The organism is Peptoniphilus sp. BV3AC2, assembly GCF_000478945.1.
GTDB classification, from domain to species: Bacteria; Bacillota; Clostridia; order Tissierellales; family Peptoniphilaceae; genus Peptoniphilus_B; species Peptoniphilus_B duerdenii.
The window spans coordinates 1-51780 of record NZ_AWXD01000028.1; the positions used below are offsets into that span (position 1 = coordinate 1).

General features: G+C 35.0%; 43 protein-coding genes, 1 pseudogene and 2 CRISPR repeat arrays. Of the genes and pseudogenes, 13 read left to right on the forward strand and 31 right to left on the reverse strand.

The features are described 5' to 3' along the window. Positions 1–8: 8 nt before the first annotated feature. A CRISPR array of direct repeats spans positions 9–1255; the repeat unit is 28 nt; unit sequence GGATCACCCCTGCGTGTGCAGGAACATT. Positions 1256–1735: 480 nt separating this feature from the next. The 31 genes from HMPREF1252_RS06960 to HMPREF1252_RS07110 form a co-directional block, all read right to left on the reverse strand. Then, a complete protein-coding gene (locus HMPREF1252_RS06960) occupies positions 1736–3040 on the reverse strand; it encodes a protein kinase (protein WP_023060007.1) in 1305 nt (434 codons plus the stop codon). A 395-nt stretch (positions 3041–3435) separates the two neighbouring features. Continuing rightward, positions 3436–4281, reverse strand: coding sequence for a KilA-N domain-containing protein (locus tag HMPREF1252_RS06965; protein WP_023059991.1), 846 nt, complete (start codon positions 4279–4281; stop codon positions 3436–3438). Positions 4282–4465: 184 nt separating this feature from the next. Beyond that, positions 4466–6693: direct repeats of the CRISPR family, unit length 28 nt; unit sequence GGATCACCCCTGCGTGTGCAGGAACATT. Between the two features lie 20 nt (positions 6694–6713). Beyond that, a complete protein-coding gene (cas2e, locus tag HMPREF1252_RS06970; protein ID WP_023060012.1) occupies positions 6714–7601 on the reverse strand; it encodes a type I-E CRISPR-associated endoribonuclease Cas2e in 888 nt (295 codons plus the stop codon). A gap of 2 nt (positions 7602–7603) precedes the next feature. Continuing rightward, positions 7604–8548: a type I-E CRISPR-associated endonuclease Cas1e gene (gene cas1e, locus HMPREF1252_RS06975; protein WP_023060003.1), complete on the reverse strand. Its 945-nt coding sequence runs from the start codon at positions 8546–8548 to the stop codon at positions 7604–7606. Next, positions 8545–9183, reverse strand: a complete 639-nt coding sequence (gene cas6e, locus HMPREF1252_RS06980) for a type I-E CRISPR-associated protein Cas6/Cse3/CasE (RefSeq protein ID WP_023059989.1) — start codon at positions 9181–9183, stop codon at positions 8545–8547. The genes cas1e and cas6e overlap by 4 nt, the downstream gene beginning before the upstream one ends. Positions 9184–9191: 8 nt before the next feature. Continuing rightward, complete coding sequence (cas5e, locus tag HMPREF1252_RS06985) at positions 9192–9890, reverse strand: type I-E CRISPR-associated protein Cas5/CasD (protein ID WP_155804248.1); 699 nt, start codon at positions 9888–9890, stop codon at positions 9192–9194. Beyond that, the gene (cas7e, locus tag HMPREF1252_RS06990; protein WP_023059992.1) at positions 9883–10962 is read right to left on the reverse strand and encodes a type I-E CRISPR-associated protein Cas7/Cse4/CasC; all 1080 of its coding nucleotides are present in this window, start codon (positions 10960–10962) and stop codon (positions 9883–9885) included. Before cas7e ends, cas5e begins: the two co-directional genes overlap by 8 nt. Next, entirely contained in the window at positions 10955–11554 is a 600-nt protein-coding gene (casB, locus tag HMPREF1252_RS06995) for a type I-E CRISPR-associated protein Cse2/CasB (protein ID WP_023060016.1), read from the reverse strand. Before casB ends, cas7e begins: the two co-directional genes overlap by 8 nt. Continuing rightward, the gene (locus tag HMPREF1252_RS07000; protein ID WP_023060015.1) at positions 11538–13268 is read right to left on the reverse strand and encodes a type I-E CRISPR-associated protein Cse1/CasA; all 1731 of its coding nucleotides are present in this window, start codon (positions 13266–13268) and stop codon (positions 11538–11540) included. The genes casB and HMPREF1252_RS07000 overlap by 17 nt, the downstream gene beginning before the upstream one ends. A 3-nt stretch (positions 13269–13271) precedes the next feature. Continuing rightward, positions 13272–16019, reverse strand: a complete 2748-nt coding sequence (locus HMPREF1252_RS07005; protein ID WP_023059996.1) for a CRISPR-associated helicase/endonuclease Cas3 — start codon at positions 16017–16019, stop codon at positions 13272–13274. Between the two features lie 357 nt (positions 16020–16376). Continuing rightward, entirely contained in the window at positions 16377–16955 is a 579-nt protein-coding gene (locus HMPREF1252_RS07010) for an HD family hydrolase (protein ID WP_023059987.1), read from the reverse strand. Between the two features lie 13 nt (positions 16956–16968). After that, entirely contained in the window at positions 16969–18603 is a 1635-nt protein-coding gene (locus HMPREF1252_RS07015; RefSeq protein ID WP_023060005.1) for a putative manganese-dependent inorganic diphosphatase, read from the reverse strand. Then, on the reverse strand, positions 18603–19241 hold the full coding sequence (locus tag HMPREF1252_RS07020) for an MBL fold metallo-hydrolase (protein WP_023060000.1): 639 nt from the start codon (positions 19239–19241) through the stop codon (positions 18603–18605). Before HMPREF1252_RS07020 ends, HMPREF1252_RS07015 begins: the two co-directional genes overlap by 1 nt. Further along, entirely contained in the window at positions 19242–19691 is a 450-nt protein-coding gene (gene dtd / locus HMPREF1252_RS07025; RefSeq protein WP_023060010.1) for a D-aminoacyl-tRNA deacylase, read from the reverse strand. After that, the gene (locus HMPREF1252_RS07030; RefSeq protein ID WP_023060013.1) at positions 19691–21832 is read right to left on the reverse strand and encodes a bifunctional (p)ppGpp synthetase/guanosine-3',5'-bis(diphosphate) 3'-pyrophosphohydrolase; all 2142 of its coding nucleotides are present in this window, start codon (positions 21830–21832) and stop codon (positions 19691–19693) included. Before HMPREF1252_RS07030 ends, dtd begins: the two co-directional genes overlap by 1 nt. A gap of 8 nt (positions 21833–21840) precedes the next feature. Next, positions 21841–23577 carry a single-stranded-DNA-specific exonuclease RecJ gene (gene recJ, locus HMPREF1252_RS07035; protein ID WP_023059997.1) on the reverse strand — a complete coding sequence of 579 codons (1737 nt, stop codon included), beginning with the start codon at positions 23575–23577 and terminating at the stop codon, positions 21841–21843. Positions 23578–23717: 140 nt separating this feature from the next. Next, positions 23718–25025, reverse strand: a complete 1308-nt coding sequence (rph, locus tag HMPREF1252_RS07040) for a ribonuclease PH (RefSeq protein ID WP_023059993.1) — start codon at positions 25023–25025, stop codon at positions 23718–23720. Further along, positions 25015–26322 carry an N-acetylmuramoyl-L-alanine amidase gene (locus HMPREF1252_RS07045; protein WP_023059994.1) on the reverse strand — a complete coding sequence of 436 codons (1308 nt, stop codon included), beginning with the start codon at positions 26320–26322 and terminating at the stop codon, positions 25015–25017. Before HMPREF1252_RS07045 ends, rph begins: the two co-directional genes overlap by 11 nt. A gap of 16 nt (positions 26323–26338) precedes the next feature. Then, positions 26339–27322 (reverse strand): AIR synthase-related protein, encoded by a 984-nt coding sequence (locus HMPREF1252_RS07050; protein WP_023059998.1) that lies wholly within the window; start codon positions 27320–27322, stop codon positions 26339–26341. Then, entirely contained in the window at positions 27319–28608 is a 1290-nt protein-coding gene (locus HMPREF1252_RS07055; RefSeq protein ID WP_023060004.1) for a hypothetical protein, read from the reverse strand. Before HMPREF1252_RS07055 ends, HMPREF1252_RS07050 begins: the two co-directional genes overlap by 4 nt. Then, positions 28596–29306, reverse strand: coding sequence for an A24 family peptidase (locus tag HMPREF1252_RS07060; RefSeq protein WP_081695952.1), 711 nt, complete (start codon positions 29304–29306; stop codon positions 28596–28598). The genes HMPREF1252_RS07055 and HMPREF1252_RS07060 overlap by 13 nt, the downstream gene beginning before the upstream one ends. Next, positions 29303–29650, reverse strand: a complete 348-nt coding sequence (locus HMPREF1252_RS10035; protein WP_023059990.1) for a type II secretion system protein — start codon at positions 29648–29650, stop codon at positions 29303–29305. The genes HMPREF1252_RS07060 and HMPREF1252_RS10035 overlap by 4 nt, the downstream gene beginning before the upstream one ends. 9 nt (positions 29651–29659) lie before the next feature. After that, positions 29660–30826: a type II secretion system F family protein gene (locus HMPREF1252_RS07070; protein ID WP_023060014.1), complete on the reverse strand. Its 1167-nt coding sequence runs from the start codon at positions 30824–30826 to the stop codon at positions 29660–29662. 1 nt (position 30827) lies between these two features. Further along, on the reverse strand, positions 30828–32252 hold the full coding sequence (locus HMPREF1252_RS07075) for a GspE/PulE family protein (protein ID WP_023060006.1): 1425 nt from the start codon (positions 32250–32252) through the stop codon (positions 30828–30830). 5 nt (positions 32253–32257) lie between these two features. Further along, a complete protein-coding gene (gene topA, locus HMPREF1252_RS07080) occupies positions 32258–34321 on the reverse strand; it encodes a type I DNA topoisomerase (protein ID WP_023060017.1) in 2064 nt (687 codons plus the stop codon). Positions 34322–34329: 8 nt separating this feature from the next. Beyond that, complete coding sequence (dprA, locus tag HMPREF1252_RS07085) at positions 34330–35418, reverse strand: DNA-processing protein DprA (RefSeq protein WP_023060011.1); 1089 nt, start codon at positions 35416–35418, stop codon at positions 34330–34332. After that, positions 35418–36938 carry a YifB family Mg chelatase-like AAA ATPase gene (locus HMPREF1252_RS07090; protein ID WP_023059999.1) on the reverse strand — a complete coding sequence of 507 codons (1521 nt, stop codon included), beginning with the start codon at positions 36936–36938 and terminating at the stop codon, positions 35418–35420. Before HMPREF1252_RS07090 ends, dprA begins: the two co-directional genes overlap by 1 nt. A gap of 8 nt (positions 36939–36946) precedes the next feature. Next, positions 36947–37300, reverse strand: a complete 354-nt coding sequence (locus HMPREF1252_RS07095; protein WP_008902387.1) for a YraN family protein — start codon at positions 37298–37300, stop codon at positions 36947–36949. Then, entirely contained in the window at positions 37297–37908 is a 612-nt protein-coding gene (locus tag HMPREF1252_RS07100; RefSeq protein ID WP_023059995.1) for a ribonuclease HII, read from the reverse strand. The genes HMPREF1252_RS07095 and HMPREF1252_RS07100 overlap by 4 nt, the downstream gene beginning before the upstream one ends. Continuing rightward, on the reverse strand, positions 37901–38734 hold the full coding sequence (ylqF, locus tag HMPREF1252_RS07105) for a ribosome biogenesis GTPase YlqF (RefSeq protein ID WP_023060002.1): 834 nt from the start codon (positions 38732–38734) through the stop codon (positions 37901–37903). Before ylqF ends, HMPREF1252_RS07100 begins: the two co-directional genes overlap by 8 nt. Next, positions 38731–39537, reverse strand: a complete 807-nt coding sequence (locus HMPREF1252_RS07110; protein ID WP_023060018.1) for a Cof-type HAD-IIB family hydrolase — start codon at positions 39535–39537, stop codon at positions 38731–38733. The genes ylqF and HMPREF1252_RS07110 overlap by 4 nt, the downstream gene beginning before the upstream one ends. Before the next feature lie 577 nt (positions 39538–40114). Between HMPREF1252_RS07110 and HMPREF1252_RS07115 the strand changes: the two genes are divergently transcribed. The 13 genes and pseudogenes from HMPREF1252_RS07115 to HMPREF1252_RS09945 form a co-directional block, all read left to right on the forward strand. Then, entirely contained in the window at positions 40115–40429 is a 315-nt protein-coding gene (locus tag HMPREF1252_RS07115) for a YdcP family protein (RefSeq protein WP_000420681.1), read from the forward strand. 15 nt (positions 40430–40444) lie between these two features. Further along, positions 40445–40831 carry a YdcP family protein gene (locus tag HMPREF1252_RS07120; RefSeq protein WP_000985040.1) on the forward strand — a complete coding sequence of 129 codons (387 nt, stop codon included), beginning with the start codon at positions 40445–40447 and terminating at the stop codon, positions 40829–40831. 39 nt (positions 40832–40870) lie between these two features. Next, the gene (locus HMPREF1252_RS07125) at positions 40871–42265 is read left to right on the forward strand and encodes an FtsK/SpoIIIE domain-containing protein (protein WP_002368310.1); all 1395 of its coding nucleotides are present in this window, start codon (positions 40871–40873) and stop codon (positions 42263–42265) included. Between the two features lie 2 nt (positions 42266–42267). Next, a complete protein-coding gene (locus HMPREF1252_RS07130; RefSeq protein WP_036747082.1) occupies positions 42268–42423 on the forward strand; it encodes a hypothetical protein in 156 nt (51 codons plus the stop codon). A 32-nt stretch (positions 42424–42455) separates the two neighbouring features. Continuing rightward, on the forward strand, positions 42456–43646 hold the full coding sequence (gene mobT / locus HMPREF1252_RS07135) for a MobT family relaxase (protein ID WP_202898865.1): 1191 nt from the start codon (positions 42456–42458) through the stop codon (positions 43644–43646). Positions 43647–43688: 42 nt separating this feature from the next. Beyond that, a complete protein-coding gene (locus HMPREF1252_RS07140) occupies positions 43689–43910 on the forward strand; it encodes a hypothetical protein (protein WP_001009056.1) in 222 nt (73 codons plus the stop codon). A 116-nt stretch (positions 43911–44026) separates the two neighbouring features. After that, positions 44027–44524 (forward strand): antirestriction protein ArdA, encoded by a 498-nt coding sequence (locus HMPREF1252_RS07145; RefSeq protein WP_002368312.1) that lies wholly within the window; start codon positions 44027–44029, stop codon positions 44522–44524. Between the two features lie 13 nt (positions 44525–44537). Next, positions 44538–44930: a conjugal transfer protein gene (locus HMPREF1252_RS07150; RefSeq protein ID WP_025186755.1), complete on the forward strand. Its 393-nt coding sequence runs from the start codon at positions 44538–44540 to the stop codon at positions 44928–44930. Beyond that, positions 44914–47361 (forward strand): ATP-binding protein, encoded by a 2448-nt coding sequence (locus HMPREF1252_RS07155; protein ID WP_002368314.1) that lies wholly within the window; start codon positions 44914–44916, stop codon positions 47359–47361. Before HMPREF1252_RS07150 ends, HMPREF1252_RS07155 begins: the two co-directional genes overlap by 17 nt. A 2-nt stretch (positions 47362–47363) precedes the next feature. Beyond that, entirely contained in the window at positions 47364–49541 is a 2178-nt protein-coding gene (locus tag HMPREF1252_RS07160) for a CD3337/EF1877 family mobilome membrane protein (RefSeq protein WP_000804748.1), read from the forward strand. Beyond that, complete coding sequence (locus HMPREF1252_RS07165) at positions 49538–50539, forward strand: lysozyme family protein (protein ID WP_000769868.1); 1002 nt, start codon at positions 49538–49540, stop codon at positions 50537–50539. Before HMPREF1252_RS07160 ends, HMPREF1252_RS07165 begins: the two co-directional genes overlap by 4 nt. Beyond that, positions 50536–51471: a conjugal transfer protein gene (locus HMPREF1252_RS07170; protein ID WP_036747084.1), complete on the forward strand. Its 936-nt coding sequence runs from the start codon at positions 50536–50538 to the stop codon at positions 51469–51471. Before HMPREF1252_RS07165 ends, HMPREF1252_RS07170 begins: the two co-directional genes overlap by 4 nt. Before the next feature lie 244 nt (positions 51472–51715). Next, positions 51716–51780: pseudogene (locus HMPREF1252_RS09945) on the forward strand (tetracycline resistance determinant leader peptide); the annotation flags it as partial.

Consider the following 51780-nt stretch of genomic DNA (forward strand, 5'->3'; position numbering starts at 1 on the left):
CGTAACTAGGATCACCCCTGCGTGTGCAGGAACATTGCTGTACATAGTGCCGTCTTTTTCTAAGTATTGGGATCACCCCTGCGTGTGCAGGAGCATTAAGTTTTGGTTAAAAATGCAACGGAGTTAAATAGGATCACCCCTGCGTGTGCAGGAACATTATCTTTATTTATTAGCTCCAGCCGTCTTTGTAGGGATCACCCCTGCGTGTGCAGGAACATTCTAGGATTAATGATTCCAATTTTGATACTCTGAGGATCACCCCTGCGTGTGCAGGAACATTTCCTTTCATCTAGTGCTTTCTGTTGCACTGGTAGGATCACCCCTGCGTGTGCAGGAACATTTTACTTGGTCTTTATCAGTAACCGCGATGTAGGGATCACCCCTGCGTGTGCAGGAACATTTCCCTTGAGCGTACGCATATTCTTGGAGTGCTGGGATCACCCCTGCGTGTGCAGGAACATTCAGTACTTGCAGGATTGCTATCAGATGCACTTGGGATCACCCCTGCGTGTGCAGGAACATTTGATAATTCATTATTCCTGTAACCATTAGCTGAGGATCACCCCTGCGTGTGCAGGAACATTATGTTACAATTATAGAGAACTCTTTGAATGTTAGGATCACCCTTGCGTGTGCAGGAACATTCAAAACTATACACATTATCGCTTGCAAAGTCGGGGATCACCCCTGCGTGTGCAGGAACATTAAGAAATTTGACTTAATCGTCGCAAATTATCCAGGATCACCCCTGCGTGTGCAGGAACATTTACCTGGGTTAAGAGCCGCCATGTCTTCCGCCAGGATCACCCCTGCGTGTGCAGGAACATTCTAGGGTTAATGATTCCAATTTTGATACTCTGAGGATCACCCCTGCGTGTGCAGGAACATTTACAACAATACCAATTACGGAAATTACGTGGAGGGATCACCCCTGCGTGTGCAGGAACATTTCCTTTCATCTAGTGCTTTCTGTTGCACTGGTAGGATCACCCCTGCGTGTGCAGGAACATTCAGATGACCTCAATATGAGTACTCTAGTAACTGGGATCACCCCTGCGTGTGCAGGAACATTCCTCAAGTTTACCATTTTCAAATTCTGTCTCTGGGATCACCCCTGCGTGTGCAGGAACATTCTTTCTCTTTGTCCGCCTGGTGAGTCCGGGTCAGGATCACCCCTGCGTGTGCAGGAACATTTCCAGTAGAGGAAACGATTTGGTCAGAAAATAAGGATCACCCCTGCGCGTGCAAGAACATTAGGGTTCCCACACCCATTGTTAAGTCGTATAGTTATATCAATGCTTATAAATACTAAACAATCTTCTATTCAGGTGGACTATTAATCCTACAAACTGGGATTTCTATAATTTCTATATTATCTATTCACAAAATATGAGGCAAATAATTGGAATAATAATAAATAATTCCATCACACCAATTATATTAAGAAATGCAAATAACTAATACTTATTCTTTATCACTAAAAAAGACCCAATACTACAACCAGTACAGAAGCATATAAAGAAATTGCTGAAATATTATTAACTGCTACTGGTGATGCTAATTGTGACATTTGAAAAAGTAATAAATAAAATTGTAATGATAAATCTTAAGTTTTTTATATCTGATTCCCTTTCTGCTTATGAAATACTCTTCATATAAAGCTACCGAAGAGTTTGTTGATTATAAAAAATTCACAATACTTTTTAGTTAATTCTTATTGTTTAATACGTTATTTTTAAACATATGAACGTACATATTCTGAAATCAAGTCCTCTCCCCAACATAAAACAACTTTTTCTGAAAAAAGTTTAATTTCATTTTTAAATTCAGAATATAATTCTCCATCTTCTTTATAGAATATACGAAATAATTTTGATATTGTATTTTTTGAATAAATATGATAATTAATATCTACATTGCAATACTTTTCATTATCATTTGCTGGATTATAATTAATAGAAATATAAATTCTATCAAAACTTCTACTGTAAAGATAATGTGCAGAATTATGTTCCATATTTATCGAAGTATAATCTACTCCATTTTTAGATTCACTTTTATATTCTAATAATATTGTAGAAATTAAATCTAAATTATAGAAATTATTCAGCTTTTCTAAAGCTTTAACAAAGCATATGCTAAATGTATTAACTAGTAAAGCATTTTTTTCTCTTATTTCTTTTAAATCTATTTTTCTTTTTTCATTGTATTGTCTAACTTCAAACTTTAACTTTTCATCATTATCTATTTTTGTTTCTTTAAGAAAATTTTCAATTAAGTTAATTAAATTATCATAATCCGGCCTCTCTTCAGGATTAATACTTAAACAAATTGATATAATGTTATTTGCAAAAATTATATCTTCATTATTAGCAAATTTTTTTACTAAATTATATTCATCAACAAACCAAAAATTTGATGGTAGAAAATCATTTTCTACACCATTTATCATATACCAAATGACTTTTCCAATTGAAAATATGTCTCCTTTAGAATCAACATTGCCAATTCTTCCTCTTTCATATTCTGGAGCAATAAACATTCTTGGTCCAACTGCTATTTCGATTTCAGTCAATCTTTCTTTTTCTTTATCTAAATAACAAATCCCAAAATCTGTTAAAAACAATTTATAATCTTCTCCATCTTTTTCATATAAAATATTATCTGGCTTAATATCCCTATGATAAATAGGATTTTTAAATTTTGAGATCTTATTCAATGCACGTAAAATAGGCAAACATAGTTCTAAAGTTTTTCTCACATCACCCTTTGTGTAACATAATAAATCATTAATATTACCATCATATTTTTTCATTTCTATATAAGATTTTTTAATGTCATTAGAATCAACAAAAACATCATAAACATCTATTACACCATCAACGTGTTTATCTTTAAAAAGTCCCATTATTTCTAATTCTAATTTAAATCTCTCTATTTTTTCTTTAGAAGATGTATTCCTTAAATACTTTCTAGCTTTTAAATCTTCAATAAAATATATATCAGAATTTCCACCTTGTTTATCTGCTTTTACTTTCATTGTAATTTCCCCTTGCAAAATAATATATATATATATATATATACTAAATTATTGATTTATAAATTTCTTTCTCTGCTTTTTCTCTCACTTTTGTAGCTTCTTTATATTCGTATTTTCTTAAATTTATTTGTTTACCTCTAAAATGTTAAATCTAACTTCTTAAATAATTTCTAAATCTGAAGTTATATCATGTAAATAGTCATAAACACTATTGTCAATTTGATGATTAAACATACTAATATTCAATGTTAATAAATGAAAAATCCCGCTCCCATCAAACTTTAAATTTACTTTTTAAAATTTTAAAATTCAGTTCTCTTTGCACTATTTAAATTATGTTTTCTTGGTTAAATACCCATACAAATTCGAATTTATCTATTTATTGCTTAAAATAATTATTTCTTTCCCTCTAATTTTTTAATATCACTTTCACCAAGTTTTTTAAGTGACATTAATTGTGTTCTAGCAAGATTTCTTAGCTCTATCATTCTTTCTTTTTGATCCATACCTTTACCAATAAGAATTGCATTATAGCTTTCCATATTTGCAAGCACCAATAACTCATTTAAACTTGCATAGTCTCTCATATTACCTTTTAAATCCTGATTTTCTTCACGCCACTCTTTAGCAGTTTTATTAAATAATGCTACATTTAGCATATCCGCTTCACTAGCATACTTGAATGATAATTGTTCATTGGTCAAATCTTTAAGAAGGTGTTCTTTTATTGCATCTGTATGAATTTTATAATTAATTTTTGATATTTCTCTATGAAGATTCCAAGTTAATGATAATCTTGAGTTTTCATCTTCTTTTAATCTTTTGTAATCTTGAATAATATATAGCTTAAATTCTGGAGAAAGCCAAGATGCAAATTCCATAGCTATATCATAATGAGCATACGTTCCTCCATATCTGCCTGCTTTTGAAACTATACCTATAGCATCTGTAGATTCTATCCATTTTCCTGGGGTCATTGTGAATCTATTTAGTCCCGCTTCACTTCTAAACGTGTCGAATTGCACACGGTTAAAATTTGGATTATTAAGTGCTTCCCATAATCCTATAAATTCAAGAGTGTTCCTATTTCTCATCCAGTTTTGAATAACGAATCTTGGATCATCTGTATTTTTATATTTTGCTATATCCGTTAAGCTTATATAATCGTTTTTAAAATCTTCAGTATAAATCTGAATTGAAAATCCCTTAGCAGAAATTTGCTCTTTATTGATTTTTGACATTTTACTCCCTCCTTATACTGGTGCACTCTTTAAATAATTATTATATAATCATTACTCTAAGCAGCACACCAATTATTTTTTTCGAGTTTTAAAATTTGGTAGAAGTCTTGAACTCCTTATATTTACATAACTATTTGCCTCTATCACTATTATGACACGAAACCCACAAGTAGGGTCATACACAGGACCACCCCTGCGTGTGCAAGAACATTGTAAAAGCTTCTCTATTGGCGTTTAAAGCCTCGGGATCACCCCTGCGTGTGCAGGAACATTTGCTTTTCCTGCACCATGACCAGGGTCTATCATTAGGATCACCCCTGCGTGTGCAGGAACATTATAAAGACTATGTCACCTTCATTAATATTTTCGGGATCACCCCTGCATGTGCAGGAACATTACTTCGTTCTTACATCTTTTCTTTCAAATTTAAGGATCACCCCTGCATGTGCAGGAACATTCTTTTTCAAGAACTCCTGTTGCCAGAAATTCAGGGATCACCCCTGCATGTGCAGGAACATTTCTAGTCACCAACTTTAATTCTCGCCATTGGAGGGATCACCCCTGCGTGTGCAGGAACATTTGAGGGTTATCCACTCCAGGATATACATTGTCAGGATCACCCCTGCGTGTGCAGGAACATTCACAGAAATTCCTTCTGGAAATTCTTGTTCCAGGGATCACCCCTGCGTGTGCAGGAACATTCTAGATGAACTTGCTAAACCTAGTGTTGACTTAGGATCACCCCTGCGTGTGCAGGAACATTTTGTATATCCAAATTGGCTCTCCTAGTCGTTCAGGATCACCCCTGCGTGTGCAGGAACATTACTCAAGGTTACGTCAATTCAGAAGCAGAAAGAGGATCACCCCTGCGTGTGCAGGAACATTGCTGTTTTAGCTTTATTGCATTTTCTGTTCTTAGGATCACCCCTGCGTGTGCAGGAACATTCGTAGATATCTATTATCTAACATTTCAATCTTTAAATCACCCCTGCGTGTGCAGGAACATTCGTGATTGGATCTTTCTCCGCCGCTTCTTCTAGGGATCACCCCTGCGTGTGCAGGAACATTTTACTTAGATAAGGTATGATGTTGACTTCTCCGGGATCACCCCTGCGTGTGCAGGAACATTCATTTGAAAGGAGAAAATAAATGGCAAATAAAGGGATCACCCCTGCGTGTGCAGGAACATTTAGGTATACCTACTATTGATAGTATAGTAGGTAGGATCACCCCTGCGTGTGCAGGAACATTATATAAACCTCAGTTTGAAGAATTTTCAGCGGAGGATCACCCCTGCGTGTGCAGGAACATTAACTGATCTAGGTGACTTTTGGGAATATCTTTAGGATCACCCCTGCGTGTGCAGGAACATTTCTAGGTTTTTTTCGTGGTCCTCTATTAGCTTGGGATCACCCCTGCGTGTGCAGGAACATTTCAATGATTGATTTAAAATCATTGGTGAAATCAGGATCACCCCTGCGTGTGCAGGAACATTGAATTAAAGGTTCCAAAGAGCCAGTATAACAAGGGATCACCCCTGCGTGTGCAGGAACATTTTTTCTATTTTTAATTTATTTAATTTGATTTGCAGGATCACCCCTGCGTGTGCAGGAACATTTAATCTACAAGTTCGAGGACTGGGCGCCAACCGGGATCACCCCTGCGTGTGCAGGAACATTCCATTTGTTGATCTGCTCTTATATTAGCTATTGGGATCACCCCTGCGTGTGCAGGAACATTGTCGAGTAAAGTCCCATTAGTGGTGATATCCAGGGATCACCCCTGCGTGTGCAGGAACATTGAATTAAAGGTTCCAAAGAGCCAGTATAACAAGGGATCACCCCTGCGTGTGCAGGAACATTCAGTTGATCCTTTGCAGATCCTTTCATCTCGAGGGATCACCCCCTGCGTGTGCAGGAACATTCCGCTATTACTTCTTTTGCAATTTCTCCAACGGGGATCACCCCTGCGTGTGCAGGAACATTAAACGAAGAAGAAGACAGAAGAAGAAGGGGGTAGGATCACCCCTGCGTGTGCAGGAACATTGCCAAATTTAATGGTGGAATAGTCCCCTTTGGGGGATCACCCCTGCGTGTGCAGGAACATTCTGACGTCTTAGAAAAGTTAGATAACTCTACAGGGATCACCCCTGCGTGTGCAGGAACATTCTTAGAACACTTGTAATAATTCCGGTTTACCCGGGATCACCCCTGCGTGTGCAGGAACATTCGATTGAATCAGTTACCGATGATGGTCAAAAGAGGATCACCCCTGCGTGTGCAGGAACATTTTTCTTCAAGTGTTTCTCGTCGAAGATACCACAGGATCACCCCTGCGTGTGCAGGAACATTTAGCTTTTGAAGCTGCTCCAAACAGGATGCTTGGGATCACCCCTGCGTGTGCAGGAACATTACTTAAATTTCCTCTAATTTTCAAGGTTTTATTTTTGAAAATTCTTGAAATTTTTGCACTTTCTCTGAAAGTTCATATATTAATTTTGAATCTTCGAGTGCTCGATGAGGAACTTTTTTGTCGATCCCATATTCTTTTAATACTGTTTCTAGTTTATAATTTTCTAAAAAGCTTTTTTCTCTTTTTACAAAATCCATTAGATCCCATGTTTTGTTTGTCAGTACGTCTAACCCATTTAACTTTAATTTTCTATTTATAAATTTTATATCAAATTTTATCCCGTAACCTACTAAATCTTCTAATCCTATAAATTCTTTCAGTTCTTTTAAGATTTCTTTTATGTTTTCTCCAAATTCCAATTCTTTGTCCGTTATTCCTGTTAATTCTATTATATTTTGAGGTAGTTTGGTATCTATTTTAACTATTTTGTGAAATTCTTCCTTTGAATCACTTTTGATAGCTCCTATCTCTATTATTTTATTCGTTTTTTCATCGAGTCCATCTGTTTCAATATCTAAAAACACAAAAGTTTTTTCTGAATAATTATTTCCAATACTTGTATACTTTTTGGATTTATGGTATTTAGATGCGTTGCTATATCCATGACTTTTAGCATCTTCTTCTATTTCTTTTGACTTTATAATTATTAATGGTATTCCTTCAAAATCTATTACCTGTCTATCTGTGTTATGGGTTTCAAAGTTATATCCAATTTCATTTCTATTGTAGTAAGATAGAGTTGCCTCTCCTATTCCAGAGCTCTCTATTACTCTATTCCATAGCTCTTCTCTTACTTTACTGTTGAAATTACCTACATATACTCCTGTTGCTATTTCTTGCATCCATTTAGTTAAATCTCCTCTTAAGGATTTTGGCGTGTTTTTCAATGTTATTACTGTGAATGGCATGTCTAAATCTCTCTATAACTTATTCCATATTTTACTAGTTTTTCTTTGTCATCCCATAGATTTAAGGAGTCTGTTTCTATATAGTTTGGATCTTTTTCATCTATTTCTAGTAAGTATTGGACATCTTTTACTATTTGAGACATAATTCTACCGTCTACCATCTCATCTCTAACTCTTTTTCTAGTTTCTGAGCCTATGTCTTCGCCTTCTTTTATGTTTTTTGCCATTTCAAATGATATCGGTATTGTCAGTTCTGCTTTATATAGATCGGCAATGTCATAGATAAAACTTTTGTCATGGCCTGTGTGGACAAATCCAAGTCCAGGTGACATTCCCAGTGCTACTACTACACTCATGACTACTCCGTATAGTGATACGTTTGCTGCTGATAGTGCTTGATTTACTAAGTTTGAGTTTTCAAAGTCATCTGGGTCATACTCTCTTCCGTCCCATTTTATACCTGTTTCTTTTGAGTATCTTCTATAGACTCCTCTTACTCTGGCTCCTTCTCTTCCTCTAAGTTGATGCATCGTAAGTTTACTTACGTCTTCGCCTGGAAATCTCATCTGATACATTTTTCTTGCTACTTCTAGTCTTGACCTGGTATTACTTACTAGGCTTGCTTGTTTTTCCAAAAGTTTCGTTGAGTGGGCAAGGGGTCTACCATATGCATAGTTTCTGACCCCTCTTTCTCCAACCCAAACGATGCTTGTGCCTGTATCTCCGATTATTTCAACCGCTCTATGACTAATATCTGTGCCTGGGCCCAAAAGTAATACTCCTATTATAGCAACTGGAATTCTTATTGTCCCTCTATAATCTGTTATGGTTATAGAGCTATCAATCTTGTTTATTTTTGCATGTTCTATATAGATAAAACTAACCCTGTCTCCTATTCTAGGTAATTCCTTTAGTTCTGTTTTTTTAGCACCTACTTGTTTTTTCATCTTATTACCGGTATTACAGTCATCATACCAAATCCATAAGCTTTTTTCTTGCCTATTCCGTTGGTAAGTGTATTTTTGAATTTTTCAACGTCTGTTATGGTTAATTCGCCTTGGTATTCTGCCTTTATTAAATCCAATTTAAATCCATTTGGTTTATATAGTGTCTCGAAGTTACTTTTAAGAATATAGAAATCTTTGTTATTTAATGAAAACCCATTTTTTTCACTTCTGTCTATCAAATATTTAAACTGTTCATCTTCCTGCAAAAGCGGAATTACCTTTCCCCTTCGAAGACTTCTATCTGAGATTGACTTGTTAGGATTTAAAACTACTCTGAATGTCATTCTATCATTATTTTTAAATGTATTTAAAAATTCATCATAATCTTTTGCCTGCGCTGTCCCATTTACTCCGTATTTTTCTAATATTTCAAAGTCAGGTTTATCTTCACTAACTATTAGTAAATAGTTTTTATTTTTTAATCTATCTACTCTCCATAGTTTCCTTTTTCGTTCACTATTTTTAATTTCTTCTGGGAAGCTTTGTTCTACCCAATTATGAAAAGCACCTAAGTGATTTAATTCTTTTAATGCCAATCTATTTTCATAGTCTATTTCAACTCTTGATAAATACATCTTTCCTCCTAGAAATTGAAAGCATCATGCTCTTCACTTAATGTAACTACGTATCTTTTTTCTCCTCTGTATCCGAATCTTCTATTTTTTTGAGAAAAAGATTCTACTCTATCTTTTCTAAATTTACTTACGGATTCTTCTAATAAATCTCCGTCTATATAGACTTCTAAATCCACCTTACTCTTGTCTTTGAAATCTCTTTTATACCAGTTTCCTGCTTGCCAGCTTAGATTTTCTAAGCTCTCTATTACTCCTAAGTTTGTTTTGTCTAGTATAAAGTCTGGATTTATAGGATTAGATCTCTTGCCGAAGAATGTTTGGAAGTATGGATTTTTAAGACTTTGCTCGATTAGATCTATGAGATTATCTTCTCCACCTATTGCAACCACAAATATGGCATCTTCTAAATAGTATCTATTGGTTACATAGTTTCTTTCAAATCTTCCATCTGGTTTATATGCAGTGGCTATTTGATAGTCTCTTAGCAAATTCCCTCTTTGATCAACTCTTACCGCAAAGTCTAAATCATTTAATTTTTTTATTTTTTCATCTTCGTGTCTTCTATAACCGAAGCTCGCAGCTATCATACCTATTACCGCACTTTTAGAAGGATAGAAATCTGTATACCTGGTTTCAAATTTAGAGTCAGTTCCCCAGGACTGAAGTGGTCCTGCAAATTTCAATAATAGGGTTTTCAATCTATTCACCTTGACTTTCGTCTATGACTTCTTCTAATTTTTCTCCTAATTTTGATAGTATATCTTTCATGCTTTCTGCTTTTTCAAATTCATCTGATAGTTCTATTGCTCTGGTACTTAAAACGATTGTAAATAGTGGTTCTTCTACAAATTTTTCTACTTCTTTGTATTCCTTTGTAAGTTTTTTTATAGACTCCTCCACATACCCTTCTTTAGATCTAACTGGTTCTTCAAATGCACTTACTAAGCTTACTGGTCTATCACTTCTAATACTTACCATTATGAATTGTGGTAATGTTTGGTTTGCAAATGAATTTAACATTCCTGTTGGAAGTGAGTTTGAAAAAGCTTCTACAAAGGCTTTTAATGCGTTAATTGTAGATTCTTTATCTCCAACTTGATTTAAGAAATCATGCACTGCTACATTTGCGTATCTATACATGGTTGATGAATTAAACTCTATCGTTCCAAGCATACCTGCTCCAGCATTATCTTGTGGTGATAAGTCATCTACTGCAGTATAGAAATCAAATTCTGTTTGAATTTCATGGGTTGAAATTGAATGGGCTACTTGACAAGATGCGTCTTCATTTAAATATGGATCGTCTGCTACCATTCTTCCAAACAAAGCTATGTCTATGGCTGGGTTTGAATTAAAAATTTCTTGAATGGTCTTCTTATCTTTAACACCTTCAATAGCTGCTTCTGCAAGTTTTACAGCTTGAATTTCTCCTAGGAAAAAGAGTGCTCTTACTTTATTATCTTTAGTCTTTATTCCTCCTAGGTTGAATATTTCGTCAGCCATTTTTATTGCTTCTTCCATAGTTATAGAACTATCTATGTTGTTTATCTTTTCTGCAACGTATTCAACAACATTAAGAGATCTTATACCTACATTTGTTTGAGCAGTGTTCTTGTTGAAGTATTCTCTGATTGCTTTCTTCCATGATTGAGAGCTTACTCTTGCTCTTCTAGCTCCGCCATATTGGGCTGTCTTAGGGCTTCCAGTGTCGTCCCTATTGATATTTGATGGCGGCAAAGTTTGAACTGCGTGAATGTCCATAAAAATTCTTTTATTCATTTTCTTCTCCTTTTGAAATATTTTTACTATAGTATGCTCTTGACCAATTTAATCTTACTCTTTCATCGTATCCTCTTGCAAAATCATAGAGGTCCTTTGAAAGTTTAGGATAGTTAATCTTAACAATATCTTTTGAACCTTTTAATATTTTGATTAACTGTCTTAGGTGATTTGATAATTCTTCAAATGATTGTGAGGTTATCATTGCATTAAACCTTCTATCTAGTGATAAAAAGTTATCTTCTGTTCTAATTTCTGCTATCGATTCACCTACATTGTCCCATCCATCTTTCTTTTCCGTATTATTTACCGAATAAACTTCAGATTGTTGATGTATCGCATAAAGTTGTAAAGTTGTTAAGATGGCATTTTCTTCATAAGTTAGTTTACTGTATTTAGTGTAAAATTCTTCTGGAATAAACTGATACAGAAGCTTTATTCCTTCTAGATTTTCTGCCGATGGTCTACCCACAGAATTTCTAAGATTGGAAAGTGTTGCTTTGGTTTTTGATAGTTCTTTACTTTCTTCCAAACTAAAAATTATCTTGTTCGTTGTGGAATAAACGAGTTGTCTTTTACTTGGATTCTGCATATTCCTCCTCCTTTGTCTTTATTTTTTTATCTAAAAAGTATTTAAACCTGGAGTATGATTTTGCTAAATTTTTTATGCAACTTTCTGTTATAGGCTCATTTTTTCTTTTAACGATTATACCTTTATACTCTCTTGAACCAGACTTTAAGGCTATCTCTTCTGCTGATTTTAAAATTAGGCCTTTTACGATTTTTCTCCATTCGAATACTTTTTCTTCCTTTGATGATTTAATATCTATAGAGGAAATCCAATCTCTGAAAGGGTGGTCGATGATGTAGTACATTTCACTTATATTTTCATCTATAAAGGCGGTGCCTTTAAATCTTCTCATATCGCTTATGTCAGCTAGTAGATTTCTATATATTACGCTCACCGCAAATTTTGTTTCTTCGACCAAATCATACACAATATTATTCCAGCCATCATTTCTGTCGTCTGTTATTACAATTTCATGTATATCTAGCCTATCATATATCTCTCCCACTGGCATCCAAGACGTTGCATTACCATCGTCCTCCATTGATATAGCATTGATGGTAATAATTTTATCCCTTCCAATTATTTCAGAAATTTCTGAAAACCATCTTATTACTCCAGGGATTTGAACATTGTCTTCACCACTTCCTGCTAAAAATATATTTCCAAAGGATCTCCACATGGATTGATTAGAAATATGTTTTCTAGGTGTGAAACTATCTTTGTTAGGCCCCTGTTTATTTTCTCTATACACAGTCATCGGCTCAAGAAACATATCTCTATGGTCTATGTCTGGAACTTTTACCACCTGCATTTCAAATGGTTTTTCTACATCTGTTTCAGGATTTATATAGATTGCCCTACTCCAAGTGGTGTAAAGTTCTGCAATATTGTCAGGATCGTTTTTTACAAGATATCTATCTATGATTTCCTGTCCAGAATATTCCCAGCAAGGTTTCTGTTTCTTATAATAAAAATTATCTCTATTCCCAAGAATTGTATTTAACATAAGAGTTTCAAAGATATTGTCTCCTTCCAAGTATATCCCACCGATATCATATATCCACCCTTTTGAAGCTGTATACTTTTCTTTTCCAAAAATAACTTTGTCCGAAGTTCCTACATAACCTTGAAATGTTATTAGCCATCTTGCTATTTCATCTTCCGATAAAATTTCTTTGTTATTTTTGAGTTCATTTTTAGGTGAAAATAAAGCGATTTTATTTCCACTTTCAGATATTACCCTGTTCATAGTCTTACCTGATATGGTCGTCGGATTAGCTCTACTTATTTTATCCTCAGCGACTACATCAGAGGTGACTTGATAGAAAGGATATTTATCATCGAATAGATAAAATCTATCCCTCCATCTTTCTAAATAATCAAACATTATTTTTGAATATTTCTTTTCTTTCCAAAGATCTGACCAAGTAGATCCCAGTTCATACTTATAATCTTCACTATCCTCATCTTCTACCTCTTCAATCTGCATGAGTTTTTCATCTACTTCGAAAAATTCATAGGGATCTCCGTTCATTCCAAATCGTGAATACACTGTTTGAGGTATAGCAAGTAAAAATCTTAGCAATGCAAACTTTTGAGTTTCGGTATCTCCACCCAAAGCTAAATAACTACTAGCATTTTTAAAAAGTTCTAGTATTGACACTTTTTCGATGCTTCCTTTTTCATTTAAGATTACAGGTATCCACTTTTCATCCAGTAAATTATACTTTCCCATTTTTCACATCCTTTCATACATAAGCCCTAATTTTTCATCATACTTTAATCTAACTCCATCTAATAAAAACTCACCTTCCTCATCGAAAATTATTCCTAGACAACCTTTTAAAAAGGATTTGTCTTGCCAATTTCGTAAATATTTATTGTTGTAATTTTCTAAATTTAATATTAGCCTATCCACCTGAGTTGAAGAAAATGTAAGACCCGAAGGAATTCGAAGTGTGTGTTTTGAAATCTCTCTTAAAGTCTCTATATTTTCTAAATCCTTTGATAGATCTAGTTCATCACCGAATACACCGTACCCTTCATCCAATTTTTTAAGAGCTATAACTTCAACTGTCTCTTTTATATCACGAACTTGAGCATAGATTTGTTCTTCTGATTTTCCTGAAAAATCTTTAGATGTAGTGAACATCCCGATAAGATTATTCACATCAGTAAACCTACTCCTTTCATATGGCTCCCTAAGTTTAAATGTTTCAGCTCTCTGTTTTTTGTTTTTAGTATATGCTTCAAATTTATATTTGTAATCTTTGTAAATCGGCAGTAATTCTTCCTTAAGTTCAATTTCTGATTCTCCATATACTTTTTGAACTAATGGAGAAATATCTTCTGGTATATTAATTTTATCCGGTAAGAAATACTGAGTTCTGGTTAAATTATATCCATCATAAACTGCTATTGATTCTTTTTCAAAATCAAGGACATCTGATGTTCCAAGAACATAAAATTTTGGCTCCTTAAATATTTCTGGCCTTATATTTTTATGTCTATGTAGTCTTCCCATCCTTTGAATAAGTAGATCCATCGGAGCAAGATCAGAAATCATCACATCAAAATCAATATCTAGGGACTGTTCAATCACTTGAGTTCCAATTATTATTTTGAATTTTGGTCTGTCTTCAATCTTTCCACCGATAATCTTCATCAAATTCTTTTCTTTTTTTATTCTATCTGTGGCTATAAATGATGAGTGCAAAAGCTCCACATTTTCTTCGCCAAATTTAGAGATCAAGTCTTTTGCTATTTCTTGAGATTTCTTTACCGTATTTACAACTATCCCGATTACTCCACCTTCCTTAGATAAATCTTCAACGAGATTTAATAGATTTTCTGAATCTTCTCTTATAATCTCGATGGTCTTACTATGTTTAGTCTTAAATTCATCGAAAATTCTCACTTCTTCGCCATCTGTATATGTTATAAGTGGATAAGAATCAGTGTTTAAATTTGAAAGTTGTTTTTTTATTTCTATATTTTTAACTCTTTTACCGATTAGATAATTTTTTACAAGTTCCTTTCTTCTTTCTGAAGGAAGGGTTGCTGAAAGTATAATTATCGGTATATTGTAAGTTGCTGCCCACTTTATGGACTGATATAAGTAAGAAGCCATAAACGAATCATAGGAATGGACTTCATCTATAATTACTACTTTCTTGCTGAAACCGAGATGTCTTAAAAATAAGTGTTTCTGTTTAAGAGACATCATAAGAAAATTATCTACCGTTCCAACAACAAAATCATCGAGGGCAGAAGTTTTATTTCCAGAAAACCATTCATTTACAAATGTTCCTGGAGTAAAATCATCTTCGTAAATATTTCTTGAAAGATGTCTATAAATATCATTTAAAGAAGATTTCCCATGTTTAAGTCTAATAGGAAGCTTTTCTCCCATATCTTTAGAAATAGACTTTAACCACTTATCATTAATTCTTGGAAATATTCCATCACTTGTTGCTTGAGTTGGTAATCCGAAGAATAGCCCACTCTTGCCAAGCTTACAGGCAAGCTGTTCTGCTGCGATTAGTGATGCTTCTGTCTTGCCCATTCCCATAGGTGCTTCGAATATAATAATCCCTGGTTCATCTATTTGTTCGATAACATCAAACAAAACTTGTTGTTCATACCTCGGAGTATTAAAACCAAATCTTTTTTCATAAATCTTCGAAGCTTCATAAACATCTTCAGCAATCCAAGTATCAGACATCCTCCATTTATTAAATCCGTCGATAATTCTACCTTGAGGATTACAAGCACTTTCATCGTCTATTGGTATGAGAGGAAAATAATATTCGTTGCTTGCAATCCAGTCTGCCATGATTAAAAGGCCTGTCAGTAACATCTGTACCGGAACTGAAATCTCAGGAATATCTTCTACAGAACTGTATCCAGATTTTTTTAAAGCCCAATTAAATAATTCTTCTTGCGCCTTTTTAAATAAATTATCGCTACTGCAGTTCTCTTCACCGTAATAGTTTGCAGAGTATGAACTGAGTTGCAACTCGATATCTTCTAAAGAATTTACAGATTTTCCGTGATGACTCCCAACTATAGATGAAACATCTCTTTTCACACCAAATTTTTCTAATATTACTTGACCCGCAATAGAGTGATGGCTTTTATTTGCATTTGCTAGTTCTAAATTATGTATTCCTTTAAATCCACATCGTTCAAGTTTAATTAAAACTTCGCTATCTAAATCTTCAGAGTTTGTAAAGCTTTTTTTAGTTACAAAGTTAGCAGTTACTTTTCCAATGTCATGAACATAGGCTATAAATGTAGCAAGCTTCTTTCCATCTTCTTCACTTATTAAATTTTCTGTTATCATCTTCTTCTGACTATCATCAAGCCATAGCTCCCAAAGTCTTCCTATAATTCCTGCCGTGTCTTGAAGATGATCAATTACTGAGAGCCATTTTAAAGTTCCATCTCTGTCAGATTTTTTTGCCCAGAATTTTTTTGCAAGCATATTATCTCCCTTTTATTAAATTCAAAGTAATACGTTTCTAAAATCAATATACAACATTTAAAATATAATTGCAACTATAATTTTAAATTTTATAAAATATTTTTTGAGTAATAAAAAACCCGCTTATGCGGGCACTTGAGAATTGTCTACTATACAATCCAAAGTAATACAGGATCACACCTGCTCTGCAGGAATACAATTCTTCTTTTCATTATATCATTTTATAATTTCTTTATAAAGAACTCTAATAGCTTTGTTTTCATTCTTTTAACTTTAGTATTTCTAATAATATTAAACTTAAACTAGATATTTTTATTTTCGCAAATCTATATTAAATATAAAGATTTTAATTAAATTTTACTTTTCTTTTCCCAAAAAGTAATTGTCTATAATACCCTTTGTATATTCATAGAGCTTTGTAGAGATTTTTTTCATTGGTTCGATTCTTTTGTAGACTTGTTCTATTTTTATTCCGTGTTCTTCCCAGGATCCTCCACCTCTGTAGTAGTTGAGCATGATTGGTTGGAGTCTATCTATGGTATTTGCAAATAAGGAATCGTCGGTTTCTAGATTATCAAACTCGAAAAATAGATCCATAAATTCTTTTTTCTTTTCGTCGTCAAGGAGACCGAAGATTCTATGTGCTGCCTTTTTTTCTCTGTCTTCTTTGGTTTTATATCCTTCGTAGTCATAGGCGTAGGTATCCCCTGCATCTATTTCTACTATATCATGAATTAGAAGCATCTTTATTACTTTGGATTTATCGATCGGTCTGTCCGAATAATCTGCTAGTACGTCCGCCATAAGTGCCACATGAAATGAATGGGCTGCATCGGATTCGAACTTACCAGTTTCTATTACTTTCGTCTGTCTAAATACAGATTTCATTTTGTCAATTTCCACTATAAAATCTATTTGTTTTTGTAATTTTTCCATTATGTCCTCTAGATCAATTTTTAATTTCTTTGTCGACGCCTCTTGTCACTGCTGGTAATAATTGTTTCTTCCTAGATAGAAGTCCCTTTACTTCAAATACTTTTCTCTCATCTTCAGTATTTAATTCGCTTTTTATTCCATTATAAAAAGAAGATTCTATAAAAACTTTAGATGATTCATCCAATATATTTGTTACCATGGTTACAAATCCTGAAATATTTTTTTCTTCTACTGTCGATTTCATTATCCTTGAAATATCTTCTTTTAATTCATCCATAAATTCATCGTCCATGGTAAAGACTTGAGATATTAGGAAGTCGTACCCAGATATATTAAATTTCTTTTGATCTATATTTAATATTTCTTCTACGGTCTTTCCTTTTAATGATGTTCCTGCTTTAAACATTTCTTTTGCAAATTCTTTACTATCGATTCCACTGATTTCTTCTAAAATTTTAAGTATTTTCTTATCTGTTTCTGTAGTGGTTGGACTTTTAAAGAATAATGTGTCTGAAATTATCCCCGCCATAAGTATTCCAGCTATTTCCTTTGGCATATTTACAAGTCTTTCTAAATATATTTTAGAAACTATGGTTGCTGTACTTCCAACAGGCTCATTTCTAAAGTAGATAGGTTCGTTTGTTGGTACGGACTGTACTCTGTGATGATCTATTATTTCAAGTACATTTGCTGTTTCAATTCCATCGATAGATTGAGTCTTTTCGTTATGATCTACCAATATCAAATCATGTCCTTTTAGATTCAAAAGATTAAATCTTGAAATACTTCCTAGGACTTCATCTTTTCTATTTAGGACTGGATATTGACGAAATCTCGTCGATTTCATAATATTCTTTATTTCGGATACTTCTTGATCCTCATAGAAAGCTATTATTTCATCTTTTTTCATTATCTTATCTATGCTTGTTGCAAGTGGGATTAGCTTAGCTGCCCCTACAGTATCTAAGTCTGTTAAGATATATGAAACATTTTTTTCTTTTGCAAGCTTTTTTAAATCTTCTTCTAGATCTACACCGCCTACAAGTATCATAAGAGAAACTTCCATCTCTATGGCAGATTTTCTAGCTTTGTATCTATCTCCTACGATTACTACATCTCCAGGACTTATATATTTTCTTGCAAGATCTGTATCCATCGCATAGGCAGTTAGTTTTGTCTCTGGCTTTATGCCTTTGAAATTATTTTTTATAAGTTTACCGCTTAGTACTTTTGATAAACTTTCTAAATTTATATTACCTTCTAGATTATGTTCACTGGCAAACTTTAGATATCTATCCATGATGTCATACATGGTTACTAGTCCGACCATCTTCTTGTCCTTATCCACCACATATGCACTCTTATAATTCTTCTTTTGTAAAATATCTAGAGTATCAAAGATAGACGCATCTTCTTCTATTTCTATGGCATCGTCCATATTTATGTCTATCGCTCTTGGGAAAATATCTTCTTTTAACTCAGGAACTTCTACGTTGAAATAATCTAGTATAAATTTTGTTTCTAAATTTAATTCACCTAGTCTAATGGGCTCAGTCTTATTTCCTTCTATATTTTTTAAATATGAATAGGCTATACTTGAAACTATTGAGTCCGTATCAGGTTTTTTGTGTCCAGTTATATATATCATTACCAAAGACCTTTCGCTTTTTGTATATATGGATTAAGTCTTAATTCTTTTCCGATATCTGTTCCAGGTCCATGACCAGGATATACCTTTATATCTTTATCTAAATCGGAAAGTCTTAGAAGTGAATTCATCATTGCTTCTTCACTTCCCCCTGGTAGATCTACTCTTCCCATTGATGTGTAGAAAAGTGTGTCCCCAGAGAAAAGATCTTTGCCATTTAATAAGAAGCAACAACTTCCTTCTGTGTGACCTGGCGTATGAAGAACCTTGAAGTTCATTTCACCAACAGTTATTTCATCTCCATCTTTCAAAATACCATCTGGTGTAACATCTTTTACTTCCATGCCAAGCATAGGTCCAAAGTATTTTGAATTAGTCTCTAACATTTCTACATCTTCTGAAACTAAGTATACTGGCACATCTTTCTTTTGAACTATGTCATAGAGTCCACAAACATGATCCGGATGGGCATGAGTTAATAGAACCTTTTTTAAATTTAGTTGCAATTCATTTAATTTTTTTAGTATCGCTTTTGCGTTGTCTGCAGGATCTATTACAACCGCATTTTTTTCATCATCATAGACTATATAACAATTGGTTTGAAAAGGTCCAAGTATCATCTTTTCTATATTTATCATTTAAAACACCTTCTCTGAATCAAGTAAAATTGTAACCGGTCCGTTGTTTATAAGCGATACCTTCATATCTGCTCCATAGGACCCAGTTTCTATCTTTAGTTGTGAATTTTTAAGTTCTTCTATCATTTTTTCGTAAAGAGCTCTTCCTTCTTCGAATCCAGCTGCAGTTGAGTAAGATGGTCTATTGCCCTTTCTCACATCTCCATATAGAGTAAACTGACTGATTAGAAGTATGCTTCCTCCTACATCCATTATAGATTTATTCATTACTCCATTTTCATCATCATAGATTCTAAGATTTAATAATTTTCTCAGTATATAATTTAAGTCTTCAACAGTGTCGGTATCCTTTATACCAAGAAGAACGACCATTCCCCAGTCGATTTCCCCTATAGTTTCTCCATCTACCTTTACACTGGCTTCATAACTTCTTTGAACAACTGCTCTCATTATGCCTCCACTCTATAAACATCGTAAACATGTTTTATTTTCTTTATCTTTTCAATTAATTTTTCTAGTTCTTTTATAGATTTAATCTCAACAGTAAGGTCCACTATAAGCTCATGATCTTTCCCTTTTCTAGCGCTAAGTGATGAAAATTCGAGCTTAGAATCAGATATTTTATTTGCAATATCTGAAATAACTGTCGCCCTTTCAAAAGCCATAACTTCTATTTGAGCTGAGTAGAATCCTGATTCAGTTTGATTCCAAGAAACATCTACGATTCTATTTTCGTCAATTCCTTTTAAGTTAGGACAATCTGCCCTATGAACAGAAACTCCACGACCAATAGTTACATAACCTATGATGTCATCTCCAGGAACAGGGTTGCAACATTTTGCAAATCTTACCTTTACATCATCTATTCCATCAATAACAATTCCACCGCGTTTTGGTCTATTTGACCTTGTAGTTCCTATCTGTTCAGTTGGATCTTCTGTATCTTTATAAGTTCTCTTATATATGTCTACAAGTTTTGCAGTTACTTGATTTACAGAGATAGTCCCAAAACCAACCGCCGCATACATATCGTCGATAGTTGAGATATTTAATTTTGATCTTACTTCTTCAAGCCATTCATCCTTTAAAAATTCAAAAGGTTTATATCCTATCCTCTTAGCTTCATTTACAAGCATATCCCTGCCACGTTCAATATTTTTATCTCTGTCTTTAACTTTGAAATATTGTTGGATTTTCTTCTTAGCTTGAGGACTTTTAACTATATTTAACCAGTCAAGTGATGGTCCTGAGTTAGGGTTTGTAATTACACTTACAATGTCCCCACTCTTTAATTTATAGGTAAGTGGAACTATCCTTCCACTTATCTTTGCACCGACACAAGTGTTTCCTACTTGAGAGTGAATTCTATAAGCAAAGTCAATCGGAGTAGATCCTTCTGGCAAGTTCACCACATCACCATTAGGTGTGAATACAAATACTTCGTCTGCGAAGAAGTCAATCTTTAGCGTTTCCATGAAGTCATCTGCATCATTTACATCTTTTTGCCATTCTAAAAGCTGTCTTAGCCAAGTTAGGTTCTCGTCAAATGACGTTGATTTAGTAGCTCCTGATTTATATTTCCAATGAGCAGCAATACCGTATTCAGCAGTTTGATGCATTTCGTAAGTTCTGATTTGAACTTCAAAAGTTTCACCATTGCTGTCGATTACAGTTGTATGAAGTGACTGGTAGTTATTTGACTTAGGCATTGCAATATAGTCTTTAAATCTTCCTGGAATTGGTTTATAAAGATTGTGAACAGCACCAAGAACTCCGTAACAATCTTTGACTGTATCTACGAGCACTCTTACCGCTTGGAGATCATATATTTCATCAAAAGCCTTTTTCTTTATTACCATTTTTTTGTAAATTGAATAAAAGTTTTTTGGCCTTCCGTGAATATCTGCCTTTATACCAGCCTTTTCAACTTCAGCTTTAATTTCATCTATAAGCTTTTTGATTAGGTCTTCTCTCTCGTTACGTCTCTTGTTGACCATGTCTACCAATTTATAATAGTTGTCTGGATCCAAGTAACGAAGAGATAGATCTTCAAGTTCCCATTTAACTTTGCTCATACCTAGTCTATCCGCTATTGGCGCATAGATTTCTATGGTTTCATTTGCTTTTTCAATTTTCTTTTCTGGGGTCATATACTCGAGTGTTCTCATGTTATGAGTCCTGTCTGCAAGTTTAACTATGATTACTCTAATGTCTTTCGCCATAGCAAGAACCATTTTTCTTATATTTTCTGCTTGGTTTTCTTTTTTCGTCTTATAATTTAATTTTTTTAACTTCGTAACCCCATCTACTAGATCTGCAATCTCTTGACCGAATTCTTCTTTGATATCCTCATAAGTTACATCAGTATCTTCAACTACATCGTGTAAAAGACCAGCAACTATAGTAGGGGTATCCATATTCATATCTGCAAGTATAAGCGCTACGTTGAATGGATGGATGATGTAGTCCTCTCCAGAATTACGCTTTTGTCCCTTGTGATGTTTTTCTGCTAAATCAAAAGCCTCTTTGATTAGATCTAGGTTTGCGTGTTCATTATACGATTTTACTTTATCTAATAATACTTCTATCATAATTACTCCTAAGGTCTTACACTCTTTATGCTAAGTTGAAGAGTCGTGTTTCCCATAAATTTATTTACATCCACAGATGCAACCACATCTATAAATAGCTCTTTTTTATTTTGAAGAATATAGTTTAGCTGTTCTCCATCATATTTAGAGCTCATTAGCTTTTTAAAATTATCAAAAGTTTGAAAATATATACCTTCTACATAATTTTCTCCATCGGTAAAGGTAAATTTCAAAACATTTTTATTTTTTCCAAGTACATCAAGTCTAACAATTTTTAAGTTCTTAAATCCAAAGATTGGATCTTCATTTCCCTTTCCAAAAGGTTTAAGTCTCATAATTTCATCGTAAAAATCGAAATTAATATCTCTTAATGTAAGGCTATCATCTAAATAAATCGTCTTTACAAGATCCTCTCTCGTAAGATTTGAATTATTGTTTAAATCCTTTACAAAATCTCTTAATTTTTCCCTTTGAATAGTTAATCCGCAAGCCATTTGATGACCACCAAAAGCTGTAAGATATGATTTTATCTCTGATACTTTTGTGAACATATCATAGGCTTCAATACTTCTTCCAGAGCCTTTAAGTTCATCCTTGCCACTTAGTACAATGGTTGGTCTATAATATTTTTCCTTTATTCTTCCTGCAACGATTCCTGCCACTGCAGGATGTAGATCTTCATCTAGTACTACAAGCACCGGAAATTTCCTTTGCATTTCATGAGTTTCTATGAAGTCTATAGCTTTTTTAAACCCCTCTTCTGTGTAGCTTTGTCTAGTTGCATTTAGTTTTTTAAGCGATTCTACAATTTCAGTTCTCTTAGTAATGGAGTCTGACATAAATAACTCAACCCCAATATCTGCAGTTTCAATCCTGCCAGCAGAGTTAATCATAGGACCGATTAGAAATCCTATTGCAGATACATCTAACTCTTTTTGAAATCCTGAAAGCTTAACAATATCATCGAACCCTGAAATAGTACTACTATTTAAAATTTCCAGTCCGTACTTTACGAATATTCTGTTCTCTCCCACCAAGTTCATCATGTCACAAATAGTTGCAACAGCCACATATGGAAGTAGAGCTTTTTCCTTTTCTTCATCAATACCTTGAATTTTATATAGATAGGATATAAGTTTAAAGGCAACTCCAGCTCCACATAATTCTTTGAATGGATATTCACAGTCAGATCTCTTGGGATTTAGTACCGCATCTGCTGCCGGGATACTGTCCTTGCCATCAATCTTTGGTACTTCGTGGTGATCTGTAACTATTACATCCATTCCCAGTGATTTTGCATATTTAACCGAATCATTTGCCGCAATTCCATTGTCACAAGTTATAATTAGAGAAACATCTTTTTCTTTTAATTCATCTACGATATTATTATTTATTCCATATCCTTCTTCTCTTTCTGGAATTCTATAGATTGGATTCATACCAAGAGTTTGAAGCCCTTTTAAAAGAATAACCGTACTCATGACTCCATCTACATCATAATCTCCAACTATGGCAATATTTTTACCGCTACTTTTTGCAGACAATACTATATTCCCAGCTATTATCATGTTCCTCATCTTTAGAGGAGTTTCTAAGTCATCATAATCTATATTTAAAAAATGCTCTGCCTCTTCGTTAGTTACTATTCCCCTCTTAGAAAGGAGATTGGCAGTGGTCTTAGTTATATTTAATTTTTCTATATCTAAAGAATTTTCTTTATTTCCTTTTAATATCCAACGTTCCATATTTCACCTATAATTAAGTATTTTATCATATTTTAGCACATTTTTCGATAAATGGTGATAATTAGCATTTATTATGCTCTTTCAAAGGATGAAAAATAAATTTTTAAAATTATACAAAATAAAAAACCTCATTAAGAGGTTTAGTTATTTCTATATTTATATTTTAAATATGATTTTAAATTTTCTGTAGCTATTGCTCTATGAGATATTTTATTCTTCTCTTCTTCACCTAGCTCAGCAAAGGTTTTGTCGTATCCATTTGGAATAAATACACTATCGTAGCCGAAACCTTCTTCGCCTCTTTCTTCATAGGCGATGGTGCCGTCAATTCTACCACTAAAGAGTTTTATTTCTTTACTTGGTTCTACTAAGGCAATTGAAGTTTGGAAGTAAGCGCTTCTGTCTTCTTTGTCTTGTAATTTTTCTAAAATCTTTTCTATATTTTTCTTGTCATCGTGATCGCCGCAGTATCTAGCAGAATGCACTCCTGGCTCTCCATTTAGTGCATTTACAAATAAGCCTGTATCATCAGAAATGACATTTTTATATCCGACCAATTTTGAAATTTCTTCAGCTTTTTTTCTAGCATTTCCTTCAAGGGTCTCTTGATCTTCATCCACTTGTAAATCTTGTAGACCTACATCTGATTTAGATTCAACGATTAAATCTATATCGGATAAAATAGATTCCATCTCTTTTATCTTGTGAACATTATCTGTCGAAAGCACCAAGTAATTATTAGAAGGTACTGTATCCTCAACTATTTTCATAATTTCATCTATAGTTTCTTCTGATAATTTTACAAGTTCATCAAGCTCTTTTATTTTTAAAGGAGATTTTTCTGATGTGCCTTGTATTTCAATAATGTTATGGTCTTCGTCCATGACGATATTCATATCTACATCGGCTTTAGAGTCGTCATTGAAATCTAAATCAACCATTAATCTTCCATAAACTTTTCCAAGTGATATTGCAGCTACCTTTCTTTTAATTGGATTAGCAAAGATTAATTTTTCTTTTAAATATTTATTTACAGCAAGTTTTAATGCTACAAATCCTCCTGTTACAGAAAGAGTTCTAGTACCACCATCAGCGGAAATTACATCACAATCAATCCATATGGTTCTCTCTCCTATTAGGGTTAAATCTATCGCCGATCTTAATGATCTACCTATAAGCCTTTGAATTTCTTGGCTTCTTCCGTCAATCTTACCTCTAGAGATATCTCTTGGTTTTCTTCTTTGAGTTGAACCTGGTATCATGGAATATTCTGCGCTGAGCCAACCAACTCCTTGTCCTTTTAAAAAGAATGGAACTTTGTCTTCAATCATCGCAGTTACAATTATCTTTGTGTTCCCCATCTCTACTAGACAAGATCCATCTGGACCGCTCAAGTAGTTTGGAGTTATTTTTAAATCTCTTATCTTGTTAAACTCTCTATCTCTCATCAGATTCCATCCTGTAATTCATCACATATTCTTGTACTCCTCTTACGATTGCATCTGCCATAGTATCTAAGTAGGAGCTGTCGGTTATTTTTTCCATATCTTCACTATTTGTTACAAATCCCAATTCACATAGTGCAGCAACTGTTTTGGTTTTATTTAAAACGATTAAATCCGCTCTATTTTTAACTCCTCTGTTTACTGCTCCTGTACTATCTATAAGCTCTTTGAGGATTGCTTTTGCCATATGAACCTGTTCAGATTTTTTTATAATAATATTTTTTTCTGAACCATAAAGTACTTCAATCCCTTTTGATGTACTACTATTGGAAGCATTAAAGTGAATAGATAAGAATATATCTGCATCACTAGTGTTTGATATTCTTGCTCTGTCCAAAAGCTTTATATATTCATCTTCTGTCCTTGTAAGGATAACATCATAACCAAGCATCAAAAATCTTTCATTAAGTCTATTTATCATATCAAGGGTAAGTGTTTTTTCCATAACTGACTTATCTATAGTACTTATTGCACCTGAATCTGTCCCGCCATGACCCGCATCTAATACTATCTTAATCTTTTCACCATTTTGAACGAATCCCTTAGTGATTTTTCTTTTCTTTGGATCTATTTTGTATTCCTCTTCTTTAAGCCCAGCTCTTTCATAAATCTTGTTTTTCTTATTATTTTGAGCATTCTTTGTTTCTTTTTTTTCAGATTGTGATTGGAACTGAACTCCTGAATTGCTATTCTTCTTGCTGTTTTCGTTTTTTAAATCTTCATCACTAATAATTGTCTCTGTTTTAATTACCGTCGAGCTTATATTCTCTCCAGTAGTTATAAGTGCTGTAGAAGTTTTTTCGTCCCAAGAAACATTATATCCCAAAGTTTCTGAGACAAATCTAAGTGGAATCATAGTCTTGGTTTCAACTCTAGGAGAATTATATAGAGCAAGCTTAGGAATTTGATCCTTGTCAACTATATTTTTCTTACCATCGACATATGTGACATCTGAATTTATTTTAAGAACTATAGTTTTTTCGCCGAACTTAATCTCAACGGTCATGTTGTCTCCGTCCCAATTAACCTCTGCTCCCAGTCCTTCCGTAAGCTCTCTAACAGGGACAAAAGTCCTTCCACTAGTTACATATGGACTGAAGTCAGATTTAATAGGACTTCCATTTACAAGTACATTCGCATCCAAAACTTTTACATCTTTTTTATCTATCTTTACACTGCTTAGCGCATAGGCTGGCACTATTAATACCAATAATATTATTGCAACAAATATTTTTCTCATACTACCTCCTAATTCATTATACCACTTTGTAAAGTTCATCAGGAGAAGGTTCTGCAATGTCAAATTTTTCTCCGTTTTTATTCATAACTATACCAGTTTCAACTAAACTTCCTATATCAGTAAATAGTAGTCCCACATTTTTCGCTTCATCAATTAGTCTTTCACTGTCTTCCCTATCTACGATTATCATCATAGATCCTGATGAAATAAATCTAAGTGGGTTTAAATTAAAACCTTTGGTAAGTTTTTTCGTAACATCTGTTATAGGTATATCTTCAAAGTTTATTTCTGCACCAAATCCAAGGTTGGTCGCCATCTCCCATACAGCTCCTAACACTCCGCCTTCTGTTATGTCGTGAAGTGCTCTAACTCTAAATTTTCTTGATACTAGAGATTCTTCTTTTACAGATAGAAGCTTGGAATAGGATTTAGCTTCATTTAATTCATCTTCATTTAAATATTTTGAACTTTCTAATTCAAAGTCGTGGGCTATTATTGATGTACCTTCTAATGCAACATGCTTTGACACTAGAATTCTATCTCCAATCTTTGCAGATTTTCTATTTGGAAGAATTCTATCCTTGGTCTTTGCCAATACTGTTGTAGTTATTACAACTGTATTTACAACATCTGTTACTTCAGTATGGCCTCCAATAATATTTACTCCAATCTTGTCACAAGCAGATTGAGCGTCAATCATTATCTCTTCAATTTCATTCTTCGTCGTCTTTGCCGGTAATAGAACGGACATCAAAAGTCCCACCGGTTCAGCAAGTAGACAGTATGCGTCATTGCAAGCCACATTTACTGCAAGTGAACCTATATTTTTGCTCGCTCCAGTTATTGGATCAACTGAAGTGACAAGGAGCTCATCTCCTAAATCCACAACAGCACAGTCACTTCCAATTTCAGAAGCTTCTAAAACTTCTTTTCTATTTAGTGTAAGATTATTAAAAATTAATTTTTTTAAGTCGTTATTAGAGATTTTACCTATTTTCATTTTTCCTCCAAGTTGATTGTAAAGTAGTAGACGTCTTTTTTCTCATAATCTATTCTAGGGTTATAATCTTTTAGATAATCTTCAATAATTTTTATTGTAGGTTCATCTTTTGCAAGACCAGAAATGACTATTTTTTGTTCGTCGGCTTTTATTGATGTGATGAGTATATCATTTTCATTTAATTTTTTTAATTTCTCAAGTATTTTTTCAAATTTTTCAGAAAAATCTGCTTTTTCATTTGTATTTTCTGAACTGTCTTCAGAAATATTTTCATTTTTTATATTTTCTAAATCTATTGAATCCAACTCTTCTTTTAAACTTTCAATCTTATTTTCATTAATACTTAGTTTATCCGATTTGGATTTGTAAATTATAAAGCTAGATAATAAAAATGCAAAACATAATAGTATATATCCTAGTTTCTTGAAATTAAATGACTTTAAATTCGTCTTCTTTGTGCTAGTTTTAACTTTAGAAAAATCAATGCTCTCTACACTGAAGTCTCCTAATTGTTCTTCCAAAATTTTTTGATCAAATTCAAAATAATCATTTAAAAATATTTTGCCTACATTATTATTTGTAGCAATATTTTTTAAATCGTTTAGAAACTCACTTACTATGAAGTCGTATCCCATAAAAAAATCCTGTAAATCTACAGACTCTCTATAAAAAGATGGATTTTTTATTTCATGGAAGTACTTTTCATCGATATCATAATCTTTTTTAAGAGTTACTAAATTATTTAAATCAATATTTTTAATCTTGTCAATGGAGCCATTTTTAATGATAATATCTGCACTTCTTCTACCGACAAACACATAGGTACCATCGGAATTTTCTTCTACAAAGGTAGTAATAGGATATACATTTCTTAAATTTAAATCTAATTTATCAAATATTTTACGAACTTTTTCAAAATCTTCTAAATAGATGGCAGAGACAGAATATTTTCCATCATTAAACTTTTCAACCATTGGGATGACCTGATCCTCAGTTTCGAAATATTCCTTGCTTTCAATTTGAAGCATGGACTCAAGATCTGACTCGGATAGATTTGGTAGTTCTAAAGTTTTATGAATATATGATTTCATAAAGTAGACATAGGTATCCGTGCCACTTTTTATCTCTCTATTTTCTATCTCTTTTTTTAGAATGTATAGAAGATAATTTTCATCCGTTATCCTTCCGTTATATAGAACTGATTCATCAACTATTATTCTCGTTGTATTTTCGTTGTAATTTAAATATATTAAATTTTCGTCTAAAAATATGTTTACAATTTGCAAAGTAAAACTCCTAATATGGTTGTTACTATAAATGGTCCAAATGGTATGTAATCTTTTATATCTTTTATTTTAAATAAAATAAGCACTATTGCAACTACTGCGCCAAGTAAAAATGTGTATGTAAAATTATATAGAGCATCAATTATTCCACTAGAAACAATTCCTAATGGAATAGAAAGTAGTGCGTCTCCTGAACCCATAGCTCCAGTTATTTTATAGATTGCATAAAAAACAACAGCTAAAAAACACATTGATTTAATAGCATCAAAAGTAAAATTATTATTAGTAACTCTAAAATTAATTAACAAAAATGTGAGCGTCATCGTGTCAATATCATAAATGTCCATGTACTTCAAATCTGTAATTGCAATTAGAAAACAAAATGAAAAAATAATTAAAAATATAAAAAGATTAAAATTAAATCCAAACTTTAAAAATCCAAGCACAAATCCAATTCCTGAAATAACTTCAAAAATCGGATAGAGTGGATCTATTTTCTTATTGCAACATGAGGATTTTCCCCTTAAAAGAAAATATGAAATTATCGGAATATTATCCACTACTTTCAAAGTTTTATTACAATGATCGCAACGGCTTCTCCCAAAAATAAAATTTTTATTATTATTTCTTCTAATGGAAACTAGCGTTAGAAATGATCCTACACATGCTCCAATAATAAACATTAAAATATAAATCATTGCGGAACTATTTTTCCATTTTCAAATTTTACTGGTCCTGGTGTTACTACTATATTTTTATTTGCATCAACGCTCACTGAAAAGTCTGATCCGTCATATGCTTTTGGTATTTTTGAATCCATGTAACCCTCTAAATCAGTTAAAGCTACTGAATTTGCTTCTGGATGTTCTACTAAGTATGTGGCAGCTGCCTGTTTTATAACTTCAACATTGGTATTGTGGGCTGCTGCTTTCGCCTTTTCTTGAGTGTGCATATATTTCGGAATTGCAATTGATGCAAGCAGTGCAAGTATTGCTATTACAACTATTAATTCAATTAATGTAAATCCTTTTTTCTTTTTCATTTCTTCCCCCTAAATAAAATTTACTATATCAAACATTGGAAGTGCTACTGAAATTACTATAATTCCTACCACTACTGCTAGAATAAGTATTACTATTGGTTCAAAGTATGAAACCATCTTCTTTAGATGAATTTTTAAATTTTCTCTGTAGTAGGTAGATAATTCTCCTACAACTGAATCTAAAGATGATGACATCTCAGCAACTTCTATAATTTCTAAAAATAATTTATCGAAGTACCTGTCCATTTTTAAGGATGTTGAAATACTCATTCCAGAACTTATATTTGTAAGTACATTTTCAAAAATCTCTTTTAAATATTCATTTGAAAACGAATCTCTAATCATAACCAGTGCTCTTTGCGGCTTAACTCCAGATGATAAAAGCGCATCTAAGGATGAAACAAATCTCTCTGTGTAGTAAATCTTGCCCGTTTTTGTTCTGGCGATAAATCTATCGAAAATTATTCTTTTCTTAATTCCAAAATAATAATATATCGAAATTCCTATTAAAACTAAAAGTATGCCTATGTAAAAAAAGTTTTGTCTTATAAAATTTGAACTATTTACAACAATTTTTGTAATTAAAGGAAGTTCTATATCTCTGCTAGCGTACAAACCAACAAATGTTGGCACCACAAATAGTATTAGAAAGTTCACCACAAGCATGGTTGTGAAGATCAAAATTATTGGATATATTAGTGATTTCTTGACTTCCTGCCTAATATTTTCAAGCTCCTGCAAGTAATCTGCCATATTTGTAAAGGTCTCTTCAAGATTTTCTGATTCTTCAGCAATCTTAATACTAGAGATCACAAATTTAGAAAAAATCATCGAGTCTTCAAATATTTCTCCTAGACTTTCTCCCATCTTAAGCCTCTTTTCTACATTTGAAAAGAACTCATACTTTTTGCCATCGCTACTATTCTTTAAAAGAACGAATGCACCATATAGATCTATTCCTGATCTTAGCATTATTGATATTTCTTTAAATAAAAGAGGTATCTCTCCTTCTTTAAATGTTCCTTTAAAGCTCGCTTCTTCTAATACTTCTTCAATTTTAACAACTTTATATCCTCTGGATTTTAGCTTTTGAATGGCGATTTCTCTACTTGAATCTATTAAAACTCCATTCACAATCTTTTCCGAGGGATCTATGGCTCTATATTTAAATTTCATTTTAATGGAATATATTCTTCTTTACTTCTTCAACTGAAGTTGTGTAATTTTCTACCAATTTTAAAAGACTTTTCTTTAGAGTAACTAGTCCTTTCTTTTCAGCGACTTCTCGTATTTTATTTATGTCTTCACCTTTGTAAAACATGCTTTCTAATTCATCGTCATAGTCTAGTATTTCAAATACAGAAGTTCTGTTTAAATATCCATCTTTACACATCGGACATCCAACTGGAATTGCATGATCCATTTCCCTGTCAAATACATCGACGTATTCGTGAACTATTTTCTTACAATGAGGACAGAGAAATCTCACGAGTCTTTGTGAAACCACTCCTATTAGTCCTGCATTTACTTCATAGATTGGCACTCCCATCTCAACTAATCTGGTAACTGCTCCTATTGCATCCCTTGTATGAAGTGTTGAGAGAACTAAGTGACCTGTTATAGCTGCCCTTAAGGCAACTTTTGCAGTTTCTAGCGAACGAATCTCTCCCACCATTACCTTGTCCGGGTCTTGTCTTAAAATTGCTTTAAGTCCAGTTTCAAAATTAAGCCCAGACTGTTCATTTACTTGAACTTGGTTTATTCCCTCAACTTTGTATTCTACTGGATCTTCAACTGTAATTATGTTAAGCTTTGGATTTTTTATGTATTCCAAAATTGTATAAAGTGTAGAAGTTTTTCCCGATCCTGTAGGCCCTACTAATAGAATTAAACCTGATGGCTGTCCTATAAGTTTAATAAGTTTATCCCTATCGCTACCATCTATACCAATTCCATCAAATGTAAAATCTACCTTCAACTTATCCAAAATTCTTAGAACGATCTTTTCTCCATAGACCGTTGGAATGGTTGACACTCTTATATCAGTTGAAAATTTTTCGTTCTTATAGGTAAATCTTCCATCCTGCGGTAGAGATTTCTTAGCAATGTCCAGATTTGATAAAACTTTTATACGCATGATTACTTGGTTGTAGAGATCTTTTTGTATCTCAGAAATATCGGAAAGAATTGAATCCATCCTTATTCTTATAACTGCAGATTTTTCTCTAGGATCGAAATGAATGTCGGATGCCTTCTTTGTTATTGAATATGTAATTATCTTATCCAAAAGTTTGGATACAGGGCTTTTTATATTTTCAAAATAATATCTATCTTCTTCAGATTTTACTTCTATACTCTTTACAAAATCTTCAATTTCAGAGATTTCATCATAGAATTTATCTCTTAGCTCTTCTAACTCCGCTTCATTTACTGGAATAAATTTAGATTTTAATCCAAAACTATTTTCTAAAATCTTATCATTGAAGCTTACACCTTCAAGTATATAAAAGGTTGCCTCATTCCCAAGAACACTTTTGGGAACAAGGCTATATTTTTCTGAATAATCTTTATTTATTATCTTTTTTAATCTTTCTATTTCCATTTATCTCATTTTTGAAAGTTACAGTCCTTGTTTGGACATCTCAATACTACACCACTTCTAGTTCTAACCTTGGTCAAATTTTCTCCGCATTTTGGACATTTTTCTTCCACCGGTTCATCCCAGGATACGAAATCACAATCAGGATATCTTGAACAGCCGAAGAATTTACGGCCTTTTTTAGATCTCTTTACAACTATGTCACCCTTATTACACTTTGGACATTTAACTCCGATTTTTTCTAAAAGAGGTTTGGTATTTTTACATTCTGGCCAGCCTGGGCATGCTAAAAATTTTCCAAATCTGCCCATTTTGATGACCATTTTTCTACCGCATTTTTCACAGACTTCATCTGTCTCTTGATCTCTTATATCTATCTTTTCCAGATCCTTATCCGCTACTTTTAGATCATCTTCAATATCTTTATAGAACTCTCTTACTATTTCTTTCCAGAACATATCTCCTTCCGCAATTTTATCCAGTCCTGTTTCAAGTTTTGCGGTGAAGTTTTCATCCACCAAGTCTTTGAAGTATTTTTTCATGACATTGTTGACAGTTTCACCGAGTTCTGTCGGTACAAACTTCTTATCTTCAATAACTACATAGTACCTAGATAGAATGGTAGAAATTGTAGGCGCATATGTTGATGGTCTTCCTATTCCTAAATCTTCAAGCAGTTTAATTAAGGTCGCTTCTGAATATCTAGCTGGCGGTTGTGTATAATGTTTTTCTTCTTTGCAAGAAGTTGTCTTTATGATTTCATTTTTTTCTAAAGATGGAAGAATCGTATCTTTTTCAATGGCATAGTTGTAAACTTTTAAAAATCCATCGAACACGATAGTTGAGCCTTTTGCTTTAAATAAATTGTCATTTGATGCTATGTCAATAATTTGATTTTCATATATTGCAGGACTCATAAATGATGCTACAAATCTCTTCCAAATCAAACTATAAAGTTTATATTCATCGCGAGAAAGCGAATCTTTTATGCTCTCTGGAGTCCTTGTGACATCGGTTGGTCTTATACATTCGTGAGCATCTTGTACATTGTCCTTTGATTTAACGCTTCTATGGCCTTTTAGATACTTGCTTCCGTATTCAGAATTTATAAATAAAAATGCATTGTCTTCTGCTTCTTTAGAAACTCTTGTTGAGTCGGTTCTCATATAAGTTATAAGTCCCACTTCTCCCACCTTTGGAAGGTATATTCCTTCATAGAGTTTCTGTGCAACCATCATTGTCTTCTTCGTTGAGAAGCTTAATCTCGTTGAGGCTTGTTGCTGCATGGTAGAAGTTGTAAATGGAGGTTGAGATGCTCTTGTTCTATCTGATTTAGATATTTCTAAAACTTTAAAATTATTTAAATCAACTGAGTCTATAATTTCTTTTGCTTGTTTTTCTGATGTAATTTTGTCTTTTTTCGCTTTTCCATTTTCAATTTTTCCATAGTATTCAGAATTAAAAGTCTTTCTGCTCTTTAAATGGCTAGCTTCTATGGTGAAATATAGTTCAGGAATAAACTCTCTGATTTCATCTTCTCTGTCGCAAATTAGTTTTAGTACCACCGATTGGACACGTCCTGCTGAAAGTCCACTCTTAATCTTCTTCCATAAAAACGGTGAAATGTTGTAACCCGCAAGCCTATCAAGCACTCTTCTAGCCTGTTGTGCATCAACAAGGTTCATGTCTATTGACTTTGGTTCTTTGATTGCTCCCTTAACTTTATCTTTTGTTATTTCATTAAAGGTTACCCTCACCTTATCTTTTGGATTTAAATCAAGTATGTGAGATAGATGCCAAGAGATAGCTTCCCCCTCTCTATCCGGGTCAGTTGCCAAAAATATTTTTGAAGCGTCCTTTGCATCCTTTTTCAATTCTTTAATTAATGGCCCCTTTCCCCTAATGTTTATATACTTAGGTTCGAAGTCATTTTCAATGTCGATTCCCATAGTTGATTTAGGTAAATCTCTAATATGTCCTATTGAGGCTACTACTTTATAATTAGAACCCAACATTTTCTTTATTGTTTTTGCCTTTGTAGGTGATTCTACTATAACTAAATTCTTTGCCATAATTCTCCTTACTTACTCATGAATCTTCCCATAGATTCTTCCATTATTACACCTTTTATTTCCAGTACTGTAAGTATTCCACTTACTTGGGATACGCTAAAGTTTGTATTTTGAACGATACTATCCACATCGTTTTTACCTTTAACGATTAAATCATATACTATGAGCTCATCTTCACCGAGCTCTGTTCTCATTTTTTTATTCTTTTTGTCTAAACATTCTTCTTGTAATTTGTAGATATTTTCTACTATGTCTCCAACTTCTAGAGCTATAATGGCGCCGTCTCTTATAAGTTTGTTGGTTCCTTCAGAATAAACAGAATTTATATTTCCAGGCACAGCAAAAACTTCTTTGCCCTGCTCTGCTCCAACTCTTGCTGTTATAAGAGATCCACTTCTATCCTTTGCTTCCACTACGATTACTCCATCTGAAAGTCCAGAAATAATTCTGTTTCTCAGAGGAAATCTATAGGGCATCGGTCCTGAAGTCGGTGGAAATTCACTAATTATTAGTCCTTTTTCTCTAACTTCTTCATAGATTTTTCTATTCTTGCTCGGATAACAAATATCCACCCCTGTGCCTAGTACACAGGTAGTCCTTGCTCCATATTTAAGAGCGGTTTTGTGGGCGATGCTGTCGATTCCATAAGCCATTCCACTTACTATCTCAACTCCAAGCTCACATAGGTCTGATGCAAACTTTTCGGTTACATATGCACCATACTCTGTATGATTTCTCGCACCGACTATCGCTATCTTTATGGTTTCTTCGTTGAAACTTCCCATGTAGTATAGAACAGCTGGAGAATTTTCAATAAGTTTTAGGCTTACCGGATACATCTCGTCATTATAGGTTATGACTTTGATTCCATGTTTGTCATTGTATTCGTATAACTTTTTAAGCAGATCTTCATCATAATCTTTTAGCTTTTGAAATGTCGCCTTTTGAACCAAACTCTTTAGCTCTATATTATTAGTTATATCTTTTAGATCATCTGCTGTCAAATTATTATCTGAAAAAAACTCGTCTATTATTAAAATTTCACTATTGGATATTCCCTTTGCATTCAAATATACAAGCATTTCATCGTAGTTCATTACTTACTCCAATATTTTCCGTCGATAGTTCTATATCTTATAGCTTCTAGTAGGTGCATCTCTTTGATATTTTCTGATGAATCAAGATCTGCGATAGTTCTCGCTATCTTTAAAATCTTGTTGTAGGTTCTCGCTGAGAATCCATATTTTTTAAAACTAAGCGCCATTAGCTTTTCACAAGCTGAGTCTAGCTTACAGTATTTTCTAATTTTATTATCAGGCAAATCGCCATTTAGTTTGAAACTTTCCTTTGCATATCTCTCTTCTTGTAATTGTCTAGCACGAAGAACAGAATTTCTAAGAGTTTCAGAATCAAGTCCAGATGCCTCATCAGAAATATCTTCATACTTAACTTCTGATACTTCTATGTGCATATCAATTCTATCGAGAAGAGGATGAGATACTTTAGAAAGATATCTATCTATTTGAGGTCTCGTACAATTACACTCATGAAGTTTTGAACCATGGTATCCACATGGACACGGATTAAGTGCAGCGATTAAGATAAAGTCTGCAGGATAAGTAAGTGTCGCAGTCGCTCGGCTTATGTGAATTGTCTTTGATTCAAGCGGTTCTCTTAAAACTTCCAGAACATTCTTTTGAAACTCTGGTAGCTCATCCAAGAATAATACTCCTCTGTGAGCCAGTGATATTTCTCCTGGTTTTGGTATGGATCCTCCGCCGATTAAACTTACTGCTGATGCGGTATGATGGGGAGATCTAAATGGCGGCGTTGTGATGAGTGCTCCTTCTTTTAAAAGTCCTGACACGGAATATATTTTAGAAACTTCTATTGCCTCTTCAAATGAAAGTTTCGGTAGTATGGTCGGAAATCTCTTGGCTGCCATGGTTTTACCTGAACCCGGTGTGCCCACCATGAGCACATTGGTTCTCGATGCGGCAGATATTTCAAAGAGTCTCTTCACCTTTTCTTGACCTTTTAAATCTTTGAAATCAAGATCATAGGTTACTTGTTCTTCCGATCTATTACCTACCATTCTCTTTAATGTTCCCGTTCCTTTTACGAATTCCACAACTTCCGTCAAGTTTTTCGCCGGATATATTTCAATATCTGATACTACAGAACATTCATTTCTATTGGCATATGGAACTATAAATTTGGTAAATCCTTCTTCTCTCATGGAAATAACCATAGGAAGCACTCCTTTTACAGAATTTATACTTCCATCTAGTGCTAGTTCTCCTATAAATATAATATCTTTTGGATCTTCGTCTACTTCATCGTTTGCGCAAAGAAGTGACATAGCTATAGCAAGGTCTAATGCAGATCCATCCTTTTTTATTGCAGCTGGAGCTAAATTCACCGTTACTCTTTCGTTTGGAAATGAGTATCCTGAATTGGTTATAGCAGATCTTACCCTTTCACCAGATTCTTTTACTGCCGTATCCGCAAGTCCTACAATGGTTAATTTTGGAATATTCCTAACTATATCTGCTTCTACATTTACAAGAGTTCCCTCTAGTCCTAGAAGTGTTACCGTCTTTACTTTTGCATACATATTCTACCTCAACTTAAAATAAATGCATCTTTGTTATGTACTATCTTCTTCTCATCTAAATATACTTCTACTACATCGAATCTAACTTTTATATTTTGGAGCTTTTTGTCATATATATACTTCATTGCTCCTCTAATTATCCTACTTTGTTTATTTTTATTTACCGCTTCAGATGGTCTTCCGTAGCTTGAGTTCTTCCTCGACTTAACCTCTACAAAAACGATTTCAGTACTGCTCTTACAGATTATATCGATTTCAAAACCGATGCCTCTATAATTTCTCTCAAGAATATTATATCCATTTTCTTCTAGAAATTTAGCCGCAATGTCCTCTCCAATGTCGCCAAATACCTTTGTATTCATTTCCAATTCTCCATATTTTTTAGAAAAGATTTTCTATGATGTGGCGTTGGACCTTTTTCAAGTAATATTTCCCTGTGTTTTTTCGTTCCGTATCCCTTATGTCTTTCAATTTCATATCCTGGATATTCCTTAGCCCATTTCTCACAAAGTCTATCTCTATATACCTTTGCAACTATTGATGCACAGGCGATGGAATATACTTTTTCATCCCCTTTTACTATGGATTCCTGTGGTATATCAGTCTCCAAATGTTCCGCATCTATTAAGAGTACATTCGGGTCCACTTTTGTACCATCCTTTGCTCTTAAGTTTTGCACCGCTAGTAACATAGCAAGATGGGTTGCCATCTTTATATTTATTTTATCAATGGTGACAGAGTCCATGATTCCAATTCCGTATGCGACACATGAACTAAGAATCTTGTCATATAACTCAGCTCTTCTTAATTCAGTTAGTTTTTTAGAATCATTTACTCCTGGGATCCTAGTCTTTGGCATGATGACAGCAGCAGCAACCACATCTCCGAAGAGACATCCCCTTCCCACTTCATCGATACCGCAGACCAAGTCCAAACCCTTGTCATAATAGTTTTTTTCTATTTCAATCATTTTTTTCTAGTGTAATTCTGCCGAGAATTCCCTTTCTAAATTCGTCTAATATAATGGAGGATACTTTGTTGTAATCGACTTCTGCCCCTCTTAAAATGGCGCCCCTCTTCCTTGCGATGTTTTCCATCACTTCGAGAGGATCCTCTGTCGCTTCTATTTTGTATCTGTTTTCTAAAATAGTTTTATCTAGCTTAAGTGTGTATTTTATAAATTCAAACGCCAATGTCTCTATGTCCATGATTTCATCTTTGATTGCACCAGTCCAAGCAAGATGGATCTGTGCTTCTTTATCAAGTTTATGCCATAACACACCTGGCGTATCCAAAAGGTGTAGGTCATCATTTATTCTGATCCATTGGTTGGTCTTTGTAACTCCTGGACGATTACCAACTTTAGTTGCCCTTCTCTTGCTGACATTATTTATAAAGGTACTCTTTCCTGAATTTGGAATTCCAACTATCATAGCTCTTAGAGCTCCTGTGGAGATTCCCTTTTCCTTCTGTCTCTCTATAAAATCCTTCATCAAAATTTTGGATTCTTTGACGATGACACTTGGATTTCCACTATTTGAATTATATAGAATCGCTCTGTCATTTGTTTTATCAATTGCTTCAACCCAAGCTCTATTTTCACTTGGAGAAGCTAAGTCTTCCTTATTTAGAATTATGAGTCTTGGTTTTTTAATTATTTCATTGAAGAGAGGATTTCTACTTGAACGAGGAATCCTAGCATCAACCACTTCGATGACGAAGTCCACAAGTTTTTGTTTATTTTCAATCTCTTCAATGGTCTTCTTCATATGACCTGGAAACCAGTTTATATTCATATTAAACCCCATTTCTCTATTGTTCTTACCACTCCGTGATTGTTGTTGTCAAACTCAGTCACATTAAATCCACTTTTTAGAGAGTCTCTTGCGTTCTTCATAATATATCCATGTCCAACGCTGTTTAACATCTCTATGTCATTTTCTTCATCTCCAAAAGCCATTACCTCTTCTGGAGAAATTCCGTAAGTTTTAAATATTTTTTCCAAAGCTGAATACTTAGAAATATTTGCCTGAACGATTTCTAACATGTAGCTATCCACGTTGGTTGCAGGCATAATATAAAATTTCAAATCTGAAAAATCATTTTTGATTTTATTCATAATTTCAGTTACATAGTCCAATGTTCCAACGTATATAACACTGAAATACTCTTCATCCTCAGAGAGTTCGTCTTTAAAATTAACCGGGAAATGATATCTGGAAATATATTTTTTTAAAGTTTCAGTCTCTGGCCTTCTAAGCATAATAGTGTTGTAGCCATCCTTGTAGCCGTTTACATGGGCAATGAAATTATCTATTCCATAGGTTGAAAGTTTCTTCACAGTATCATAACTAAGATGGTTTGAATAGAGCTCGTTTCCAAAGCTATCGAAGATTGCATTACCACTTAGTGTGTTGTAGAGAATTCTATCTTCCTTGTCGAAAAACTCCCTCGCTGAGAAGAAATCTCTTCCTGTAGAAACTACAACCTTTATTCCTTTATCTATTAATCTCGACAGAAATTCCTTGTCTTCATCTGGGATCCTTTTGTCAGAAGTCAAAAGAGTTCCGTCTAAATCTATTGCAATTAGTTTTATCATTGTTCACCTTTTTCTTCTATTATATTAAAATTATTTTTTATTCATTATAGTAGCATAGTTATCTTAATATTTCCATTATATCACAAAACTATTTTACAATTTTGTGGATTTCGATAGTGCAAAATTAATCCAATGAATTTTATAAAATTTTAAAATAAATGAAATTATTTAAGATGGTAATATAAAAGACCTTAGTTAATTGAATACTAAGGTCTCAAATTTATATTTTTTATTCTAAAAACAGTATAAAAATCTAATTATCCGCATAAACACTGGACTTATCACACTTTATCAAGGTCAAAACCACTCAATTTACTACTAATTTACTACTTATGAATGAGCTTTGATACGACGATTTATCCTTGAAAAGTGAAGATACAAAGATACTTCCAATAAAATTGAATATTTAATAGGTAGACACTTCAAAAAATGAGGTGTCTATTTTTTTACCCAATATTTGAAAGGAAGTGAACTTATGAAAACAGAAAATCAAGAATCAAAAGGTCGCTCCCCTCCCTTTAAGACCATCAAACAAACAAGATTTATCAAACAATAAAAAGAAAGGATAGGTAAAAATATGGAACTTAAATTTGTGATTCCCAACATGGAAAAAACATTTGGCAATTTAGAATTTGCTGGCGAGGATAAAGTAGAACAGCGAAGAATCAACGGACAATTAACTGTCTTATCTCGAAGCTACAACCTCTATTCTGACGTTCAAAGAGCAGATGATATTGTGGTGGTGCTTCCTGCTGAAGCTGGAGAAAAACATTTCGGCTTTGAGGAACGTGTAATGTTAGTCAATCCACGTATTACCGCAGAGGGCTATAAAATTGGTACTCGTGGATTCACAAATTACCTTTTACATGCGGACGACATGATAAAAGAATAAAGAAAGAGAGGAAAAATGATGAGATTACCTAATGGCATTGTATTAGATAAAGACGCTACATTTGGAGAATTAAAGTTTTCAGCACTCCGTCGTGAAGTACGAATCCAAAATGACGACGGTACGGTTTCAGATGAAATCAAAGAACGTACCTATGATTTAAAATCCAAAGGGCAAGGACGTATGATTCAAGTGAGTATTCCTGCCAGTGTTCCTTTGAAAGAGTTTGACTATAACGCAAAAGTGGAAATCATCAATCCAGTTGCAGATACCGTCGCTACCGCTACCTTCCGAGGGGCAGATGTTGACTGGTATATCAAGGCAGACGATATTGTATTGACGAAAGATTCCAGTACCTTTAAAAATCAGCCACAACCTAAAAAAGAGCCAGCCACGGATAAATAGTCATGCTACTTCCACTAGAGAGAAAGGAGGAAATCCCGCATGAAACAGTTTGGCATTCGTGGTAAAAGGATTCGCCCAAGTGACAAGGATTTAGTCTTTCATTTTACAGTAGCGTCCTTACTGCCAATTTTCCTGCTGGTTATCGGACTGTTTCATGTGAAGACAATCCAGCAGATTAACTGGCAGGACTTTAACCTATCACAAGTAGACAAGATTCACATTCCCTATTTAGTTATTAGTGTTAGTGTCGCAATTCTTGTCTGCTTGCTGGTGGCATTTCTATTCAAAAGATATAGATATGATACAGTAAAACAACTGTACCACCGTCAAAAGCTGGCTAAGATGGTACTTGAAAACAAGTGGTATGAATCGGAACAGGTCAAAACAGATGGCTTCTTCAAAGATTCGTCCAGTCGTACTAAGGAAAAGATAACCTACTTTCCCAAAATATTTTATCGCCTTAAAGATGGTTTAATACAGATGCGAGTGGAAATCACGCTAGGAAAATATCAAGACCAGCTCCTACACTTGGAAAAGAAATTAGAAAGCGGATTGTACTGTGAGCTGACGGATAAAGAGTTAAAAGATTCTTATGTGGAATATACCCTGCTCTATGACACCATCGCCAGTCGTATTTCTATTGATGAAGTCCAAGCCAAAGATGGCAAACTACGCTTGATGGAAAACGTATGGTGGGAATATGACAAGCTCCCTCACATGCTCATAGCTGGTGGTACAGGTGGCGGTAAAACTTACTTTATACTGACACTGATTGAAGCCTTGCTTTATACAGATTCTAAGCTCTATATTCTTGACCCAAAGAACGCCGACCTTGCCGACTTAGGCTCTGTGATGGGGAATGTCTACTACAGAAAAGAAGATATGCTCTCCTGCATTGACCGTTTCTATGATGAAATGATGGCACGAAGTGAAGCTATGAAAGAGATGGAAAACTATAAGACTGGCGAGAACTATGCCTACTTAGGACTTCCTGCAAACTTTCTTATCTTTGATGAATACGTGGCTTTCATGGAAATGCTGGGAAATAAAGAAAATACCGCAGTCTTAAACAAGCTCAAACAGATTGTCATGTTAGGTCGTCAAGCTGGCTTCTTTTTAATACTGGCTTGTCAACGTCCAGACGCAAAATATTTAGGCGACGGAATCCGTGACCAGTTTAATTTCAGAGTGGCACTTGGAAGAATGTCTGAAATGGGCTATGGCATGATGTTTGGCAGTGATGTACAAAAAGATTTCTTCTTAAAACAAATCAAAGGTCGTGGCTATGTTGATGTGGGAACAAGTGTCATATCAGAATTTTACACTCCCTTAGTACCAAAAGGTCATGACTTTTTGGAGGAAATAAAAAAACTAACCAACAGCAGACAGTCCACGCAGGCGACGTGCGAAGCGAAAGTCGCAGGTGTGGACTGATCTTGCTGGCTGGTGTGGCGATAGCCACGTCAGCACCTAACCCCCCGTATCTAACAGGGGGGTACAAATCGACAGGAAACAGTCAAAAAAATAGCAGAAAATTCTTTGGTTACAAGGAGTTTAGAAAATTTCGTGGTATGTCAAATGAGCTTCAATAGTTGACATACCTTTTTTAATTGGAGGGATTTAACTGAATGAACAAACTTTGATACAGCATTTAAAGGAAAAACGGTTGGCTTATGGGCTATCTCAAAACCGACTGGCTATTGCTACAGGCATTACAAGGCAATATCTTAGCGACATTGAAACTGGCAAGGTTAAGCCATCAGACGAGTTGCAACAATCCCTTTGGGAAACTCTGGAACGCTTCAATCCCGATGCCCCACTTGAAATGCTCTTTGACTATGTAAGGATTCGCTTTCCCACAATGGACGTACAGCATGTGGTTGAAGAAATATTGCAATTGAAACTTTCCTATTTTCTTCATGAAGACTATGGCTTTTATTCTTATTCAGAACATTATGCCTTAGGCGATATATTCGTTCTCTGCTCTCATGAGATAGACAAAGGTGTTCTGGTGGAATTAAAAGGTCGTGGGTGCAGACAATTTGAAAGCTATCTTCTAGCACAACAAAGAAGCTGGTATGAGTTCTTTATGGACGCTTTGGTGGCTGGTGGCGTGATGAAACGCCTTGACCTTGCCATCAACGATAAAACAGGGATTTTGAATATTCCCACACTGACGGAAAAATGCCTACAGGAAGAGTGTATTTCGGTGTTCCGCAGTTTCAAGAGCTATCGCAGTGGCGAACTGGTACGCAAAGATGAAAAGGAATGTATGGGAAACACGCTTTATATCGGTTCATTACAAAGCGAAGTCTATTTCTGTATCTATGAAAAGGACTATGAGCAGTACAAGAAAAATGATATTCCCATTGAAGACGCAGAGGTTAAAAACCGTTTTGAAATCCGACTAAAAAATGAGCGTGCCTATTATGCAGTACGTGATTTACTTGTCTATGATAATCCAGAGCATACAGCTTTTAAGATTATCAATCGGTATATCCGCTTTGTGGATAAGGACGATTCAAAAGCACGTTCCGATTGGAAACTCAATGAAGAATGGGCATGGTTTATTGGAAGCAATCGTGAACGATTAAAGCTAACCACAAAACCAGAGCCTTACTCTTTCCAAAGGACACTAAACTGGCTATCTCATCAAGTCGCCCCGACCTTAAAGGTTGCTATTACACTTGATGAAATTAACCAGACGCAGGTTGTGAAAGACATTCTCGACCATGCGAAACTGACAGACCGACACAAGCAGATTTTAAAGCAACAGTCGGTAAAAGAACAGGACGTGATAACGACAAAAAAATAACTTAAATACAAATTCACTGCATACAGAAAGGAGAACATTTTTATGAATTTTGGACAAAACCTTTATAACTGGTTTCTATCAAATGCTCAATCACTGGTACTTTTAGCAATCGTTGTAATTGGCTTGTATCTTGGCTTCAAGCGTGAGTTTAGTAAACTGATTGGCTTTCTCATCATTGCGATTATTGCGGTGGGCTTGGTGTTCAACGCTGCTGGAGTAAAAGACATTTTATTAGAGCTATTTAATCGCATTATCGGTGCTTAAATTAAACCGTTATTTTGTGGAATATAAGTGGTTTTCTTATGTTCCGCAAAAGAATGGTACACCAAACGAAGTGCGGTAGGGATTTTTGAATCTCTACAAAGAAAGGACGTGAACACATGGACGATATGCAAGTCTATATTGCCAACTTAGGTAAATACAATGAAGGAGAATTAGTCGGTGCTTGGTTTACCTTTCCCATTGATTTTGAAGAAGTCAAAGAGAAAATCGGCTTGAATGATGAATACGAGGAATACGCCATTCACGATTATGAGTTACCCTTTACGGTTGACGAATACACTTCTATTGGCGAACTCAATCGCCTATGGGAAATGGTATCGGAGTTGCCAGAGGAACTACAATCCGAGCTATCTGCTCTGCTCACTCATTTTTCAAGTATTGAGGAACTAAGCGAACATCAAGAGGATATTATCATTCACTCGGATTGTGATGATATGGCAGATGTCGCACGTTACTACATTGAAGAAACTGGAGTATTGGGCGAAGTGCCAACCAGTCTTCAAAACTATATTGATTACGAATCCTATGGTCGTGATTTAGAAATTTCGGGAACTTTTATCACAACCAATTATGGGATTTTTGAAATCGTCTATTGAAAGGATTGATTCTATGAAGAAAATACGAAGCTATACCAGTATTTGGTCTGTTGAGAAAGTGCTGTACTCCATCAACGATTTTAGACTTCCGTTTCCCATAACCTTTACGCAAATGACGTGGTTTGTCGTGTCACTGTTTGCGGTTATGATACTTGGCAACTTGCCACCTCTTTCCATGATTGAGGGAGCATTTCTCAAATATTTTGGAATTCCTGTGGCTTTCACATGGTTTATGTCTACAAAAACCTTTGATGGTAAAAAGCCTTATGGATTTTTGAAGTCTGTCATTGCTTATGCACTGCGACCAAAGCTGACCTATGCAGGGAAAAAAGTAACCCTTGGCAGAAACCAGCCACAAGAAGCCATTACGACAGTTAGGAGTGAATTTTATGGCATATCCAATTAAATACATTGAAAATAATCTGGTCTGGAATAAAGATGGCGAATGTTACGCCTATTATGAGCTTATTCCTTACAATTACTCATTCCTAAGTCCAGAACAGAAAATACAAGTGCATGATTCTTTCAGACAGCTTATCGCACAAAATCGTGATGGCAAGATTCATGCTCTACAAATCAGTACAGAATCCAGCATACGTTCTGCACAAGAACGTTCCAAAGAGGAAGTAACTGGCAAACTCAAAGTAATTGCCTATGACAAAATCGACCAACAGACAGACGCTTTAATATCCATGATTGGCGAAAATCAAGTGGACTACCGCTTCTTTATCGGCTTTAAGTTGCTTCTCAACGATCAAGAGTTTTCTATGAAAAGTCTTACCGTTGAAGCCAAAAATGCTTTGTCTGATTTTGTCTATGATGTGAACCATAAGCTAATGGGCGATTTTGTCAGCATGAGTAATGATGAAATCCTGCGTTTTCAGAAGATGGAAAAGCTCTTGGAAAATAAAATCTCTCGTCGTTTCAAAATCCGTAGACTGGATAAGGACGACTTCGGCTATCTGATTGAACATCTTTATGGACAGACAGGTACAGCTTATGAAGATTATGAGTACCATCTATCAAAGAAGAAGCTGGATAATGAAACGCTGATTAAATATTATGACCTTATTAAACCGACCCGTTGTCTGGTGGAAGAAAAACAGCGATACCTAAAAATTCAACAGGAAGACGAAACCGTCTATGTGGCGTACTTTACCATCAACAGCATTGTCGGCGAATTGGACTTTCCGTCCTCTGAAATCTTCTACTACCAGCAACAGCAATTTACATTCCCGATTGATACTTCTATGAATGTGGAAATCGTGGCAAACCGTAAAGCACTAAGCACCGTTCGTAATAAAAAGAAAGAACTAAAAGACCTAGATAACCACGCATGGCAAAGTGATAACGAAACCAGCTCTAATGTGGCGGAAGCTCTGGAAAGTGTCAATGAGCTGGAAAATAATTTAGACCAAAGCAAGGAATCCATGTATAAGCTCTCTTATGTGGTGCGTGTTTCCGCAAATGACTTGGACGAATTGAAACGTCGTTGTAATGAAGTGAAAGATTTTTATGACGATTTAAGTGTCAAGTTGGTACGACCATTTGGAGATATGCTGGGCTTACATGAAGAATTTTTACCATCAAGCAAGCGTTATATGAATGACTATATTCAGTATGTAACCTCTGATTTCTTAGCTGGACTTGGTTTCGGTGCTACTCAAATGCTTGGCGAAAATGAGGGTATTTATGTTGGCTATAGCTTAGATACAGGACGCAATGTCTACCTCAAACCTGCTCTTGCCAGTCAAGGGGTTAAGGGTTCAGTAACCAATGCATTAGCGTCTGCCTTTGTAGGTTCGCTAGGCGGTGGAAAATCCTTTGCGAATAACCTTATCGTCTATTATGCAGTGCTTTATGGGGCACAAGCAGTGATTGTTGACCCGAAAGCGGAACGTGGCAGATGGAAAGAAACCTTGCCAGAAATCGCTCACGAAATTAATATTGTCAATCTGACTTCTGATGAGAAAAATAAAGGCTTACTTGACCCTTACGTGATTATGAAAAATCCCAAAGATTCTGAATCACTGGCAATCGACATTTTGACGTTCCTTACGGGGATTTCATCACGAGATTCTGACCGTTTCCCTGTTCTACGAAAAGCCATTCGTGCTGTAACTAATAGTGAAGTGCGAGGTCTTCTGAAAGTGATTGAGGAATTACGGGTTGAGGGAACTCAAATAAGCACCAGCATAGCCGACCATATCGAAAGTTTTACAGACTATGACTTTGCACATCTGCTCTTTAGTGATGGATATGTGGAGCAGTCTATCAGTCTTGAAAAACAACTGAACATCATACAGGTTGCCGACTTGGTACTTCCCGATAAAGAAACCTCCTTTGAGGAATATACCACAATGGAGTTACTATCGGTGGCAATGCTGATTGTCATTAGTACCTTTGCGTTAGACTTTATCCATACAGACAGAAGCATTTTTAAAATTGTTGACTTAGACGAAGCGTGGAGCTTTTTACAGGTAGCACAAGGAAAAACACTATCTATGAAGCTGGTTCGGGCTGGTCGTGCTATGAACGCTGGGGTATATTTCGTGACCCAAAATACAGACGACCTCTTAGATGAAAAACTGAAAAATAACCTCGGCTTAAAATTTGCATTTCGTTCCACTGACCTTAACGAGATTAAAAAGACCTTAGCCTTTTTTGGTGTAGACCCAGAGGACGAAAACAATCAGAAGCGATTGCGTGATTTGGAAAACGGGCAATGCCTTATCAGTGATTTATATGGTCGTGTCGGTGTGATACAGTTCCACCCTGTATTTGAAGAACTGCTCCATGCCTTTGATACCAGACCACCTGTGCGAAAAGAGGTGTAAATGTGAAACCATCAATAGTAAACAGAATAAAATCAAACTGGACGCTGAAACGTCTAGGTAAAGTGGCAATGACAGTGGCTTTCACACTTGTGATTGCCATTTTTCTTTTAGCCATGCTGGGAACGGTGGTTCAAGCTGCGGGCTTGGTAGATGATACGGTCAATGTGGCAAATGAATACAGCCGATACCCACTTGAAAACTATCAACTGGATTTTTATGTGGATAATAGCTGGGGCTGGCTTCCGTGGAACTGGTCGGACGGGATTGGAAAACAGGTCATGTATGGACTATATGCCATTACCAATTTTATTTGGACAATCAGTTTGTATGTTTCCAATGCGACAGGTTACTTAGTACAGGAAGCCTATTCCTTAGACTTCATTTCCGCTACAGCAGATTCCATTGGTAAGAATATGCAGACCTTAGCTGGTGTGAGTGCAAACGGATTTTCAACAGAGGGTTTCTATGTTGGATTCCTCTTACTCTTGATTTTGGTTCTTGGGGTTTATGTTGCCTATACGGGACTGATAAAGAGAGAAACCACAAAGGCAATTCATGCCATTATGAATTTTGTGCTGGTGTTTATCCTATCGGCTTCCTTTATTGCCTACGCTCCCGACTACATTAAAAAAATCAATGACTTTTCATCAGACATCAGTAATGCCAGTTTATCACTTGGCACGAAGATTGTCATGCCCCATTCCGATAGTCAAGGCAAGGACAGCGTGGACTTAATCAGAGATAGCCTGTTTTCCATACAGGTTCAGCAACCGTGGCTACTGCTTCAATACAACAGTTCAGACATTGAAAGTATCGGTATTGACCGTGTGGAAAGCCTGCTCTCCACCAGCCCAGATTCCAACAATGGCGAAGACAGAGAAAAAATTGTTGCGGAAGAAATTGAAGACAGAAGCAATACCAATCTAACCATTACAAAGACCATTAACCGTTTAGGTACAGTCTTCTTCCTATTTGTCTTCAATATTGGGATTTCCATATTTGTATTCCTATTAACAGGAATCATGATTTTCTCGCAGGTACTTTTTATCATCTATGCTATGTTTCTGCCTGTGAGCTTTATTTTAAGCATGATTCCATCATTTGATGGTATGTCAAAACGAGCCATAACAAAGCTCTTTAATACCATTTTGACACGAGCTGGAATCACATTGATTATTACGACAGCATTTAGTATTTCAACCATGCTCTATACCTTATCGGCTGGTTATCCGTTCTTTTTGATTGCTTTTCTACAGATTGTGACCTTTGCAGGAATCTACTTCAAGCTGGGCGATTTAATGAGTATGTTTTCTCTACAGAGTAACGATTCTCAAAGTGTGGGAAGTCGTGTGATGAGAAAACCTCGTATGCTTATGCACGCTCACATGCACCGTCTACAGCGGAAACTTGGACGTTCCATGACTACTCTAGGGGCTGGGTCTGCCATTGTTACAGGTAAAAAAGGACAGTCGGGTTCGGGGAGTTCTGCAAGGACACAAGCAGATCACTCCCGACCAGACGGAAAGGAAAAATCAACACTTGGAAAACGTATCGGTCAAACCATCGGTACAGTAGCTGATACCAAAGACAGAATGGTAGACACTGCTAGTGGTTTGAAAGAACAGGTTAAAGATTTGCCGACCAATGCAAGATATGCAGTATATCAAGGAAAATCCAAAGTAAAAGAGAATGTCCGTGATTTAACCAGTAGTATTTCTCAAACCAAAGCGGACAGAGCCAGTGGACGCAAGGAACAGCAGGAACAAAGGCGAAAAACCATTGCGAAGCGTCGCTCTGAAATGGAACAGGTCAAACAGAAAAAACAGCCTGCTTCTTCTGTTCATGAAAGACCGACTACAAGACAAGAACAATATCATGATGAACAGACCTCAAAACAGTCTAATATTCAGACTTCATATAAGGAATCTCAACAAGCCAAACAAGAGCGTCCAGCAGTTAAGTCCGATTTTTCAAGTCCAAAAGTGGAACGCCAAGGCAATACCGTTCAAGAAAAAACCGTTCAAAAGCCAGCAACTTCAACCACTACAGCAGATAGAACTTCACAACGTCCAATCACAAAAGAACGTCCGTCTACTGTTCAAAGAGTACCACTACAAAATACAAGAAGTAGACCACCAATCAAAACCGCCACCATTAAGAAAGTCGGTAAGAAACCATGAAGTTGAAAACTTTAGTGATTGGTGGTTCTGGATTATTCTTGATGGTCTTCTCACTGCTTCTGTTTGTTGCCATTTTATTTTCAGATGAACAGGACAGCGGAATTTCCAATATTCATTATGGAGGTGTGAATGTTTCCGCAGAAGTGCTGGCTCATAAGCCTATGGTAGAAAAATATGCCAAAGAATATGGCGTTGAAGAATATGTCAACATACTTCTTGCGATTATACAGGTGGAATCGGGCGGTACTGCGGAAGATGTTATGCAGTCCTCGGAATCCCTCGGTCTTCCACCTAATTCATTGAGTACAGAAGAATCCATTAAGCAAGGTGTGAAGTATTTCAGTGAATTATTAGCCAGTAGCGAAAGGCTCAGTGTAGATTTAGAATCGGTTATCCAGTCCTACAATTATGGTGGTGGTTTCTTAGGGTATGTGGCTAATCGTGGAAATAAATATACCTTTGAACTGGCTCAAAGTTTCTCAAAAGAGTATTCAGGTGGCGAAAAAGTGTCTTACCCCAATCCCATAGCCATACCTATCAATGGGGGCTGGCGATACAACTATGGCAATATGTTTTATGTGCAACTGGTAACGCAGTATCTTGTCACAACAGAGTTTGATGATGATACGGTACAAGCCATCATGGACGAAGCACTGAAATATGAGGGCTGGCGATACGTTTACGGTGGAGCTTCCCCGACTACTTCTTTTGATTGTAGCGGACTGACACAATGGACGTATGGAAAAGCTGGAATTAACTTACCACGAACCGCACAACAGCAATATGATGTGACCCAGCATATCCCACTATCGGAAGCACAAGCTGGCGATTTGGTTTTCTTTCATTCTACCTATAACGCTGGCTCTTATATTACTCATGTTGGGATATACCTTGGCAATAACCGTATGTTTCATGCAGGCGACCCAATCGGTTATGCCGACTTAACAAGCCCCTACTGGCAACAGCATTTAGTGGGAGCAGGACGAATCAAACAATGAGAAAGGAAGATTTAATGATGAAATTTAGAAAAAATCAGAATAAAGAAAAACAGATACCAAAGGAAAAGAAACCTCGTGTCTACTATAAGGTCAATCCTTATAAAAAGGTTGTGATTGCCTTGTGGGTACTTTTAGGGCTTAGTTTCAGCTTTGCGATATTCAAGCACTTTACAGCTATAGATACTCATACTATTCACGAAACAACTATCATAGAAAAGGAATACGTTGATACTCATCATGTAGAAAATTTTGTAGAGAACTTTGCGAAAGTCTACTATTCATGGGAGCAATCCGATAAGTCCATTGATAATCGAATGGAAAGTCTAAAAGGCTATCTGACAGATGAACTTCAAGCTCTCAATGTTGATACAGTACGCAAAGATATTCCTGTATCGTCTTCTGTAAGAGGATTTCAGATATGGACGGTAGAGCCAACTGGCGACAATGAGTTTAATGTAACCTACAGTGTAGACCAGCTCATTACAGAGGGAGAAAATACAAAGACCGTCCACTCTGCTTATATAGTGAGTGTCTATGTAGATGGTTCTGGAAATATGGTACTGGTTAAGAATCCGACCATTACCAACATACCTAAGAAATCAAGTTATAAACCAAAAGCCATTGAAAGTGAGGGGACGGTTGATTCCATTACAACCAATGAAATCAATGAGTTTTTAACGACGTTCTTCAAGCTCTATCCTACAGCGACAGCCAGTGAACTTTCCTACTATGTGAATGACGGGATATTAAAACCAATCGGAAAAGAGTACATCTTTCAAGAACTGGTAAATCCTATTCACAATCGTAAGGATAATCAAGTCACGGTATCGCTGACAGTGGAGTATATCGACCAGCAGACCAAAGCAACGCAGGTATCTCAATTTGATTTGGTACTTGAAAAGAACGGGAGTAATTGGAAGATTATAGAATAACAAATATTGGTACATTATTACAGCTATTTTGTAATCACGTACTCTCTTTGATAAAAAATTGGAGATTCCTTTACAAATATGCTCTTACGTGCTATTATTTAAGTATCTATTTAAAAGGAGTTAATAAATATGCGGCAAGGTATTCTTAAATAAACTGTCAATTTGATAGTGGGAACAAATAATTGGATGTCCTTTTTTAGGAGGGCTTAGTTTTTTGTACCCAGTTTAAGAATACCTTTATCATGTGATTCTAAAGTATCCAGAGAATATCTGTATGCTTTGTATACCTATGGTTATGCATAAAAATCC

Bases quoted from the DNA above. Each gene is read 5' to 3' on its own strand.
- HMPREF1252_RS06960 (WP_023060007.1), bottom strand. From the start codon at position 3,040: ATGAAAGTAAAAGCAGATAAACAAGGTGGAAATTCTGATATATATTTT.
- HMPREF1252_RS06965 (WP_023059991.1), bottom strand. From the start codon at position 4,281: ATGTCAAAAATCAATAAAGAGCAAATTTCTGCTAAGGGATTTTCAATT.
- cas2e (WP_023060012.1), bottom strand. From the start codon at position 7,601: ATGCCATTCACAGTAATAACATTGAAAAACACGCCAAAATCCTTAAGA.
- cas1e (WP_023060003.1), bottom strand. From the start codon at position 8,548: ATGAAAAAACAAGTAGGTGCTAAAAAAACAGAACTAAAGGAATTACCT.
- cas6e (WP_023059989.1), bottom strand. From the start codon at position 9,183: ATGTATTTATCAAGAGTTGAAATAGACTATGAAAATAGATTGGCATTA.
- cas7e (WP_023059992.1), bottom strand. From the start codon at position 10,962: ATGAATAAAAGAATTTTTATGGACATTCACGCAGTTCAAACTTTGCCG.
- casB (WP_023060016.1), bottom strand. From the start codon at position 11,554: ATGCAGAATCCAAGTAAAAGACAACTCGTTTATTCCACAACGAACAAG.
- HMPREF1252_RS07000 (WP_023060015.1), bottom strand. From the start codon at position 13,268: ATGGGAAAGTATAATTTACTGGATGAAAAGTGGATACCTGTAATCTTA.
- HMPREF1252_RS07005 (WP_023059996.1), bottom strand. From the start codon at position 16,019: ATGCTTGCAAAAAAATTCTGGGCAAAAAAATCTGACAGAGATGGAACT.
- HMPREF1252_RS07010 (WP_023059987.1), bottom strand. From the start codon at position 16,955: ATGGAAAAATTACAAAAACAAATAGATTTTATAGTGGAAATTGACAAA.
- HMPREF1252_RS07015 (WP_023060005.1), bottom strand. From the start codon at position 18,603: ATGATATATATAACTGGACACAAAAAACCTGATACGGACTCAATAGTT.
- HMPREF1252_RS07020 (WP_023060000.1), bottom strand. From the start codon at position 19,241: ATGATAAATATAGAAAAGATGATACTTGGACCTTTTCAAACCAATTGT.
- dtd (WP_023060010.1), bottom strand. From the start codon at position 19,691: ATGAGAGCAGTTGTTCAAAGAAGTTATGAAGCCAGTGTAAAGGTAGAT.
- HMPREF1252_RS07030 (WP_023060013.1), bottom strand. From the start codon at position 21,832: ATGATAGAAGTATTATTAGATAAAGTAAAATCGTATAATGAACACGCA.
- recJ (WP_023059997.1), bottom strand. From the start codon at position 23,577: ATGGAACGTTGGATATTAAAAGGAAATAAAGAAAATTCTTTAGATATA.
- rph (WP_023059993.1), bottom strand. From the start codon at position 25,025: ATGAGAGATAGAGAGTTTAACAAGATAAGAGATTTAAAAATAACTCCA.
- HMPREF1252_RS07045 (WP_023059994.1), bottom strand. From the start codon at position 26,322: ATGAGAAAAATATTTGTTGCAATAATATTATTGGTATTAATAGTGCCA.
- HMPREF1252_RS07050 (WP_023059998.1), bottom strand. From the start codon at position 27,322: ATGAAAATAGGTAAAATCTCTAATAACGACTTAAAAAAATTAATTTTT.
- HMPREF1252_RS07060 (WP_081695952.1), bottom strand. From the start codon at position 29,306: ATGATTTATATTTTAATGTTTATTATTGGAGCATGTGTAGGATCATTT.
- HMPREF1252_RS10035 (WP_023059990.1), bottom strand. From the start codon at position 29,650: ATGAAAAAGAAAAAAGGATTTACATTAATTGAATTAATAGTTGTAATA.
- HMPREF1252_RS07070 (WP_023060014.1), bottom strand. From the start codon at position 30,826: ATGAAATTTAAATATAGAGCCATAGATCCCTCGGAAAAGATTGTGAAT.
- HMPREF1252_RS07075 (WP_023060006.1), bottom strand. From the start codon at position 32,252: ATGGAAATAGAAAGATTAAAAAAGATAATAAATAAAGATTATTCAGAA.
- topA (WP_023060017.1), bottom strand. From the start codon at position 34,321: ATGGCAAAGAATTTAGTTATAGTAGAATCACCTACAAAGGCAAAAACA.
- dprA (WP_023060011.1), bottom strand. From the start codon at position 35,418: ATGAACTACGATGAAATGCTTGTATATTTGAATGCAAAGGGAATATCC.
- HMPREF1252_RS07090 (WP_023059999.1), bottom strand. From the start codon at position 36,938: ATGTATGCAAAAGTAAAGACGGTAACACTTCTAGGACTAGAGGGAACT.
- HMPREF1252_RS07095 (WP_008902387.1), bottom strand. From the start codon at position 37,300: ATGAATACAAAGGTATTTGGCGACATTGGAGAGGACATTGCGGCTAAA.
- HMPREF1252_RS07100 (WP_023059995.1), bottom strand. From the start codon at position 37,908: ATGATTGAAATAGAAAAAAACTATTATGACAAGGGTTTGGACTTGGTC.
- ylqF (WP_023060002.1), bottom strand. From the start codon at position 38,734: ATGAATATAAACTGGTTTCCAGGTCATATGAAGAAGACCATTGAAGAG.
- HMPREF1252_RS07110 (WP_023060018.1), bottom strand. From the start codon at position 39,537: ATGATAAAACTAATTGCAATAGATTTAGACGGAACTCTTTTGACTTCT.
- HMPREF1252_RS07115 (WP_000420681.1), top strand. From the start codon at position 40,115: ATGGAACTTAAATTTGTGATTCCCAACATGGAAAAAACATTTGGCAAT.
- HMPREF1252_RS07120 (WP_000985040.1), top strand. From the start codon at position 40,445: ATGATGAGATTACCTAATGGCATTGTATTAGATAAAGACGCTACATTT.
- HMPREF1252_RS07125 (WP_002368310.1), top strand. From the start codon at position 40,871: ATGAAACAGTTTGGCATTCGTGGTAAAAGGATTCGCCCAAGTGACAAG.
- HMPREF1252_RS07140 (WP_001009056.1), top strand. From the start codon at position 43,689: ATGAATTTTGGACAAAACCTTTATAACTGGTTTCTATCAAATGCTCAA.
- HMPREF1252_RS07145 (WP_002368312.1), top strand. From the start codon at position 44,027: ATGGACGATATGCAAGTCTATATTGCCAACTTAGGTAAATACAATGAA.
- HMPREF1252_RS07150 (WP_025186755.1), top strand. From the start codon at position 44,538: ATGAAGAAAATACGAAGCTATACCAGTATTTGGTCTGTTGAGAAAGTG.
- HMPREF1252_RS07155 (WP_002368314.1), top strand. From the start codon at position 44,914: ATGGCATATCCAATTAAATACATTGAAAATAATCTGGTCTGGAATAAA.
- HMPREF1252_RS07165 (WP_000769868.1), top strand. From the start codon at position 49,538: ATGAAGTTGAAAACTTTAGTGATTGGTGGTTCTGGATTATTCTTGATG.
- HMPREF1252_RS07170 (WP_036747084.1), top strand. From the start codon at position 50,536: ATGAGAAAGGAAGATTTAATGATGAAATTTAGAAAAAATCAGAATAAA.